Annotated in this window: 49 protein-coding genes, 1 tRNA gene and 2 pseudogenes (1 of these 52 cut by a window edge); 30 read left to right on the top strand and 22 right to left on the bottom strand. The window is 72.8% G+C overall.

The window, feature by feature from the left end; genetic code table 11:
• From ABZ914_RS01080 to ABZ914_RS01050, 7 genes are all read left to right on the top strand, one after another.
• On the top strand, positions 1-3,283 hold a 3,283-nt coding region (locus ABZ914_RS01080; RefSeq protein ID WP_500190768.1), incomplete at its 5' end, for a S8 family serine peptidase.
• A 114-nt stretch (positions 3,284-3,397) separates the two neighbouring features.
• Entirely contained in the window at positions 3,398-4,009 is a 612-nt protein-coding gene (locus ABZ914_RS01075) for an RNA polymerase sigma factor (protein ID WP_500190767.1), read from the top strand.
• The gene (locus ABZ914_RS01070) at positions 4,002-5,183 is read left to right on the top strand and encodes a CU044_5270 family protein (protein ID WP_500190765.1); all 1,182 of its coding nucleotides are present in this window, start codon (positions 4,002-4,004) and stop codon (positions 5,181-5,183) included. The genes ABZ914_RS01075 and ABZ914_RS01070 overlap by 8 nt, the downstream gene beginning before the upstream one ends.
• A 146-nt stretch (positions 5,184-5,329) precedes the next feature.
• Positions 5,330-5,899 carry an RNA polymerase sigma factor gene (locus tag ABZ914_RS01065; RefSeq protein ID WP_433145629.1) on the top strand — a complete coding sequence of 190 codons (570 nt, stop codon included), beginning with the start codon at positions 5,330-5,332 and terminating at the stop codon, positions 5,897-5,899.
• Positions 5,896-7,116, top strand: a complete 1,221-nt coding sequence (locus tag ABZ914_RS01060) for a CU044_5270 family protein (protein WP_500190764.1) — start codon at positions 5,896-5,898, stop codon at positions 7,114-7,116. Before ABZ914_RS01065 ends, ABZ914_RS01060 begins: the two co-directional genes overlap by 4 nt.
• Before the next feature lie 156 nt (positions 7,117-7,272).
• Positions 7,273-7,887: an RNA polymerase sigma factor gene (locus ABZ914_RS01055; RefSeq protein ID WP_500190762.1), complete on the top strand. Its 615-nt coding sequence runs from the start codon at positions 7,273-7,275 to the stop codon at positions 7,885-7,887.
• Positions 7,884-9,209: a hypothetical protein gene (locus tag ABZ914_RS01050; protein ID WP_500190761.1), complete on the top strand. Its 1,326-nt coding sequence runs from the start codon at positions 7,884-7,886 to the stop codon at positions 9,207-9,209. Before ABZ914_RS01055 ends, ABZ914_RS01050 begins: the two co-directional genes overlap by 4 nt.
• 62 nt (positions 9,210-9,271) lie before the next feature.
• Here the strand turns inward: ABZ914_RS01050 and ABZ914_RS01045 are convergent, their stop codons facing one another.
• Positions 9,272-10,006, bottom strand: a complete 735-nt coding sequence (locus tag ABZ914_RS01045) for a TetR/AcrR family transcriptional regulator (RefSeq protein ID WP_433243757.1) — start codon at positions 10,004-10,006, stop codon at positions 9,272-9,274.
• A gap of 112 nt (positions 10,007-10,118) precedes the next feature.
• On the opposite strand from ABZ914_RS01045, the gene ABZ914_RS01040 reads away from it, so the two are divergent.
• The 3 genes from ABZ914_RS01040 (at position 10,119) to ABZ914_RS01030 (ending at position 13,311) form a co-directional block, all read left to right on the top strand.
• Entirely contained in the window at positions 10,119-11,627 is a 1,509-nt protein-coding gene (locus ABZ914_RS01040) for an MFS transporter (protein WP_500190759.1), read from the top strand.
• Positions 11,628-11,713: 86 nt separating this feature from the next.
• The gene (locus ABZ914_RS01035) at positions 11,714-12,286 is read left to right on the top strand and encodes an RNA polymerase sigma factor (RefSeq protein WP_500190758.1); all 573 of its coding nucleotides are present in this window, start codon (positions 11,714-11,716) and stop codon (positions 12,284-12,286) included.
• Positions 12,287-12,288: 2 nt separating this feature from the next.
• Positions 12,289-13,311 (top strand): CU044_5270 family protein, encoded by a 1,023-nt coding sequence (locus ABZ914_RS01030; protein WP_500190755.1) that lies wholly within the window; start codon positions 12,289-12,291, stop codon positions 13,309-13,311.
• Between the two features lie 66 nt (positions 13,312-13,377).
• On the opposite strand, the gene ABZ914_RS01025 is transcribed toward ABZ914_RS01030, so the two are convergent.
• Positions 13,378-14,931: a 3-hydroxyacyl-CoA dehydrogenase gene (locus ABZ914_RS01025; protein WP_500190753.1), complete on the bottom strand. Its 1,554-nt coding sequence runs from the start codon at positions 14,929-14,931 to the stop codon at positions 13,378-13,380.
• Positions 14,932-15,056: 125 nt separating this feature from the next.
• On the opposite strand from ABZ914_RS01025, the gene ABZ914_RS01020 reads away from it, so the two are divergent.
• On the top strand, positions 15,057-16,265 hold the full coding sequence (locus ABZ914_RS01020) for an acetyl-CoA C-acetyltransferase (protein WP_500190752.1): 1,209 nt from the start codon (positions 15,057-15,059) through the stop codon (positions 16,263-16,265).
• On the opposite strand, the gene ABZ914_RS01015 is transcribed toward ABZ914_RS01020, so the two are convergent.
• Positions 16,262-16,969: a response regulator transcription factor gene (locus tag ABZ914_RS01015; protein ID WP_500190750.1), complete on the bottom strand. Its 708-nt coding sequence runs from the start codon at positions 16,967-16,969 to the stop codon at positions 16,262-16,264. The genes ABZ914_RS01020 and ABZ914_RS01015 overlap by 4 nt on opposite strands.
• On the bottom strand, positions 16,966-18,165 hold the full coding sequence (locus tag ABZ914_RS01010; RefSeq protein ID WP_500190748.1) for a sensor histidine kinase: 1,200 nt from the start codon (positions 18,163-18,165) through the stop codon (positions 16,966-16,968). Before ABZ914_RS01010 ends, ABZ914_RS01015 begins: the two co-directional genes overlap by 4 nt.
• A 134-nt stretch (positions 18,166-18,299) precedes the next feature.
• Here ABZ914_RS01010 and ABZ914_RS01005 point away from each other — a divergent pair, with 134 nt between their 5' ends.
• Positions 18,300-19,832, top strand: a complete 1,533-nt coding sequence (locus ABZ914_RS01005; protein ID WP_500190747.1) for a nitrilase-related carbon-nitrogen hydrolase — start codon at positions 18,300-18,302, stop codon at positions 19,830-19,832.
• Positions 19,833-19,855: 23 nt separating this feature from the next.
• Complete coding sequence (locus ABZ914_RS01000) at positions 19,856-20,512, top strand: class I SAM-dependent methyltransferase (RefSeq protein WP_500190745.1); 657 nt, start codon at positions 19,856-19,858, stop codon at positions 20,510-20,512.
• 12 nt (positions 20,513-20,524) lie between these two features.
• Here the strand turns inward: ABZ914_RS01000 and ABZ914_RS00995 are convergent, their stop codons facing one another.
• A complete protein-coding gene (locus ABZ914_RS00995; RefSeq protein WP_500190744.1) occupies positions 20,525-20,932 on the bottom strand; it encodes an SRPBCC family protein in 408 nt (135 codons plus the stop codon).
• Between the two features lie 74 nt (positions 20,933-21,006).
• Here ABZ914_RS00995 and ABZ914_RS00990 point away from each other — a divergent pair, with 74 nt between their 5' ends.
• On the top strand, positions 21,007-21,192 hold the full coding sequence (locus tag ABZ914_RS00990; protein ID WP_500190742.1) for a GntR family transcriptional regulator: 186 nt from the start codon (positions 21,007-21,009) through the stop codon (positions 21,190-21,192).
• Between the two features lie 76 nt (positions 21,193-21,268).
• The gene (locus tag ABZ914_RS00985) at positions 21,269-21,832 is read left to right on the top strand and encodes a dihydrofolate reductase family protein (protein ID WP_500190740.1); all 564 of its coding nucleotides are present in this window, start codon (positions 21,269-21,271) and stop codon (positions 21,830-21,832) included.
• On the opposite strand, the gene ABZ914_RS00980 is transcribed toward ABZ914_RS00985, so the two are convergent.
• On the bottom strand, positions 21,829-22,389 hold the full coding sequence (locus ABZ914_RS00980) for a TetR/AcrR family transcriptional regulator (protein ID WP_500190738.1): 561 nt from the start codon (positions 22,387-22,389) through the stop codon (positions 21,829-21,831). The two genes, ABZ914_RS00985 and ABZ914_RS00980, sit on opposite strands and share 4 nt — an antisense overlap.
• Before the next feature lie 101 nt (positions 22,390-22,490).
• Between ABZ914_RS00980 and ABZ914_RS00975 the strand changes: the two genes are divergently transcribed.
• On the top strand, positions 22,491-23,093 hold the full coding sequence (locus ABZ914_RS00975) for a DUF2867 domain-containing protein (protein WP_500190737.1): 603 nt from the start codon (positions 22,491-22,493) through the stop codon (positions 23,091-23,093).
• On the opposite strand, the gene ABZ914_RS00970 is transcribed toward ABZ914_RS00975, so the two are convergent.
• The 3 genes from ABZ914_RS00970 to ABZ914_RS00960 all read right to left on the bottom strand — a co-directional run bounded on the left by ABZ914_RS00970 (position 23,094) and on the right by ABZ914_RS00960 (position 26,134).
• The gene (locus ABZ914_RS00970; protein ID WP_500190735.1) at positions 23,094-24,035 is read right to left on the bottom strand and encodes a TIGR01777 family oxidoreductase; all 942 of its coding nucleotides are present in this window, start codon (positions 24,033-24,035) and stop codon (positions 23,094-23,096) included.
• Between the two features lie 121 nt (positions 24,036-24,156).
• A complete protein-coding gene (locus tag ABZ914_RS00965; RefSeq protein WP_500190733.1) occupies positions 24,157-25,404 on the bottom strand; it encodes an NAD(P)/FAD-dependent oxidoreductase in 1,248 nt (415 codons plus the stop codon).
• 139 nt (positions 25,405-25,543) lie between these two features.
• Positions 25,544-26,134 (bottom strand): TIGR03086 family metal-binding protein, encoded by a 591-nt coding sequence (locus tag ABZ914_RS00960; RefSeq protein WP_500190731.1) that lies wholly within the window; start codon positions 26,132-26,134, stop codon positions 25,544-25,546.
• Positions 26,135-26,449: 315 nt separating this feature from the next.
• Between ABZ914_RS00960 and ABZ914_RS00955 the strand changes: the two genes are divergently transcribed.
• Positions 26,450-28,597 carry a (Fe-S)-binding protein gene (locus tag ABZ914_RS00955; RefSeq protein WP_500190729.1) on the top strand — a complete coding sequence of 716 codons (2,148 nt, stop codon included), beginning with the start codon at positions 26,450-26,452 and terminating at the stop codon, positions 28,595-28,597.
• A gap of 129 nt (positions 28,598-28,726) precedes the next feature.
• Entirely contained in the window at positions 28,727-29,494 is a 768-nt protein-coding gene (locus ABZ914_RS00950) for a ZIP family metal transporter (RefSeq protein WP_500190727.1), read from the top strand.
• Positions 29,495-29,667: 173 nt separating this feature from the next.
• Here ABZ914_RS00950 and ABZ914_RS00945 read toward each other — a convergent pair whose 3' ends face one another.
• From ABZ914_RS00945 to dcd, 4 genes and pseudogenes are all read right to left on the bottom strand, one after another.
• Entirely contained in the window at positions 29,668-30,549 is an 882-nt protein-coding gene (locus ABZ914_RS00945) for a glycine betaine ABC transporter substrate-binding protein (protein ID WP_500190725.1), read from the bottom strand.
• A gap of 118 nt (positions 30,550-30,667) precedes the next feature.
• Positions 30,668-31,480, bottom strand: a pseudogene (locus ABZ914_RS00940) (ABC transporter permease); the annotation flags it as partial.
• 76 nt (positions 31,481-31,556) lie between these two features.
• Positions 31,557-32,834: a quaternary amine ABC transporter ATP-binding protein gene (locus ABZ914_RS00935; RefSeq protein WP_500190723.1), complete on the bottom strand. Its 1,278-nt coding sequence runs from the start codon at positions 32,832-32,834 to the stop codon at positions 31,557-31,559.
• Between the two features lie 186 nt (positions 32,835-33,020).
• A complete protein-coding gene (gene dcd, locus ABZ914_RS00930) occupies positions 33,021-33,596 on the bottom strand; it encodes a dCTP deaminase (RefSeq protein ID WP_190850633.1) in 576 nt (191 codons plus the stop codon).
• A gap of 91 nt (positions 33,597-33,687) precedes the next feature.
• Between dcd and ABZ914_RS00925 the strand changes: the two genes are divergently transcribed.
• The 3 genes and pseudogenes from ABZ914_RS00925 to ABZ914_RS00915 form a co-directional block, all read left to right on the top strand.
• Positions 33,688-33,761, top strand: a tRNA-Gly gene (locus ABZ914_RS00925).
• Between the two features lie 627 nt (positions 33,762-34,388).
• Positions 34,389-35,837: a hypothetical protein gene (locus ABZ914_RS00920; protein ID WP_500190722.1), complete on the top strand. Its 1,449-nt coding sequence runs from the start codon at positions 34,389-34,391 to the stop codon at positions 35,835-35,837.
• Between the two features lie 234 nt (positions 35,838-36,071).
• Positions 36,072-36,430: pseudogene (locus ABZ914_RS00915) on the top strand (transposase); the annotation flags it as partial.
• A gap of 121 nt (positions 36,431-36,551) precedes the next feature.
• Here the strand turns inward: ABZ914_RS00915 and ABZ914_RS00910 are convergent.
• A complete protein-coding gene (locus ABZ914_RS00910) occupies positions 36,552-37,190 on the bottom strand; it encodes a response regulator (protein ID WP_433144690.1) in 639 nt (212 codons plus the stop codon).
• 8 nt (positions 37,191-37,198) lie between these two features.
• Positions 37,199-38,503 carry a sensor histidine kinase gene (locus ABZ914_RS00905; RefSeq protein WP_500190720.1) on the bottom strand — a complete coding sequence of 435 codons (1,305 nt, stop codon included), beginning with the start codon at positions 38,501-38,503 and terminating at the stop codon, positions 37,199-37,201.
• Between the two features lie 110 nt (positions 38,504-38,613).
• Between ABZ914_RS00905 and ABZ914_RS00900 the strand changes: the two genes are divergently transcribed.
• From ABZ914_RS00900 to ABZ914_RS00885, 4 genes are read left to right on the top strand one after another with little or no spacing between them, the layout of a single operon-like run.
• Positions 38,614-39,171: a hypothetical protein gene (locus ABZ914_RS00900; RefSeq protein ID WP_500190718.1), complete on the top strand. Its 558-nt coding sequence runs from the start codon at positions 38,614-38,616 to the stop codon at positions 39,169-39,171.
• On the top strand, positions 39,168-40,247 hold the full coding sequence (locus ABZ914_RS00895; RefSeq protein ID WP_500190716.1) for a peptidoglycan-binding protein: 1,080 nt from the start codon (positions 39,168-39,170) through the stop codon (positions 40,245-40,247). The genes ABZ914_RS00900 and ABZ914_RS00895 overlap by 4 nt, the downstream gene beginning before the upstream one ends.
• Entirely contained in the window at positions 40,244-40,939 is a 696-nt protein-coding gene (locus tag ABZ914_RS00890) for an ABC transporter ATP-binding protein (RefSeq protein ID WP_387025929.1), read from the top strand. Before ABZ914_RS00895 ends, ABZ914_RS00890 begins: the two co-directional genes overlap by 4 nt.
• Positions 40,936-42,123: an ABC transporter permease gene (locus ABZ914_RS00885; RefSeq protein WP_500190714.1), complete on the top strand. Its 1,188-nt coding sequence runs from the start codon at positions 40,936-40,938 to the stop codon at positions 42,121-42,123. The genes ABZ914_RS00890 and ABZ914_RS00885 overlap by 4 nt, the downstream gene beginning before the upstream one ends.
• A 59-nt stretch (positions 42,124-42,182) precedes the next feature.
• Here the strand turns inward: ABZ914_RS00885 and ABZ914_RS00880 are convergent, their stop codons facing one another.
• The 3 genes from ABZ914_RS00880 to ABZ914_RS00870 are packed head-to-tail and all read right to left on the bottom strand — an operon-like array spanning position 42,183 to position 43,861.
• On the bottom strand, positions 42,183-43,370 hold the full coding sequence (locus ABZ914_RS00880; RefSeq protein WP_500190713.1) for an IS4 family transposase: 1,188 nt from the start codon (positions 43,368-43,370) through the stop codon (positions 42,183-42,185).
• The gene (locus ABZ914_RS00875) at positions 43,318-43,494 is read right to left on the bottom strand and encodes a hypothetical protein (protein ID WP_500190711.1); all 177 of its coding nucleotides are present in this window, start codon (positions 43,492-43,494) and stop codon (positions 43,318-43,320) included. Before ABZ914_RS00875 ends, ABZ914_RS00880 begins: the two co-directional genes overlap by 53 nt.
• On the bottom strand, positions 43,484-43,861 hold the full coding sequence (locus ABZ914_RS00870; protein WP_500190709.1) for a hypothetical protein: 378 nt from the start codon (positions 43,859-43,861) through the stop codon (positions 43,484-43,486). The genes ABZ914_RS00875 and ABZ914_RS00870 overlap by 11 nt, the downstream gene beginning before the upstream one ends.
• Before the next feature lie 211 nt (positions 43,862-44,072).
• Between ABZ914_RS00870 and ABZ914_RS00865 the strand changes: the two genes are divergently transcribed.
• Positions 44,073-44,321, top strand: a complete 249-nt coding sequence (locus ABZ914_RS00865) for a hypothetical protein (RefSeq protein WP_500190707.1) — start codon at positions 44,073-44,075, stop codon at positions 44,319-44,321.
• 623 nt (positions 44,322-44,944) lie between these two features.
• Here the strand turns inward: ABZ914_RS00865 and ABZ914_RS00860 are convergent.
• The gene (locus tag ABZ914_RS00860) at positions 44,945-45,115 is read right to left on the bottom strand and encodes a hypothetical protein (protein ID WP_500190705.1); all 171 of its coding nucleotides are present in this window, start codon (positions 45,113-45,115) and stop codon (positions 44,945-44,947) included.
• Between the two features lie 359 nt (positions 45,116-45,474).
• Positions 45,475-45,900 carry a hypothetical protein gene (locus tag ABZ914_RS00855; RefSeq protein WP_500190703.1) on the bottom strand — a complete coding sequence of 142 codons (426 nt, stop codon included), beginning with the start codon at positions 45,898-45,900 and terminating at the stop codon, positions 45,475-45,477.
• 939 nt (positions 45,901-46,839) lie between these two features.
• Between ABZ914_RS00855 and ABZ914_RS00850 the strand changes: the two genes are divergently transcribed.
• Complete coding sequence (locus tag ABZ914_RS00850; protein ID WP_500190701.1) at positions 46,840-47,367, top strand: formylglycine-generating enzyme family protein; 528 nt, start codon at positions 46,840-46,842, stop codon at positions 47,365-47,367.
• Between the two features lie 266 nt (positions 47,368-47,633).
• Here the strand turns inward: ABZ914_RS00850 and ABZ914_RS00845 are convergent, their stop codons facing one another.
• Both ABZ914_RS00845 and ABZ914_RS00840 read right to left on the bottom strand, forming a co-directional pair.
• Positions 47,634-48,077, bottom strand: a complete 444-nt coding sequence (locus ABZ914_RS00845; RefSeq protein ID WP_500190700.1) for a hypothetical protein — start codon at positions 48,075-48,077, stop codon at positions 47,634-47,636.
• Positions 48,078-48,798: 721 nt separating this feature from the next.
• Positions 48,799-50,007, bottom strand: coding sequence for a cytochrome P450 (locus ABZ914_RS00840; protein ID WP_500190698.1), 1,209 nt, complete (start codon positions 50,005-50,007; stop codon positions 48,799-48,801).
• A 71-nt stretch (positions 50,008-50,078) separates the two neighbouring features.
• On the opposite strand from ABZ914_RS00840, the gene ABZ914_RS00835 reads away from it, so the two are divergent.
• From ABZ914_RS00835 to ABZ914_RS00825, 3 genes are all read left to right on the top strand, one after another.
• The gene (locus ABZ914_RS00835) at positions 50,079-50,666 is read left to right on the top strand and encodes a TetR/AcrR family transcriptional regulator (RefSeq protein WP_500190696.1); all 588 of its coding nucleotides are present in this window, start codon (positions 50,079-50,081) and stop codon (positions 50,664-50,666) included.
• 765 nt (positions 50,667-51,431) lie between these two features.
• The gene (locus ABZ914_RS00830) at positions 51,432-51,596 is read left to right on the top strand and encodes a hypothetical protein (RefSeq protein WP_500190695.1); all 165 of its coding nucleotides are present in this window, start codon (positions 51,432-51,434) and stop codon (positions 51,594-51,596) included.
• Positions 51,593-51,874, top strand: the start of a protein-coding gene (locus ABZ914_RS00825) for a glycosyltransferase (protein WP_500190693.1). 1,029 nt of this gene lie beyond the right edge of the window; the window shows 282 of its 1,311 coding nt (coding positions 1-282); the start codon lies at positions 51,593-51,595; its stop codon lies beyond the right edge, outside the window. The genes ABZ914_RS00830 and ABZ914_RS00825 overlap by 4 nt, the downstream gene beginning before the upstream one ends.

Genomic DNA, 51,874 nt, shown 5'->3' with positions numbered 1-51,874 from the left:
CTCGGGGGGGCTCGCGCCGGGCCGGTCGTGGAAGGTGACGCTGCTGACCGGCGACGTCGTCCGGGTCCGGACGGCGCGCGGCCGCCCGCCGATGGTCGCGGTGAGCCCCGCCCCCGGACGCGGCGCCCACCTGTTCCGCACGGCCGTCCGGCCGGACGGGCACGTGGTGGTGACCCCGCTCGACGTCGCGCGCCTGGTCGGCAGGGTGATCGACCCCGCTCTGTTCGACGTCACGGCGCTGATCGTGGACGGCTACGACGACGCCCGCAGCGCCGACCTGCCCCTGATCGTCCAGCGGGACGGCGGCGCGCGCGCCCTGTCGGCGCTCGGCGGCGGGACGCTCCGGCAGGGCGTCGCGCTGCCGAGCATCGGGGCCGTCGCCGCCCGGCAGCCGAAGAAGGACGCGCAACGGCTCGGCTCGTCGCTGGCCGCGATGTCCGGGCCGTCGCCGAAGGCCGCGAACGGCCTCCGGCACGTGTGGCTGGACGGCCGGATCAAGGCGACGGCGCTTCGCGCGGCAGCGCCGGCGGCCGCCCCGAAACTCGACGGGAACCTGACGCGGATCGGCGCGCCGAAGGCGTGGAAGGCCGGGTACACCGGCGCGGGCACGACGGTCGCGGTCCTCGACACCGGTGTGGACGCGACGCACCCCGACCTCAAGGGCCGGATCGCCGGGACGGAGAACTTCTCCGACGCGCCCGGCACCGCCGACCGGTTCGGGCACGGCACGCACGTCGCCGCGACGATCGCCGGCACGGGCGCGGCCGCCGGCGGCGCCCGCAGGGGCGTCGCGCCCGGCGCGCGCCTGCTGGTCGGCAAGGTCCTCGGCGACGACGGCTTCGGCACCGACTCCAGCCTGATCGCGGGCATGGAGTGGGCGGCGCCGCGCGCGAAGGTCGTCAACATGAGCCTCGGCGGCGACGCGTCCGACGGCACCGACCCGGTCTCGCGGGCGCTCGGCGGGCTCAGCGCGAAGTACGGCACGCTGTTCGTCGCCGCCGCCGGCAACGACGGCGCGATCGGGTCGATCGGCGCGCCGGGGTCGGCGGACGCCGCGCTGACCGTCGGCGCGGTCGACGGCGCCGACCGGCTCGCGGACTTCTCCAGCCGCGGCCCCCGCGCGGGCGGGCACGTCGCCAAGCCGGAGATCGTCGCGCCGGGCGTGGACATCGCGGCGGCCCGCGCGAAGGGCACCGCGATGGGCACCCCGCTCGGCCCGCTGTACACGCGGGCGTCGGGCACGTCGATGGCGACCCCGCACGTGGCGGGCGCGGCGGCGCTGCTCGCCGCCCGGCATCCGCACTGGACGCCCGCGCAGCTCAAGGCCGCGCTCGTTGGCACGGCCGGACCGGCGACCGGCGGCGACGTCTACGAGCGCGGCGGCGGGCGCCTCGACGCGGGCGCCGCCGTGACCAGCGGCGTTCTGCCCGCCCAGGGCGTGGTGGACCTCGGCACCTCGGCGTTCCCCGCGCACAAGGCGCTGTCGACGAAGCTCGCCTGGACGTCGCAGGGCGCCGCCGCGCGCCTGTCGCTGAGCGTGAAGGCGACCGACCGGAAGGGCCGCGACGCGTCCGGGGCGGTGCGCCTGTCCGCCGCCGCGGTGAACGTCCCGGCCGGCGGCACCGCTTCGGCGTCGCTGACCGTCGACGCGTCCAAGCTCGCCGCGCGTCCCGGCATGTACGAGGCGCAGGTGACGGCGAGGAGCGGGAAGACGGTCGTCCACACGCCCGTGACGTTCTACGTCGAGCCGCCGTCCCACACGCTGACGGTGAAGGCGGTCCCGATGCCCGGCACGGAACCGGCCGACTTCTCCGCCTACAGCGCCGTGGTCGATCTCGACGACGCCGCGCTGTTCGCCGAATCGGTCGACCCGACGCCGGAGGGCACGAAGGTCCGCGTCCCCGAAGGCCGCTACAGCGTGCTCGGCACCGTCGACGACACCAAGGGGAACGCCTGGCGGTCCGCGCTCGCGGGCACGCCGGAGGTCCGCGTCGACCGCGACCTGACGGTCACGCTGGACGGCCCCGCCGCCAAGCCCGTCACGGCGAGCGTCGAAGGCGTCCGGACGAAGGCGGTCATGGCCAGCGCGTCCGCCGTCCAGAGCACGAAGCGGATGATGTGGACGGTCGGCGTCTACAGCGACGACCCCGCCGCCGCCCCCGTCTACGCCCAGGCCATGCACGGCGCCGGGACCGGGACGTTCCGCGCCTACAGCAGCCACCGGCTGACCGCGCCCGGCGCCGTCTACGACCTCATCCACCCGTACGGCAACGGCGTCCCGGCCGACCCGTCGCATGCCGTCGGCGCCGCGGAGAAGGCGCGGATGGCCCGGATCGACCAGCGGTTCGCCGCGTTCGACGGCGACACCGGCAAGGGCGTCACCGAGCACCGCTACGGCACGTCGCCGGAGGGCCTCCTGCTGGCCGGGCTCGACGCGTCCGGCGCCGTCCCGTCCGGGACGACCCGCACCGACTACGTGTCGACGGGCAAGGGGATGCTGTGGGCCGACGAGGCGTTCCCCAAGGCGATCGCCAACGGGGAGTGGGTCGACCAGCTCCCGTTCCAGGAACTGCGGCCCGGGCAGAGGATCTCGCGCACGTGGGGCCGCCAGCCGGTGCGTCCCGGCCCGTACTCCGGGTCCGGCGTCTCGCTCAGCGACTGCGCCCCGAACCCGTCCGTCCGGACCGGCGACCACGTCCACGTCGAGCTGGTCGACCTCCAGACCAGGCTGGACGGGTTCGACTGCGGCCTCGACGGCGGCGGCGTCACCGGCGCCCTGGCGCTGTACTCCGGCGGCAAGAAGGTCGGCGGCGCGTCCGGCCCGGTCGGCGACTTCGACGTCCCGTCCAAGCCGGCGGCGTACCGGCTGACCTACGCCAACGACGCGTCCAAGCTGCTGCCGGTGTCGGTCCGCACCTCGACGGCCTGGACGTTCCGCTCGTCCGCGCCGCGCGGCGACGGCGCGCTCCTGCCGCTGCTGCTCGTCGACTACGACCTCGGCCTCGACCTGCGCAACCAGCCGTCGGGCCGGCCCTCCGTCTTCACCGTCGCGCGCGTCGCGGGCGCGCCGGCGGCGAAGGTCACCGGGCTGCGGTTCTGGACGTCGGTGGACGACGGCGCGACCTGGCGGGCCGTCCCGGTGAAGGCGCTCGGCGGCGGCCGGTTCAGCGCGCCGCTCCCGGCCCCGGCCAAGGGGCAGGCCGTGTCGCTGCGGGTCACCGCGCAGGACGCGGGCGGCAGCGGCGTCGACCAGCGCATCATCCGCGCCTACCGCGTCCGGTAGCCGTCCGGTAGGCGTCCGGTAGGCGTCCCGGCGGGAGTCTTCCCGGCGCGAAAGCGGCGAGGGGTTCCGGGTGATACGTCTGTGACCGCCATCCGTGCGACGGAAAGGCAGCACATGACAGGGGAACCCCTCGCCGCGGCACCGCCCCGGGCCACCGCCGGCCCGCCCGTGCCGCGGGCGTCCCTGCACGACCCCGAACGGTTCGGGGAGGTCTTCGACGCGCACTTCGCCGAGATCCACGGCTACGCGGCCAAGCGCCTCGGCCCGGACGCCGCGGCCGACGTCGCCTCCCAGACGTTCCTGGAGGCGTTCCGCCGCCGCGACCGCTACGACCCCTCGCGCGCGGCCGTCCGCACCTGGCTGTACGGCATCGCGACGAACCTGATCGCCAAGCAACGGCGCAGCGAGGTGCGCGCGCTGCGCGCCCGCGAACGGCTCGGCCCCGGCGACACCGGCGGCGAGGGCCACGCGGACGCGGTGGACGCCCGCGTCAGCGCGCAGGGCCTGCGCGGACGGCTGGCCGGGGCGATCGCGGCGCTGTCCGCCGGGGAGCGCGACGTGCTGCTGCTCGTCGCGCTCGCCGAGCTCAGCCACGACGAGGTCGCGGCGGCGCTGGACGTCCCGTACGGGACGGTCGGCTCCCGGCTCAGCCGAGCCCGGAAGAAGGTGCGCGAAGCACTCGGCGGGACCAACCCGATGCGCGATGTGGAGGACGACCATGGATGAACTGCGGACCGTCCGGGAGGCGTACGGGGACCCCGCTCCGCCGACCATGACGGAGATCGCGCAGGCGCGCGCGCTGTGGGAGGAGAAGCCGCCGCGCAGGTTCCGGCCCGGGTGGCCGTTCCGCATCGGCCTCGGCGCCGTCGCCGCCGGCGCCGCCGCCGCGGTGGGGATCGCGACGGCCGGCACGTCCGGTTCGCCCGGCGCACCCCGGCCTCCTGCGAACGTGGACCTGGGCAGGCAGGCGGTGCTCGCCGCCGCCACCAAGGCGGAGCAGGCGCCCACCGGGAAGTACTGGTACACCGACCGGGTCTCCGGCCAGTCCTACATCGTCCGGTCGAAGTCCGGCACCCCGTACGCGATCTCCGCGGCGGCCTCGGAGATGTTCGGCTGGGACGGTGTGAAGCCCGGCATGGGCACGATGTACTACGACCGCGACCTCCCGGCCCGCCCGCTGACCGAGCAGGACGCGGCGGTGTGGCGCGCGGACGGTTCGCCGTCGAGCTTCCGCACCTGGTCGGGCGACCACCACGCCACCTACACCACCAAGGCGGGCAAGTGGCGGTCGAGCGGCCCGAACGTGGGCCTGGACCCCCAGGGCGGCGGGAGGTTCTTCTGGGGGAAGTCGGCCGAGGAACTGCAGGGGCTGCCCACCGACCCGGCCGCGCTCACCAGGATGATCCTGTCCGACGAGGCGCTGCGGAAGAAGTTCGGAAAGACACATCCCGGCGCGTCCCGGCGGGCGGAGTTCCGGATGACGCCCGCGGCGAAGATGCGGATCGCGTCAGGATTCCTGACCGCCCCGACGCCGCCGAAGGTCCGGGCGGGCCTGATCCGGGCGCTGGCCGCCCTGCCGGGCGTCCACGCGGTCGCCCGCGAGACCGACGTGCTGGGCCGCACGGGGGTCGCGCTCGCCGCCGACCCCATGCCCTCCACGGACGACGGCGAGTACGGCACGAGGAAGGAGGACCAGGGGACCTACACCTGGCGCAGCGTCCTGATCTTCGACGAGAGCAGCGGCGCGCTGCTGTCCATGCAGGACGAACTGGTCAAGCCCGGCGGCGTGTACCGGATGCGCGAGCCCGGCTTCGTCATCTACCACGACACCTTCCGCGGCTCCGGCTGGTCGGACACCGAGCCGAAGCCGCCCGCGAGGCCGCCCTTCCCCGTCCGCTGACCCGTCCCTCCGCGGCGGCCGGTCCCCGTCCGCCGAGGACGGGGACCGGCCGTCCCCTTTCCCCGAGATCCGGAATGCTTCGGTAAGAATCGGCGGCTCCCGATCACTACCCGGGTGACGGAACCCCCGGACGAAGGGCTCGGACCTTGTCGGACCCCGAAGACATCGCCCGGTTCACGGCGCTGTACGACGCGCACCATCCGCGCGTCCACGCCTACGCCGTGAGCCGGGTCGGCGTGCAGGCCGCCGAAGAGATCACGAGTGAGACGTTCTGCGTCGCGTGGCGGCGCGTCCGCGACCTGCCGGCCGAGCCGCTGCCCTGGCTGCTCGGCATCGCCCGCAACCTGCTGCGCGAGTCGTACCGGGCGCGGGACCGGCAGGACGCGCTGGCCCGCGAGCTGCGGACCTGGGCGGCCGGGCAGCCGCCCGCCGGCGACGTCGGCGAGGCGGTGGCCGAGCGCGCCGGGATGCTGCGCGCGCTCGCCGCCCTGCCCGACGGCGACCGCGAGCTGCTGGCACTGGTCGCCTGGCACGGGCTGTCGCCGGGCGAGGCGGCGAAGGTCATCGGCTGCTCGAAGGCGTCGTTCTACGTGCGGCTGCACCGGGCGAGGCGGCGGCTGGAGCGCGCGCTGACCGGTGAGTCGCGGGCGCCGGACCACGGCGCGCCCGCTCCCCGCCCGTCCCTGGTCAGCCCCGAAAGGAAGGTCGTCCGATGAAGCATGACGTGATGAAGGCGCTGGCCGAGGCCCGGCCCGAGCAGCTCGACCCCCCGGCGGACCCCGACACGGCCCGCGCGCGCCGGGAACGCGACCTCGGACGGGCGTTCCTGGCCGACCCCGACGACGCGCCCTCCGTGGGACGGGCGCGGGGGCGCCGTCCCGTCCGCTGGACGGTGCTCGGCGTGGTCGCGGCCGGGGCGGCGGCGGCCGTGGCGGTCGCGACGGTCGGCTCGTCCGGTTCGCCCGGCTCGCCGGGGACGCGGGGCGGGCCCGGGGCGTCCGGGAGCATCGACCTGAACAAGCAGGCGGTGCTCGCCGCGGCCACCAAGGCGGAAAAGGCGCCGACCGGGAGGTACTGGTACACCGACCGGCTCGACGGCCAGTCCTACATCGTGCCGGCGAAGACCGGGCCGTACGCGATCGTCGGCGCGCAGACCGAGTCGTTCGACTGGTTCGGCGCTAAGTCCGGGACGGGCGAGGCGTACTACCTGCGCGACCTGCCGGCCCGTCCGGCGACCGCGCGGGACGCGGCGCTGTGGCGCAAGGCGGGGTCGCCGTCGAGCTTCCGCGTCCGGACCGACGGCGGCTTCACGACGTACGGCACCAAGGCGACCGCGTGGCGGTCGAGCGGCCCGGAGGCGGGCACCGACCCGCGCGGCGGCGGGGCGTTCCTCGGCATGTCGCCCAAGGAGCTGCGGAACCTGCCGTCGGACCCGGCGGCGCTCGCCCGGAGGTTCCTGAGCCAGGCGGAGGCGAGCCGCGCCATGGGCGCGGACCCGAAGAGCGGCCGGGCGCCGAGCCCCGAGCAGGCCGCGGCCTCCCGGATCTGGCGGGTCGCGTCGCTGCTGGGCGGCGCGCCGGTGCCGCCGAAGGCGCGGGCCGGGCTGATGCGGGCGCTGGCCGCGCAGCCGGGCGTCCAGGCGATCGGGCACGTCACCGATCCGCTGGGCCGCCGCGGCGTCGCGCTGGCCTCCCCCGAGCGCACCACCGCGGTCGCGGACGGGCCGGACGGCGGGCGGAGCGCCTACCGCTCCCGCGACGTGATCGTCTTCGACGAGGCCACCGGCGCGCTGCTGTCCGTCCAGGACACGCTGACCCGGCCGGGCGGCGAGTACGCGGCGATGAAGCCCGGGTTCGTCATCAGCTACTCGGCGACCCGCACCGCGAACTGGACCGACGCCAAGCCGAAGCCCCCCGCGAAGCTCCCCTTCTGACCCCCCGGCCGGGGTGAGCGCTGCGTTGTCCCATGGCGGCCGCCCCCGTCCTCGCCCTCCGCCCGAGCTCCCGAGCTCACGGGCGGAGGGCGAAGGCGTTCCGGGGGATCGGTTGAGAACGGGGTGATCCGTCCCCCCCACAGCGAGGATTCGTCCATGGCACACGACCGCCCGCCGGAGCCGGAGGGCCCCGCCGGGCCCGGCTCCGACGCGGAGGTGATCGTCCGTTCGCGGCGAGAACCGGACGCGTTCGCGGAGATCTTCCACCGCCACTTCACCGAGATCCACCGGTACGCGGCCCGCCGGCTCGGCACCGACGCGGCCGACGACATCGCCGCCGAGACGTTCCTCATCGCGTTCCGCAAGCGCGCCCGGTTCGATCCCGCGCGGGCGACGGCCCGCCCCTGGCTGTACGGGATCGTCACCCGGCTGATCGGGCTGCACCGGCGCGCCGAGGGACGCCGGTACCGGGCGCTCGCCCGCACGCCCGCCGAGCACGTCCAGGACGGGCACGACGACCTGGTCGCGGCGCGGGTCACCGCCGGGGACGCCGGCGCGGACATCGCGGCCGCGCTGGCCCGGCTGCCGCGCGGGGAGCGGGACGTCCTGCTCCTGGTGGCGCTGGCCGACCTGTCGTACGAGGAGGTCGGGCAGGCGCTCGGCCTGAAGACGGGCACGGTCGCGTCCCGGCTGCACCGGGCGCGGCGCCGGCTGCGGGAGGCGCTCGGCACGGACCGGACGGCAGCGATCGCGGAGGAGGCGACGGCGTGAACGGGATCGACGAGATGGACGGCGTGCGGCGGGTGCTGGCCGAGCCCCCGGAACCCGCGCCGGAGGCGGCCGCGAAGGCGTTCGGCCTGCTGGAGCGCGAGATGTCCGGCGGCCGTGCCCGGACGCCGCGGGCGGGACGGCGGCTGCGGTCCGGTGGGCCGCTCGGGCTCGGCGCGGGCCTCGTCGCGGTGGGCGCGGCGGCGGCCGTCGCCGTGGTCGCGGCGGGCCAGGGGGCGCAGGAGCCGCCGAAGGCGCCGCCCGGTGTCGACCTGAACAGGCAGGCGGTGCTCGCGGCGGCGGCGAAGGCCGCGCTGATGCCCGTCGGGAAGTACTGGTACACCGACCAGATCCAGGGCCAGTCCTACATCATGCGGCCGAAGACCGGCGAGTACGCGATCGTCGGCGCGCACAGCGAGACGTTCGAGTGGTCGGGCGTGAAGAGCGGCATGGGCGAGGCGTTCTACGGCCGGGACATCCCGGCGCGTCCGCTGACGCCGAAGGACGCGGCGCTGTGGCGCAGGGCGGGCGCGCCGTCGGCGTTCCGCGTGTGGTCGAACGACCACTACTACACCTACGACCGGCACACCTCGGCGTGGGATGCGGACCGGCCGGACGCGCAGGGCGGCGGCCGGTGGCTCGGCGACCGGGACCCGAACGGCGGGGAGTCCGGCGGCATGACCGTCGAGGACCTGCAGAACCTGCCCACCGACCCCGCGAGCCTGGCCGCGCGTTTCCTGAAGGGGGCCGCCTCCGACCCGAAGCTGGAGAGGATCAGGAAGACCCTGGCGCAGATGCAGCGGCAACCCGTGCCCGCCGATCCCGCCAAGCGGGCCGAGCACGCCGCGGCCATCAAGTCGCTCCAGGACATGCTGAAGAAGGTCGACGAGGGCCTGCGGGAGGACCCGCACGGCTCGCGCGACAAGCTGATGAGGGCCGAGGACCTGATGATGGACCTGCCGCTCCCGCCGGCGGTGCGGGCCGGGCTGATGCGGGCCCTCGCCGCGCAGCCCGGGGTGCGGGCGATCGGAGCGGTGACGGACGAGCTCGGCCGCAAGGGCATCGCGCTGGCGGCCGCCGACACGACCGTCCACGTCACCGGCGAGTACGGCACCCCGGCCGCCGAGCAGGGGACCTACACCTCCCACGAGGAGATCATGTTCGATCCGGCGACCGGCCAGCTGCTCGGTAGCCGTGACGTGCTGACCAGGCCGGGCGGCGCCTACCGGTCGCAGCCGCCCGGCTTCGTGATCAACTACTGGCTGGTGCGGTCCTCCGGCTGGACGGACGCCAAGCCGGAGCCGCCCGCGAAGCTCCCCTTCTGATCCGCCCCGCGCGTTGACCGCGGCGAGCCGTCCTGGCGGCGTCCAGGGCGGCTCGCCGCACGTTAGCGAGGGCGGCGGCCCTCTATGCCGTCGAGGACGCAGGACAGCCCGTAGTCGAAGCGCTGCTCCACCACGTCGGCGGTCTCGCGGGTCCAGACCTCGCGGATGTGCGCGGTGAGCCGCGGGTGGCGCTCGGCGATCTCGGCGAGGTAGGGGCCGAGCGTCCGCATCCAGTCCTCGCCGGTCGCGGTGCCGTGGGCGCCCTGCCAGCTCGCCTCGCTGCCCGCCGCGCCGATGACGTAGTCGGCGATCAGCGACATCGCGTTGTCCAGGTCGAGGCCGGTGAGGCCGGCGCCGTCGAAGGCGCCGATCACCTCGTCGAGGACGCGGGTGGCGTTCGGTCCGATCATCGGCCGGGCGCCGAACAGCGGGACCGTCCAGGGATGCCGGTGGATCATCGCGCGCAGGTCGCGGGCGTAGCCGGCGACGGCGGCGCGCCAGCCGCCGGCGTCCGGGCCGGGGACGCGGACCTCGCCCATCACCCGGTCGAGGGCGAGCTCCAGCAGCTCGTCCTTGTTCGCGACGTGCCAGTAGACGGACGTCGCGCCGGAGCTCAGCCGGGTGCCGAGCCGCCGCATGCTGAGCCCGTCGAGGCCCTCGGCGTCGAGCAGCTCCAGCGCGGCGTCCACGATCTGGTCGCGGGTGAGCGTGGGCTGCTCGCGCTTGGCGCGCCGGGGGCGCACCCACACCGACTCCGGCGGCTTCCCGCCGTCCGCCTTGCCCGCCTTGGCCGCCATCGGTCCCTCCCCGGCTCGGTCCGTCTCGTACAGAGTACCGGGACTTGAACAGTGTGCGAGTAGCGTCGTACGGTGTGCGAGTCAGCTCGAACAGTGTACGAGGAGTCCTCCCGTGAACGCAGCCGCCCCCGCGCCGCACCCCCGGCGCTGGCAGATCCTCGGCGTCCTGTGCATGAGCCTGCTGGCCGTCACCGTCGACAACACCATCCTCAACGTGGCGATCCCGTCGCTGCTGAAGGACCTGCACGCGACCATGTCCGACGTCCAGTGGACGATCGACGCCTACTCGCTCGTCTTCGCCGGCCTGCTGCTCACCGCCGGCGGCCTCGGCGACCGCTTCGGCCGCCGCCGCGCGATGCTGGCCGGGTTCGCGCTGTTCGGCGGCGGCTCGCTGCTCGGCGCGTTCGCCGCGAACCCCGGCGAGCTGGTCGCCCTGCGCGCGGTCATGGGCCTCGGCGGCGCGTTCCTGATGCCCGGCACGCTGTCGATCATGGCGCGGGTGTTCGGCCCGGACGAGCGCGCGAAGGCGTTCGCGATCTGGGGCGCCACCTCGATGATCGGCGTCGCGGGCGGGCCGGCGCTCGGCGGAGTGCTGCTGGAGCACTTCTGGTGGGGCTCGGTGTTCCTGGTGAACGTCCCCATCACCGTCGTCGCCGTGGTCGGCCTGCTCGTCCTCGTCCCCGAGTCGCGCGGCCCGCGCCGCCGCCCCGACGTCCTCGGCTCCGCGCTCTCCACCGTCGGCATGGCCTCGCTCGTGTGGGCGATCATCTCCGCCCCCGACCACGGCTGGACCGGCGCCCGCACCCTCGCCGGCCTCGCGGTCGGCGCCGCCGCCCTCACCGCGTTCGCCGCCTGGCAGCGCCGCAACCCCGAGCCGATGCTCGACCTCGCCCTGCTGCGGCAGCGCGCCTTCGCGGGCTCCGCCGCCGTCATCGCGGTCCTCGGCTTCGTCCTCGCCGGGACGCTGTTCGCGCTCACCCAGACGCTCCAGCTCGTCCTCGGGTACGGCCCGCTCAAGGCCGGGCTCGCGCTGCTGCCCTGCGCCGCCGCCGCGGCGGCCGGCAACGGCCTCGGCGCCGCCCTCGAAGCCCGCCTCGGCGGGCGGCGCGCCCTCGTCGCGGACCTGCTCGTCATCGCCGCCGGGTTCGGCGCCCTCGCCCTGGAAGGCCCCGGCGACGGCTTCGCGCCGATCATCACCGGGCTCGTCGTCGTCGGGTTCGGCATGGGTCTCGGCTCCCCGCCCGCCTACAACCTGCTGATGGCGGCCGTCCCCGTCGAGGAGGCCGGCGTCGGGTCCGCGGTGAACGACGCGGGCCAGGAACTGGGCAACGCGCTCGGCGTCGCCGTCCTCGGCAGCGTGATCTCCGCCGTCTACGCCCGCGCCCTGCCGCACGGCGCGCCCGCCGCCGCGAAGCACTCGCTCGGCGAGGCCCTCGCGATCGGCGACCCGGCGCTCGCGCACCAGGCCCGCGACGCGTTCGTCCACGCGGTGTCCGTCGGGTCCCTCGCGGGCTGCGGCGCCACCCTCGCCACCGCGGCGTTCGCCGCGTTCGTCCTGCGCGGCGTGCCCTGCCCCTCCTCCGCGCCGGCTGGCACGGAGAAGGTCGCCGATCCCGCGTGAAAGCGATCCGGGGGGCGAGCGGAGTAGAAGTGACGACCATCCCCCCGGAGGTGCCTGATGCCGGACCCCATGGAAGGGGCGGCCGAGTGACCGCCCCACCCGACACGGCCCCGACGGACGCGGAGCTGCTCGCCGCGTCCGTCCGCGACGGCGACCGCTTCACCGCCGTCTACGACCGGTACTACGCCGACGTCCACCGCTACGTCGCCGGACGCCTCGGCCCGCAGGCGGCCGACGACGTCGTGGCCGAGACCTTCCTCGCCGCGTTCCGCCGCCGCGCCGCCTTCGACCCGTCCCGCGGGGCCGTCCGGCCCTGGCTGTTCGGTATCGCGACGAACCTCATCGCCCAGCACCGCCGGACCGAGACCCGCCGCTACCAGGCGCTCGCGCAGGTCGGCGTGGACCGCCACCCCGGCGGCCACGACGACCGGGTCGCGGCCTCGGTGTCCGCCGAACGGCTCCAGCCGTCGCTGGCCCGCGCGCTCGCCGCGCTGTCCCGCAAGGACCGCGACGTCGTGCTGCTCAAGGCCCTCGCCCAGCTCTCCCACGAGGAGATCGCCGACGTGCTGGGCATCCCGTACGGCACCGTCGGCTCCCGCCTGAACCGGGCGCGCAGGAAGCTGCGCGCCGCCCTGCCCGCGCACACGGAAGGACCGTGACCATGGACGAACTCCAGATGATCGCCACGATGCTGGACGAGCCGCCCACCCAGGACAGCGAGAACGCCGTCCGCCACCGCCTCCTCAACGGGATGCGCGAGCCGGAGCGCGCCGAGCGGCGGGCGTGGCGCCGTCCCGCCCTGTGGAGCGGCTTCGGCCTGGCCGCCACCGCCGCCGCCGTCACGGGCGCGGTCGTGCTCTCGTCCGGCACCACCCCGCGCGCGCCCGACCCCGGCCACGATCCCGGTTCCGTCTCCGCGCAGCCGATGTCGGCGAAGACCGTGCTGCTCACCGCCGCCGAGCACGCCGCCGCCGCACCGGCCTCCGGCAAGTACTGGCACGTCCTGAGGGTGCAGTCGAGTGCCTACTACAGCGACCGCGGGAAGTACTGGATGCTCGGGCGGCAGCTGATCGCGCGGTGGAGCCGCCCGGACGGCCGGTCCTGGAGCGGCTTCCGGACGCTCGGCGCCGTGCCCATGACCGCCAAGGACGCGCCCGCCTTCCGCCGGGACGGCTCGCCCGACCCGAACCCGGTCGCCCCCGGGCTCGTGAAGGACACCGGGCCGACGACCTTCTCCGTCTGCGACAGGGACATGACGTTCAAGCAGGTGCAGGCGCTGCCCTCCGAGCCCGGCGCGCTGAAGGCCGCCCTGAAGCGGGCCATCCCGCGCGACCACCCGACCGCCGGGCGCACCGCGGACGAGGTCGTGAAGAACTGCGTGACCGACCTGCTCAGCTTCGTCCCCGCGCCGCCGAAGGTGCGCGCCGCCGCCTACCGGATGCTCGCCGCGATGCCCGGGGTCACCGCCATCGGCAAGGTCACCGACGAGCGCGGCCGCCAAGGGGTCGGGCTGCACGTGCGGGTCATGCGCGACGTCGCCGACACCGTGATCATCGACCCGGGCTCCTCGCTCGTGCTGAGCACGTCGCGCACCGTGCCCGACGTGCCCGGCAAGGTCGACAAGGAGCTGTACGTGCAGGCCGGCTGGACCGACACGCCCCCGGCCGTCCCCACCCTCCCCTGACCCGGCGCGGCCGATCCGCGGCGAGCCGCCGTCATGGACACCGCCGTGACGACGGCTCGCCGCACCTCAGCCCAGCAGGTCGGACGGGCTGGTGCCGGACTCGGTGAGGGGCAGGCCGAGCGCCGCGCGTTCGGCCAGCCAGCCGGACGGCCGGTAGCGGGGGTCGCCGGTCGCCTCGTGCATCTGGCGGAGGACGTCGAGCACGCGGTCCGCGCCCACATGGTCGCCCCACTCCAGCGGCCCGCGCGGGTAGCCGAGGCCGAGCCGGACGGCCGTGTCGATGTCCGCCGGGCGGGCCAGCCGCTGCTCGGCGATGCCGCAGGCCACGTTCACCACCGAGGCCAGCAGCCGCGGGGCGACCGCCACCGGCGCGTCCCGCACGACGGTCACCGGCCGTCCCGTGGCGAGCAGGGCGGCGAGCGCGGCGCGGCCCGCGTCCGGGTCGAGGGCGGGCTGCACGGTGAGGGTGAGGCGGCCGAAGAACCCGAAGAACCCGTCCAGGCCGAGGGTCCGCTCGCCCGGCAGGCCGTTGGCGACCTGGTCGGCGACGCTCATGTCCGTGGTGGCGTCGACCAGCACGACGGCCCCCGCGGACGGCTCCTCGCCCGCCTCGACCTCCACCCCGGCCTCCGACAGCAGCATGCCCAGCGTCTCCCGGTGCTCCGGCTCCTGGAACCAGACCGGCCGCGGGTCGGTGGCCGGGGCGGCGGCCTCGGGCGGCTCCTGCTTGGCGCCGTCCACGTATCGGTAGAAGCCCTCGCCCGACTTGCGGCCGAGGAGCCCCGCCTCCATCCGCGCGCGGCCGATGCGGGACGGCCGGTACCGCGGCTCGGTGTAGAAGCCCGTCCAGATCGACTCCATCACCGGGTGCGAGACGTCCATCCCGGTGAGGTCGAGCAGCTCGCACGGGCCCATCTTCAGGCCGAGGACGTCGCGGGCGACGCGGTCGATGTCGGCCGGTTCCGCGACGCCCTCGGACAGGATCTGCAGCGCCTCCGTCACCAGGCCGCGCCCGGCGTGGTTGACGAGGAAGCCCGGCGCGTCCGGGGCGGTGACCGGTTCGTGGCCGAGCCGCCGGACGAGGGCGGACAGCGCGTCCGGGATCCAGTCGGCGGTCCGCGCGCCCGGGACCACCTCGACGAGCCGCATCAGCGGGACCGGGTTGAAGAAGTGCAGCCCCGCGAGCCGCGACGGGTCCCGCAGCGCCGCGCCGATCGCCGTCACCGGCAGCGAGCTGGTGTTCGTCGCGAACAGGACCCGCTCGCCGGCGGCGCTCTCCAGCGCCGCGAACAGCTCCCGCTTGGTGTCCAGGTCCTCCCGGACGGCCTCGATGACCAGGTCGCAGTCCTGCAGCGGGGTCAGCGGCTCGCCGACCGGCTTCAGCCGCGCCTTCGCCGCCGCCGCGTCGTCCGCCGCCATCCGGCCCTTCGCGACCAGCTTGTCGAACATCGCGCCCACGTGCTCGACGGCGTCCTTCACGGCCTCGAACCGGATGTCCGCCAGCTCCACGGTCAGCCCGCCGGCCGCCGCGAGCTGCGCGATCCCGCGCCCCATCGCGCCCGTTCCGATGACCCGGACCGTCGCCGCCCGCTCCGCCCAGTCCTGCCCGGCCTGCTCCATCGCGCCTCCTCGCTCGCCTGCCCTGCATTCAACCCGCTGCCGGGCGCGGGCCCGGACGCGGGGCGCGGTCTCCGGGGTCATAACCTGCGGGGTGCCCGCCGTTCCCGGATTGAGGAGAACCTGCCATGCGCGACGCGGTGATCTGCGAGCCGCTGCGGACCCCGATCGGCCGCTTCGGCGGGGTGTTCAAGACCGTGCAGCCCGTCGACCTGGCGTCCACGGTGATCCGCGCCCTGGTCGAGCGCACCGGCGTGCCCGGCGACGCGGTCGACGAGGTGTTCCTCGGCCAGTGCTACCCGAGCGCCGACGCCCCGGCCATCGGACGCGTCGCCGCCCTCGACGCGGGCCTGCCCATCGAGGTCGGCGGTCTCCAGGTCGACCGGCGCTGCGGGTCGGGCCTCCAGGCCGTCCTGAACGCCGCGATGCAGATCCAGACCGGCGTCAGCGACCTCATCATCGCGGGCGGCACCGAGTCGATGAGCAACGCGCCGTTCTACACGACGTCCGCCCGCTGGGGCCTGCGCGGGCCGTCCCTCGAACTGCACGACACGCTCGCCCGGGGCCGCGCCACGGCGGGCGGCGTCAACTACCCGGTGCCCGGCGGCATGCTGGAGACGGCGGAGAACCTGCGCCGCGAGTACGGCATCGGCCGCGAGGAGCAGGACGAGCTGTCGGTCCGCTCGCACCAGCGCGCCGTGGAGGCGCAGCGGTCCGGGCGCTTCGCGGACGAGATCGTCCCCGTCACCGTTCCGTCCCGCAAGGGCGACACCGTCGTGGACACAGACGAGCACCCGCGCCCCGACACGTCGATGGAGACCCTCGGCAGGCTGCGTCCCGTCCTCGCCAAGAGCGACGACCAGGCCACCGTCACCGCGGGCAACTCCAGCGGCCAGAACGACGCCGCCGCGGCGTGCATCGTCACGACGCCGGAGCGCGCCGCCGAGCTCGGGCTGCGTCCCCTCGTCCGGCTGGTCTCGTGGGCGCGCGCGGGCGTCCCGCCGCGCACCATGGGCATCGGGCCCGTCCCGTCGACCGCCAAGGCCCTCGCCGCCGCCGGCCTCACCCTCGCCGACATCGACCTGATCGAGCTGAACGAGGCGTTCGCCGCGCAGGTCCTCGCCGTCACCCGCGAGTGGAAGGTCAAGGACGCCGACTGGGACCGCATCAACGTCAACGGCTCCGGCATCTCCCTCGGCCACCCCGTCGGCGCCACCGGCACCCGCATCCTCGCCACGCTCGCCCGCGAGATGCACCGCCGCGAGGCCCGCTACGGCCTTGAGACGATGTGCATCGGCGGCGGCCAGGGCCTCACCGCCGTCTTCGAGCGCGTCTAACCGGGGTCCGCGCCGTCCCGCAGGCCCGGCAGGCCCGCCTCGTACGCGAGCAGCGCGGCCTGGACGCGGTTCTCCAGGCCGAGGCGCGCGAGGATCCGGTTGACGCGGCTCTTCACGTTCGCCTCGCTCAACCCGAGGACCTCGGCGATCCGCGCGTTCGGCAGCCCGCGCGCGACGAGCAGCAGCACCTCGCGCTCGCGCCCGGTGAGCCCGTCCAGGCGTCCCGGCGCGGGCGGTGCCGCCGGTGCGGGCGGCGCCGGGTCCGGGGGCGCCGCCGCGAACGCCGTGACGAGCCGCCGCGTCACGCTCGGCGCCAGCATCGCCTCCCCGGCCGCGACGACCCGGATCGCGTGTTCGAGCTGGTCGATCGGGCTGTTCTTCAGCAGGAACCCGCTCGCCCCGGCGCGCAGCGCCGCGTACACGTACTCGTCGAGGTCGAAGGTGGTGAGGACGAGGACGCGCGGCCGCGCGCCGCCCTCCCACGGGTCCGTCATGATCCGCCGGGTCGCCTCGACCCCGGACACGCCCGGCATGCGGACGTCCATGACCACCACGTCCGGCCGCAGCCGGGCCGCCTCGGCGACGGCCTCGGCGCCGTCCGCCGCCTCGCCGACGACGGCCAGCCCGTCCCGCCGGTCGATCACGACCCGCAGCGCCGCCCGCACCATCTCCTGGTCGTCGGCGAGCAGCACCCGGACGGTCATCGGACGCCCTCCAGCGGCAGTTCGGCGCAGACCAGCCAGCCGCCTTCCGGGCACGGGCCGGTGCGCAGCGTCCCGTCGAACGCGGCGACGCGCTCCCGCAGGCCGACCAGCCCGCGCCCGGACCCCGGCACGGGCGCGCGGCCGGGGACGGCGGGGCCGTTGCCGACCTCGACGACCAGCGCGGCGCCCGCCGTCCGCAGCGCCACCCGCACGTCGGTCGGCCCGGCGTGCTTGAGGACGTTCGTCAGCGCCTCCTGCACGATCCGGTACGCCGAGACCTGCACGGCCTGCGGCAGCGCGGCCGTCTCGGCGTGCACGTCCGCCCGCACCCGGCAGCCCGCGCGCTCGGCGGCCTCGACCAGGCGGCCGAGGCCGCGCAGCGACGGCTCGGCGCCGCCGTCGTCCCGGCCGGCGTCGAGCAGGCCGAGGATGCGGCGCATCTCGATCAGCGCCGTGTCCGCCGTCTCGGCGATGCGCGCCACCCCGGCGCGGCCGAGCGCGGGGTCGTCGCGGACGACGTCCTCGGTGGAGCGCGCCTGCACGGCGATGGCGCTGACGTGGTGCGCGACGACGTCGTGCAGGTCGCGCGCGATCCGGGCGCGCTCGGCGGCGACGGCCTGCCGCGCGTTGCGCTCGCGTTCGGCGCGCAGCCGCGCGTTGAGGTCGCGGAGCTCGCGGGCGTCGGCGTCGATGCGCCGCCGCGCGTACCCGAGCAGCCACGCGACGCCGAGGAACACCGCGAACGTGGTCGCGGTGATCGGTTCGAGCGAGTCGGGGCGCGGCGCGGGGGACCGGCCGAGCGCCAGGTCCACCGCGACGGCCCCGGCCAGGGCCCCGGCGGACGCGGCGAGGCTCGCGGCGGCGGGGGCGTACCGGGCCGCCGCGTAGACCCCGAAGATCAGGAAGTACGGCCCGGGCGTCTTGCCCGGAACCGGATCGGCCGCTTCGAACGCGATGAACGCGACGGTCATCGCCGCCAGCACCGCCAGAGGCCGGCGGCGCCGCCACAGCAGCGGGACGGTCTGCACCCCCCACAGCGCCAGTGCGGCAGGGCCGGGCGTGGGGTCGCGGGCGGCCAGCGTCATGCCGTCGAACACGGTGAGGCCGCCGCCGAGCACCGCGTCGAACAGCCACGGCCTGCCCGCCGTCCAGGCGCGGGCGGCCCGCAGTACGGACGTGACGGCGACGGTCTCCACAGCAGGTGAGGCTAGTCAACGGCTCCCTTCCGGGACATCGCCCGGAAGGCGCGCATCCAAAGTTGCGCGAGCCCGCAGAATTCGCCCGCGCGGGCGACGCCCCGCATATGCGTGCTCACTTAGCGTCCCAACACATGGGCATTCCTCTCCTCGAAAACACAGCGCCTCCAGCCGGGGCACGCCCCGCCGAGCGCGCGCGCCGACGCCGGTACGCGCTGCTCGCGGCCGGGACCGTCGCCATGCTGTTCGCGGTCGGCGGGCGCTGGGACGTCCCGCTCGCCGCGTGGCTCTTCCCCGTCCTGCTGCTGCGCTTCACCCGCACCACCGGTCCGTGGGCGGGCACCGCCTGGACGTGGGCGGCCCACCTCGCAGCCGCCGCGTTCTGGGTATACGAGTCGGCCATGGGGTCCGGCCCGGTCGTCCTCGCCGGTGCCGCCGCGCTCAGCGCGGTCCAGACCGTGCCGTTCCTCCTCGACCGCCTACTGACCCGCAGGCTCGGCCGCTGGACGGGCACGCTCGTCTTCCCCGCCGCCCTCGCCGCGACCGAGTTCCTCATCACGCTGCTGTCGCCGTTCGGGACCGCCTACGGTTCCCTCGCCGTCACCCAGCACGGCGATCTCCCGCTGCTCCAGGTCACGTCCGTCACCGGCAGCTACGGCATCGGCTTCCTCATCGCCTGGTCCGCCGCCGCCGTCAACGGGTTCTGGCAGGAGCCGTCGCGCCCGGCGGCCCGTCCCGCCGCCGCCTGCGCGGCCGTGCTCGCGGCCGTCGCCCTCGCCGGTGGCGCGCGGCTCGCGCTGCTCCCGCACGACGGAAGGACCGTGCGGATCGCCGGAGTGAGCCCGGCCCGGTCCGTGGTCGCCGCCGAGCACGCCGCGCTCGCCCGGATCCCCGGCGGACGGCAGGGGATCGCCGCCGCGCCGCCCGCCGCCGTCGACCCCGCCACCACCGCCGCGCAGGACGACCTGCTCGCCGCGACCCGCCGCGAGGCCGCCGCCGGAGCGAAGATCGTCGTCTGGCCCGAGAACGCGGTCTCCGCGCAGGCCGCCCGCGAACCGGCGGTCATCGCCGCCGCCCGCGCCGAGGCCCGCCGCTCCCGCGTCTACCTCGACATCGGCATCGCCGTCTACGACACCGCGGGCCCCGCCTTCGGACGCGACGAGACCGTCCTCCTCGGCCCCGACGGCGCCGTGCTGTGGACGTACCAGAAGGCCCACCCCATCCCCGGCTCCGAGACCTACAAGCCGGGGGACGGCCGCGTCCCCGTCGTCTCCACCCCGTACGGCAGGATCGCCAACGTCATCTGCTACGACGCCGACTTCCCGGCGATGATGCGCGTCCGCGCCGACATCATGCTCGTCCCGGCCCACGACTGGCGCGAGTACGGGCGTCCTCACACCGACAAGGCGGGCCTGCGCGCCGTCGAGGGCGGCTACGCGCTGGTGCGCCAGGACGCCGAAGGGCTCTCCGCCGCGTTCGACGCCCGCGGCCGCGTCCTCGCCACCGCCGACTACTTCGGCTCCGGCCGGCAGACGCTCGTCGCCGACGTCCCCGTCCGCGGCGCCACGACGCCCTACGACCGGATCGGCGACCTGTTCGCCTGGCTCTGCGTCGCCGCCGTCCCCCTCCTCGCGGCCCTCGCCGCCGCCCGGAGCCGCCGCACGTGACGTCCGCCGGGTTAGCGTGGCGTATGGGCAACGACGCGGACGCCACCGTGCAAGAGCAGATCGCCTATTACCGGGCCCGCGCGGGCGAGTACGACCGGGTCTACGACGAGCGTGACGACCTCCGGGCCCTCACCTCGATCGTCGACGACCTGCCGATCACCGGGGACGTCCTGGAACTGGCCTGCGGCACCGGCCAGTGGACGGGCCGCCTCGCCGCCCGAGCCCGCTCGGTGACGGCCGTCGACGCCTCCCCGGAGGCCCTGGACATCGCTCGCGAACGCGTGGCGTCGGAGACGGTCGAGTTCGTGTGCGCCGACCTGTTCGCATGGCGCCCGACCCGCCGCTACGACACCGTCTTCTTCGCCTTCTGGCTCTCCCACGTGCCGCCGGACCGCCTGCCCGGCTTCTGGCAGACCGTCGCCGACGCCCTCGCCCCGGGCGGCACCGCGGTGTTCGTCGACAACGGGCCGGGGGAGGCGGCGGCCGAGGATGTGCTCGCCGAGCAGGCCGTGCCCTCGGTGCGCCGCCGCCTCGACGACGGCAGCGAGTACCGCGTCGTCAAGGTCTTCCACGATCCGCAGCGGCTCGCCCGCGACCTCGCGTCCTGGGGCTGGACGGCGACCATCCGCCCGGCCGGCACCGCCTTCCTCACCGGAACCGCCACCCGCGCCGCGGGCTGACCCTCCGGGACGTCAGCCCGCCGACGCCTCGATCGCCCGCTTCATCTCCACCGCGCCGCGCTCCATGCGCACGCGGATCTCGCCGGCGACCGCATGCGGCAGCACATCGGTCGTCCAGACCAACCGCGCCCCGGCGCCCTCCGAACGGACCTCGAACGACGCGTGATGGCGCTCGACCGCCGGCCGCGCCCCCTCCACGACGGCGTACGCCAGGCGCCGGGCGCCGTCGTCGACCGCGATGATCAACTCCTGGATCACGTGCCCGTCGGGAAAGGTCAGGAACCGCCGGTCGCCCTCGATCCGCGTCCCGGCGACCCGGCCCGGCAGCAGCCGCTCGTGGACGGCCCCGACATCGCGCACCACGTCCCAGACGTGCTCAGGCGGCGCCTCAATGACGACCTCGTACCGCACAGACGCCATACGCCACCTCCGATGAAGATCATCGAGCGTAGTCGCCGCCCCGGCGCCCGGCCACCCGGTCAGAACATCGCCCGGTGCCGTCCCCGGTCGGACGGCGCATTCCGGCAGTGCGGGCCATGGCCGATGAATTCGGCGTCTCCCAGAGCACGGCCGAGGCGGCGGCGCGCGTGCTGCGCTCGCGGGGGCTCACCCGGGCGACGCACGGGCGGGGGACGTTCGTGATCGCGAAGCCGTCGGACGTCGAGGAGAAGGACGGCTGACCGTCCGAGGGCGGCGATGAGTTCTCGGCGCCTTCGGGGTCCCAACTTCAGGAGCTCATACCTGAGAGGCGGGGCCATGACGGGTTCATCCGGGCGGGGCAAGGTGCTGTGGCACCTCACCATGTCGCTGGACGGCTTCATCGCCGGCCCGGGACATGCGATGGACTGGATGTCCGGCCTGTCGTTCACGCCGGGGATCGTCGAGGAGATGGTCGCGACCACCGGCGCCATCCTGGCCGGGCGGCGCGGCTTCGACGCGGGCTACGACGCCGAGGGCGGGGAGAACCGCAGGCCGTACGGCGGGAAGTGGGACGGGCCGATCTTCGTGCTGACCCACCACCCGGAGGACGCCCCGCCCGCCCCCGGCTTCACCTTCCTGGACTGCGACGTCGCGGAGGCCGTCGAGACGGGCCTCGACGCGGCGGGCGGCAAGAACCTGGAGGTGTTCGGCGCCGACGTCGCGCGGCAGTGCGTCGAGCGCGGGCTGATCGACGAGTTCTCCGTCCACCTCGCGCCGGTGATGCTCGGCGACGGCGTCCGGCTCTTCGACGCGCCGGGCGTCGGCCCCGTCCGGTGGGAACTGATGCGCGACGCGGACGCCCCCGAGGTCGTCGACCTCCGCTACCGCCCGCGGCGCTAGCGGGCCGGACGGTCGAGGACGAGGTCGGCGGCGCGGGCGAGGACCTCGGCGCGGGTGCGGCCCTCGTGGCCGGCGGCGAGGAAGTGGTGCCCGATCGCGACGCAGAAGGCGATCAGGCTGCGGGCCTCGACCTCGTCGGGGTCGTCGCAGAACGTGCCGATCGTCTCGCGGAGCAGGGCCATGCGCCGGTCGTCGACCCGCCGCAGGCGCTCGGCGACCGCGTCGTCCCGGCGGGCCCAGTCGCGGACGGCGAGGTCGAGCGGGAGCAGCCGGTCGGAGAAGGTGAGCGTGCCCGCGCGCAGGGCGCGGGTCCGCGCGTCGCCGCCCTCGCTCTCGACGCGGTCGATGACGTCGTCGGTGCTCTCGCGCTCCCAGGCGTCCAGCATCGCCTCCAGGAGGGCGCCGCGGTCGGCGAAGTACCCGTAGAAGCCGCCCTTGGTGACGCCGAGCCGTTTGGCGAGCGCCTCGATCCGGACGGCGTCGGGCCCGCCCTCGGCCAGCATCCGCAGGCCCTCCTCGACCCACCGGCCGCGCGGCGTGCGGGTCGCGCCCGCCATGTGCCCCACCTCACTTCCGTCCGCACCATCTATACGCACCCGTATAACTAGGGTTAGCCTGGGTGTTGTACGCAACCGTATACCTGACGGAGGCGGTGGCCATGCGGCTTCCCGACAGCGCGCACACCGACCGGCCGTGGCGGATCCACGAGATCGCGCGGGACTTCGAGCTGGAGGACGTGTGGTCCGTCCGCGCCCCCGGCGCCGGGCCCGACGACTTCCCGGTGATGCTGGAGGCGATCCGGTCGTCCGGCGGCCTCGCCCGGCAGGCCCCTCCGGTGAAGCTCTTGTTCGCGGTCCGCTGGGGGCTCGGCGCGCTGCTCGGCTGGGACCGGCCGAGGACCGGCCTCGGCTCCCGGGTCCGGCCGCTGCGCGACCGCCTGCCGAGCGACCTGCGCGACACCGTCGACGGCGCCGGGCCGGTCGGCTCCCCGTTCACCCCCGTCTACCGGCTCCCGGACGAGGACGTCCGCGAGATCGCGAACGGCACCGTCCACGGCCTCATGCACCTGGGGTGGGCCCCGGCGGCGGACGGCGACTACGAGCTGCGGATGGCGGTGCTGGTCCGGCCGAACGGCCTGGTCGGACGCCTCTACATGGCCGTCATCACGCCGTTCCGGTACCTGATCGTCTACCCGATGCTGACCCGCCAGTGGGAGCGGGCCTGGCGCGAGCGCGGTGCCCGCGCCGCGACCGGGTCCTGATCAGCGGCGCCGCACCCGCCGGACGAGGTCGGCGGCGGCCTCGGGCCACCGCGGGTGGTCGAAGGCGAAGCCCGCGTCGAGCAGGCGGCCCGGGACGACGCGGCGGCTCTTGAGCAGCAGCTCGGTGTCCGAGCGGAGGGCGAGCGCGCCGATCTCGGCCATCCACGCCGTGGCGGGCAGGCCCACCGGCATGCCCCAGGCCTTGCGGAGCGCGCGCATGAACGCGCGCTGCGGCAGGGGACCGGGCGAGGCGAGGTTCACCGGCCCGTCGAGGTCGTCCCGGCCGATCAGGAACTCGACCGCGCGGACGAAGTCGTCCTCGTGGATCCACGACACGTACTGCGCGCCGCCCGCGACCGGCCCGCCGAGGCCGAGCCGCGCCATCCAGAGCAGCACGTCGAAGACGCCGCCGCGATCGGGGCTCATCACCATCGCGGTGCGCAGCGCGACCTTGCGGGTGGACGGGGTGTCGGCCTCCGCCTGCGCCCGCTCCCACTCCTCGGCGATCCTGACGCTGTACGACCAGTAGCGCGGCACGCCGGGCTCGCCGCCGCCGATGACGCCGGTCGCCTCGTCGTTGGGCGCGTCGAAGCGGTGGGCGTAGACGGTGGCGGTGCTCATCTGGAGCCAGACCCGGGGAGGACGCGCGGCGGCGGCGACGGCCTCGCCCACGACCCGCGCCGACTCGACCCGGGAGTCCATCATCTCCCGCAGGTTGGCCGGGGTGTAGCGGCAGCTCACGCTGCGCCCGGCGAGGTTGATCACGGCGTCGGCGCCGTCGATCGCCGCCGCCCACGGGCCGAGGGTCCGGCCGTCCCAGGGCAGCTCGCGCTCGCGCGCCGGCCGCCTCGTCAGGATCACGACCTCGTGGCCCGCGGCGGTGAGCGCGCGGTCCAGGACCGTGCCCACCTGCCCGGTGCCGCCGGGGATCACCAGCTTCATCGCGTCCACCTCCGGGTGTCCCCGGAAGCGTAACGCAGATTTTTGAACGCGTTTAAAAACGAGACGGCCGTCACGGTGCCACCGGCGGCCGGCCCGCCGCCGTGCCAACGGGAGTTCCGGATCAGGCCGGGTGCAGGGTGGCGCCGCTCCGCTGGACGGCGTCGGCGAGCACGGCCTCCGCGGTGCGCCGCCCGGACACCAGGGCGCCCTGGATGGAGCCGGTGTCGCGGTGGTCCCCGCAGACGTACCGCCCGGCGCCCAGCCGCACCGGACGGCGCATCCGCAGCGGCGGCGGCATCGCCGGCAGCGCGGCCTCGATCGGGTACTCGGCCACGAGCCGCCAGCCGGACGTGCCGCCGTAGATCTCGCCGAGCCGGTCCAGCACGCGCGCCTCGTCCGCCCCGGTCCCGAGCACGGACGTCGAGACGAGCGCGCGGCCGTCGGACGAGTACTCCGGAGCCGCGTCGGTGAGGACCAGCGTGTCGGTGACGACGCCGTCGGCGTCGACGATCTGGATCGGCTCGCCCAGCGGCGAGGCCGGGGCCGAATGGTAGAAGGTCGTGACGGCGCGCATCGCCGGCGCCTCGATCTCGGGCAGCAGCGCGGCCGCCCGGCGCGGGTCGGTGGCGACGACCACGGCGCTCGCCCGCACGGTGCCGCCGTCCTCGGTCCGCACGCCGCCGTCCACGATCTCCCGCACGGGGCTGTTCAGGGAGATCGTCCCGGCCGGCAGGCGCGCGGCGAGCTGCTCGGGGATGCGCCCCATGCCGAGCGCCGGGACGGCGATGGTGCCGCGCGCGAACGACCGCCAGACCAGGTGGAAGAACCGGCTGGAGGTCTCCAGCTCGCGCTCCAGCAGGACGCCCGCCAGGAAGGGGCGCATCAGCCCGTCGATCATCACGTCCGACATGCCCCGGACGCGGAGCTCGTCGCGGGTGCGGCGGTCCGGGCCGTCGCGCAGCCAGGAGCCGGACGCGGCGAGGTCGCGGGCGGTCATCGCCGCCAGCGCCGCCTTGTCGGCGGGCGTCCCGACGTCGGCGAACACGCCGCTCAACGCGTGCTCCGGGTGCCGCCAGGGCAGCATCACGCGCTCCCGGCGCCCCTCGTGGAAGACCAGCAGCCCCGACGCGAACGGCCGCAGGTCGAGGGCCCGCAGATCGAGCAGGCGCCTCGCCTCCGGATAGGCGGTGTTGAACACCTGGAACCCGCGGTCGAGGCGGAAGCCGTCCACGAGGTCGGTGCGGACCCTGCCGCCGACCCCGTCCGACGCCTCCAGCACCCGGACGGGCACCCCGCGCTCGTGCAGCCGCACCGCGCAGGCCAGCCCGGCCAGTCCCGCTCCGACAACGACGACGTCCTCGGCCATCATGCGCCCCCCTCGGCCGGCCGGCACCGGCCCCTCCGGTCGCTCGCCCGGTCGTCATGCCCGCCGATGCCCTGGTCATCCACGGTCACCGGCGGGCCCGGCCGGGAGCACGCCATTGATCAGAGCATGGGTACCGGCGCGGCTAGGGCGTCCAGGACGGGTCGCGGCCGGTGAGGGCGATCAGCCGGTCGAGGGGAGAGGCGCCGTCCGGGACGGGGACGGGCGCCTCGAACAGCCCCGGCGAGCCCTTGCCGCCGCTCTGCTCGACGGCCTGCCCGACGAACACGAGGCACTCCTCCACCTCGTCGTCGCCGCACACGTAGGGCTGCCCGCTGGCCGCCGCGATGTCCCAGCCGTGCACGACCAGCTCGTTCAGCACGACGCGTCCCATGACCTCGGCGGGCATCCGCACGCCGCCCGCCTCCGTCGTGCCCTCCCAGGCGGACGGTTCGCGCCAGGCGGCGGCGAGCGCGTCGAGCCGCTCGGGCACGCGCGTGCGCCAGTCGGGCGTCAGGTTCGCGCCGTCCGGTGACGGCGGCTGCGACCCGCCCTCGGGGACGTCCTTGGCCGCGGCCTGCGCGAACGCCAGCGACAGCCCGTCGACGTGGTCGATCAGGGTCGCGAGCGAGGTGTCCGCGCACGGCGTCGGCGCGCCGAGCCGGTCGTCGCGCACGGCGGCGAGCAGGTCCGCCAGCCGGCGGGCGGCGGGTGCGAGGTCGGGGTTCTGGGGCATCGGCCGGTCTCTCCTCCGTCGGTCCGGCCCGTCGGCCGCGTACCGCTGGGCGGGAACGCGCTGGACGGGCCCTCGTCCTGTCCTTTTGACTCGGGAAGCGGCCGATACTCATCGGCGCGCCGGATCCGTAAGGTATGGGGACGACGGAACGGCGAGTTCGCGGCCCACCGGTGCGCGGACCGGTCGAAAGGCGTGCTGACCTGCGCGTGTGACCACATAAGCTACTACCGAGTAGTATTCGGGCCCCGGATGAGATGCAGTCTGTCGCGAGCCCTACGCTGACTGCCATCGCCCGTACCCCAGGAGGACGGAACAGTGTTCTGGATCACGTTGGTCATTGGGCTCGCCGGAACGGCGGTCGCTTTGGCGCTCGCCGGCCGGCGGGTGCTGTTCCTGTACAACACGGCCATGGCCGGGCAGCCCGACCCCGAGCGCGTGCTGCAGGTCAAGCGTGACAAGAAGGCCGACATCGAGGGCCAGGTCACCGAGGTCCTGGGACAGCGCAAACTGCTGAAGTGGACGCTGGCCGGCTCCGCGCACGCCGCGGTCATGTGGGCGTTCTTCCTCCTGGCCACCGTCTACCTGGAAGCGGCCGTCGCGCTGCTCGCCGGCCTGGACAAGAAGATCCCGTGGCTCCAGACGTGGGGCCCGATCGGGTTCGTCCAGGACACCATCGCACTGGCCTGCACCGCGGGCCTGATCGTCTTCACCTCGATCCGCGTCAAGAACTCGCCCAAGCGGCTGGAGCGCAAGTCCCGGTTCAAGGGCTCGCACCTGTCCGGCGCCTGGATCACGCTGTTCATGATCTTCAACGTGATCTGGACGATGTTCTTCTACCGGGGCGTCGAGTGGGCCAACGGCAACCTCGACTACGGCAAGGGCGCCTACTTCTCCTACCTGGTCGGGCACCTGTTCGACGGCCTGAGCCACCACACGCTGGACGTCCTGGAGTCCATCGGCCTGCTGCTGCACATCGGCGTCGCGCTGGTGTTCCTGGTGTTCGTGGTGCACTCCAAGCACCTGCACATCTTCCTCGCCCCGCTGAACGTGATGTTCAAGCGCCGCCCCGACGGGCTCGGCGCCGCGCAGCCGATGATGTCCGGCGGCAAGCCGCTGGACTTCGAGGAGGCCGACCCCGACGAGGACGTCTTCGGCCGCGGCAAGATCGAGGACTTCACCTGGAAGGGCTTCCTCGACATGGCGACCTGCACCGAGTGCGGTCGCTGCCAGTCCCAGTGCCCCGCGTGGAACACCGGCAAGCCGCTGTCGCCGAAGATGGTGATCCTGGAGCTGCGCGACCACGCGCTGGCCAAGGCCCCCTACTTCACCGCCTCCGAGGAGGCGCAGGCCAAGTTCACCGACGAGCAGAAGCTCGCCATGCAGGTCGACAAGGAGCTCGTCGGCGAGGACGGCGTCATCCACCCCGACGTCCTCTGGTCCTGCACCAACTGCGGCGCCTGCGTCGAGCAGTGCCCGGTCGACATCGAGCACATCGACCACATCCTGGACATGCGCCGCTTCCAGGTCATGATCGAGTCCTCGTTCCCGTCCGAGGCCGGCGTCATGCTGAAGAACCTCGAGAACAAGGGCAACCCGTGGGGCATGTCCGAGATGAAGCGCCTCGAGTGGATCGAGGAGCTGGACTTCGAGGTCGAGGTCGTCGACGACAAGGTCGCCGAGGACACCGAGTACCTGTTCTGGGTCGGCTGCGCCGGCGCCCTGGAGGACCGGGCGAAGAAGACCACCAAGGCCGTCGCCGAGCTGCTGCACATCGCGGGCGTCAAGTTCGCCGTGCTCGGCCCGATGGAGGCGTGCACCGGTGACCCGGCCCGCCGCCTGGGCATGGAGTTCGTCTTCCAGATGCTCGGCCAGCAGAACGTCGAGACGCTCAACGACGCGGGCGTGAAGAAGATCGTCGCGACCTGCCCGCACTGCTTCAACACCCTCGCCAACGAGTACCCGCAGATCGGCGGGAACTACGAGGTCGTCCACCACACCCAGCTGCTCGCGCACCTGGTCGAGGAGGGCAAGCTCACCCCGGTCACCCCGATCGAGGAGAAGATCACCTACCACGACCCGTGCTTCCTGGGCCGCCACAACAAGGTCTACAAGCAGCCCCGCGACATCATGGCCACCGTCCCCGGCGTCAAGACGCAGGAGATGCACCGGCACAAGGACCGCGGGTTCTGCTGCGGCGCCGGCGGCGCCCGGATGTGGATGGAAGAGCGGATCGGCAAGCGCATCAACACCGAGCGCGTGGACGAGGCGCTGACCACCGACCCGGACACCGTCTCCACCGCGTGCCCGTTCTGCCTGGTCATGCTGGGCGACGCCATCAACGAGAAGAAGAACTCCGGCGACGCCAAGGAGAGCCTGGAGGTCGTCGACGTCTCCCAGCTGCTCATCCGCTCCATCAAGGGCGAGGGAACCGCCCAGGAGAAGGAGCCCGTGGCCGCCGAGTAGCCCGGCACCGCATCGAGGCCCCGGTCCCCGCTCGGCGGGGGCCGGGGCCTCCGCCGTGCCAAGGGTCCTGTAGCCGATCATCGACGCGGCGGGAGGAGTGATCGCCGGGACGGCTGGTAAGACCAGGGGATGGCCGTGCTCGTGTCCGCCCTGGCATTCCTCATGACGCTCGCCGGCGGGCTCGCGGCGATGCGGGTGCGGGACAAGCGGCACCTCGTCCTCGGCCTCGCCGGCGGCCTGATGCTCGGCGTCGTCGCGTTCGACCTGATCCCCGAGTCGCTGGAGCTGTCCCGGAACCGGCCGTTCGGCGTCCCCGCCCCGATGATCGGCTTTGCCGTCGGGTTCCTGCTGCTGCACGTGGTCGAGCAGTCCGTCGCGATCCACCGCGCCCACGAGGGCGAGTACGCCCCGCACGTCCACGCGCACGGCCACGCGCACGGCCACGGCCACCGCGACGGCGCGGGCGGCGCCGGGCTGCTCGCCGCGTGCGCGCTCGTCGGGCACAGCCTGGTGGACGGCCTAAGCATCGGGCTCGGCTTCCAGTCCGGCACGCAGACCGGCGCGTTCGTCGCGCTCGCCGTCATCACCCACGACTTCGCGGACGGCTTCAACACCTTCACCGCGGCCTCGCTCGGCGGCCGGGACCGCCGCCCCGCGCTCGCGCTGCTGGCCGCGGACGCAGTCGCGCCCGTCGCCGGGGCCGCGCTCACCCTGATCGGGACGGTCCCGGAGGGCGTCCTCGGGCCCTACCTCGGGCTGTTCGCCGGCGTCCTGCTGTACCTGTCCGCCGCCGAGATCCTGCCGGAGGCGCACAGCGGCCACCCGCGCGTGATGACGCTGTGCGCCACCGGCCTCGGCCTGGTCGTGGTCGTCTTCAGCGTCGGCCTGGCGGGCTGACCGGGGCTCGGCCTGGCGGGCTGACCGGGGCCGCGCGGGACGCGGCGCCCTTCAGAACGTCCTGAAACGGCCCAGAACGTCCCGGAAAAGGCAGAGGGCCGTCCGGTATCTCCGGACGGCCCCCTGACGCCTTCAGGAACGCTGGAACGTTCCCTCCGGGACGGGACGACGCGTCAGCCCGTCATGGACTGCTCGAAGCCCGGGTTCGCCTTCAGCCACGCGTCCACCGCCTGGTCCGGCTTGCCCTTGTACTGGTTCGCGATGAGGTCCTCCAGCGAGCCCAGCTGCTTGTCGTCCATCTTGAACTTCTTCAGCCAGGCGGCCACCTGCGGCTGGTCCTTGCTGAAGTCCTTGCGCGCGACGGTGTTCACGCCGTCCGGCTTGCCCATCGCGCCCTTCGGGTCCTGCAGGTCCCGGATCGGGAACTTCGAGTACGCCCAGTGCGGGCGCCACAGCGTGACGACGATGTCCTTGTGGGCGCTGACCGCCTTCTGCAGCTCGGCCAGCATCGCCGCCGTCGACGACGTCGTGACCGTGTACTCCTTGTCCAGGCCGTAGGCGGGCAGCATCTTCGTCTGCGACACCCGGTACAGCCCGGAGCTCTTCTCGATCCCGATGATCTTGCCGCCGTACTGCGAGCCCTTGCCCTTGAGGTCCGCCAGCGAGTGCAGCGGCGAGTAGTCCGGCACGGCGATCGTCAGCGGCGCCGACGGGTACCAGACGCCGACCTTCTCCAGCTTGTCGCCGTACTGCTTCCAGTAGTCCTCGTGGGTGTTCGGCAGCCACGAGTCGACGTAGAGGTCCACGTCCCCCTGCGCCATGCCCGCGTACAGGGGGCCGGTGTCGAGCTCCTTGACCGTGACCTTGTAGCCCTTGTCGGTCAGCATCTTCTTCCAGAGGGCGGTGGCGGCCTCGCCCTCCGCCCAGCCGGACACGACGCCGAGCGTCAGATCCTTGCTGTTCTTCTTGTCGTCCGAACTGTTGCAGGCGCTAGCCGTCGCGCCGAGCGCCAGCGCCATCGCCGCCGCGGCCAGAACCTTGAACTTGGGACGCAATGCCCTTCCTTTCGTCGCCTTGCAGGGGGTGAAAAGATCGTGTGCGCGGGGTCGGCCCGCGCGGTCGCCCATGGTGGTCAGCCCATGGATGTCGGCCGACGGGGGTCAGCCGACAGGGTCAGCCGACGGGGTCGGCCACCCTGCGTGCCCAGAGCGTGCGCAGCCCGCTCGGGCGCTCGCTGCCCAGCGCGCCGGTGAGGCGGTCCAGGTAGATGGCCAGGACGACCACACCGAGGCCGCCTTCGAAGCCCTTGGAGATGTCCAGCCGCTGGATGCCCTCCAGCACCACGCCGCCCAGGCCGTCCGAGCCGACCATGCCCGCGATGACCACCATCGACAGCGACAGCATGATCAGCTGGTTGACGCCCGCCATGATCGACGGCATGGCGAGGGGGATCTGGATCCGGGTCAGCACCCGCATCGGCGGCGTGCCGAACGCCTCGCCCGCCTCGACCATCTCCGGGTCCACGCCGCGGATGCCGAGCTCCGTCAGCCGCACCCCCGGCGGCAGCGAGAAGATCACCGTCGCCACCACGCCCGGCACGACGCCGATGTGGAAGAAGAAGATCGTCGGGATCAGGTAGACGAACGCCGGCATCGTCTGCATGAAGTCCAGGACCGGGCGGACGATCCGGCTCACGACGGCGCTGCGGCCCGCCGCGATGCCGATCGGTATCGAGATCACCACCCCGATCACCGCGGCCACCAGCACCTGCGCCAGCGTGTCCATGGCCGGGTCCCACAGCTCCATGCTGTCGATCAGCCCGAAGCCGAGCAGCGTGAAGACGCTGAGCTTCCAGCCGCTCAGCACCACGGCGATCACCGCCAGCACCACCGCCAGCCCGACCGGCGGCAGCAGGTTCAGCAGGTCCGTCAGGTTGTCGACCGCCCACGTGATGGCCGAGCCGATCCCGTCGAACAGCCAGCCCAGATTGGTGGTGCACCAGTCGACCAGATCGGAGAACCAGTCGCCGACGTGCACCCGGGGCACCTCGCTCGCGAGCACGTCAGTCGTCAACGGAACCCTCCTTCGTCAGCGCGAGAGCCGGCTCCGCGCCGTCAGCGGCGTCCTCGCCGGACGACTCGACGACCTCGTCCACATGCGTGCTGATCGCGCCGAGCGCCGCCAGCAGCGTCACCCGCGGGATCACCCCGAGCAGCGTCCCGGCCTCGTCCGCCACCGGCACCGGCAGGTCGCTCTCCGCGCACCGCTGGAACAGGTCGGCGACCGGGGTGTCCGGCGCCACCGGGTCCAGGTCCTCCGGGTCGATCAGGCCGTCCAGCTTCTGGACGTTCTCCTGCACCGCGTCCGCGACCGCCGCGGCCTTCACCTTGCCGATCAGCCTCCGGTCCCGGCCGACGACGAACGCCGCGTCGGTCTGGTGCTCGCGCATCGTCCGCAGGGCCGTCCGCGGCCCCGTCGACGACAGCACGGTGACCAGCGGCTTCTCCATCACCGACGACGCCGTCAGCACCCGGGTCCGGTCCACGTCCGCGACGAACTGGGCGACATAGTCGTTCGCCGGGTCCGTCAGGATCTCCTCGGCCGTCCCGATCTGCACGATCCGGCCCTCCCGCATCACCGCGATGCGGTCGCCGATGCGCATGGCCTCGTTCAGGTCGTGCGTGATGAACACGATCGTCTTGCCGAACCGCCCCTGCAGGTCGAGCAGCAGGTCCTGCACCTCGCGGCGGATCAGCGGGTCCAGCGCGCTGAAGGCCTCGTCCATCAGGATGATGTCGGTGCCCGCCGCCAGCGCGCGGGCCAGCCCGACCCGCTGCTGCATGCCGCCGGACAGCTGGCCGGGGAGCTTGTCCTCCCAGCCCGCGAGCCCGACGAGCCCCAGGAACTCCCGGGCCTTGCTCTCTCGTTCCTCCTTGGCGACGCCGCGGACCTCCAGCCCGTACGCGGCGTTGGCCAGGACCGACCGGTGGGGGAAGAGCGCGAAGTGCTGGAAGACCATGGAGATCTTGTTCTGCCGGAGCGTTCGCAGCGCCTTCGGCGACAGCTTCGCGATATCCTGGCCATCGATCTCGACGGCCCCGGAGGTGGCCTCCAACAGACCGTTCAACATCCGGATCAACGTGGACTTACCGGAGCCCGACAGGCCCATCACCACGAAGATCTCGCCCTGCTCGACCTCGAACGTGGCGTCCACGACGGCGGGGGTGACGCCCAGTGCGCGGACGTCCTTCAGGTCCGCACCCGCCTTGAGTTTTCGTTGCGCCTCGGCCGCCTTTCGGCCGAACAGCTTCGTGACGCTTTCCGCGCGGAGTATGGACACGATCTCCTTCCGTGTTCCCACACCCGGGGGCGGCGCGGAAACGGGTAGCCCTCATCCGTCTGGCACCCGTCGACCCACCTCAGGCAAAAGAGGCTGTCAACCAGGAGCCAAGGCTGTGCGTCGCACGAAACTACCCGTCCCGAGAAGATGTTTCATCTTTGAGTGATCTGCGTCACGTGTCCGCCGTCACACCTTCGTCCGGTGGAAGTTCAGATACGACCGCGACGGCGTGGGCCCCCGCTGGTCCTGGTACCGCGACCCGTAGCGCTCCGACCCGTACGGGTACTCCGCCGGCGAACTGGTCCTGAACAGGCACATCTGGCCGATCTTCATCCCCGGCCACAGCTTGATCGGCAGCGTCGCCACGTTCGACAGCTCCAGCGTCACGTGCCCGCTGAACCCCGGGTCGATCCAGCCCGCCGTCGAGTGCGTCAGCAGCCCCAGCCGCCCCAGGCTGGACTTGCCCTCCAGCCGCGCGGCCAGGTCGTCGGGCAGCCCGAACACCTCGTAGGTGGAGGCCAGCACGAACTCCCCGGGATGCAGCACGAACGCCTCCTCGGCGTCCACCTCCACCAGCCGCGTCAGGTCCGGCTGCTCCACAGCCGGATCGATGTGCGGGTACCGGTGGTTCTCGAACACCCGGAAGTACCGGTCCAGTCGCACGTCCACGCTGGACGGCTGGACCATGCCCGGCTCGTACGGGTCGATCTTCACCCGCCCGGTCTCGAGCTCGGACCTGATGTCGCGATCGGAGAGCAGCACCCCGAAAAGCTATCCCACCCGCACCCCCGCCACGCCGCACCCGACTTTCCGGTACGATGTCCAAGCGCGGGCGGCCCCGACCACCCGCCACGCGGGTGTAGTTCAATGGTAGAACTTCAGCTTCCCAAGCTGACAGCGCGGGTTCGATTCCCGTCACCCGCTCCATTGTTTTCTCAGGTCACGGCGTCGCTGGAACCTAAACGATCTTGAATCAAGATCGCATGTCAATCAGATGTCAATGAGACCTGCATTGATCATGCAGCATCCTGAGTCACAGCAACGGCCAGAGCGAACCTCGCTGACCCGTCAAAGTAGACATCTCTCGCGCCCCCGGGGCTAGATGCTGCCCGCGGCAAGGACGTCAGTGCCAGGTGTTCTGTCTCGCGAGGTTGGGCACACGGCTCGCGGGCTCGGCTGGGAGTCAGCTACCACCCCTCGTCGACGGGAGCGTGGGGACAGTCCCCAGTGCTGTCTGAGCCGCCGACGCCCTTGATGTACAGCGGCGAATCGGCGGCGGAAGGGTGTGCATTCCGCCAGCGTGGGGGAGACGTGGCTGCGTGCGACCTCGGCCGCCCGCAGTGGGCGACGAGACGCTATGCCGGTCACTGGAGGGGAGTCTCGACACCGCGATCTCCTGCGGATCGCGGGCCGAAGATTCGCCGGTCGGCCGCGCCGATAGGCATGTCGTTAATGCTGGCCTCGCGTCGCTCCCCATGGGGCGTGAACCCACCAGCCGAGGGGCGTCCGCGAAACGAGCATTCGCCTTGCGCTCAGACTGGGAAGCTCATCAGTGTGACCCGTTATCGGCGTGATGTTGAGGTTGCTCCGCTTCCGCGCGAGTTGCTGGACCAGGTGGTGCGTGCGCTGCTGGACGCGGTGGAGGAGGCGCCGATCAGTCGAAGCGGCTTCGAGTTCGGCGACGAGGTCATCGGTGACGTGCGGCTGGTGGAGGGCCGGCACCTCGCCGCCGGAGCCCGCTACCACGGGGAGGAAGACGAGCTGTCCGTCGATGTGCACGTCCCGGCCTGGAACAGAGCCGGCGAGTCGCGGATCGAGGTCACGGGCGTCTCCGGCGGCCATACCGTCAATCTGCGGCTGGAGCTGCACATGTCCGGCCGACGGCTGGATTCCGTCCGCCTCACCGGTGACTATCAGGGGCCCAAGCCGTTTCGCGGGTTGCGGCGCGCGCGGTGGGAAGGGGTGCTGCGGGCTGAGGACTGGTGGTCGGCGCCCGGCTCGAAGACGCCCCCGGTATCGCTGCGAATCGTGCATCCCTGGGCCTTCGCCGAGGTGCGGATCGCGCGGCGCAAGGGCAAGCGCGGACGCTGGTCCGTCCGGGCCACGACGCGGTTCGGCGGGCGCTCCCTGCTGCGTCCTGTCGCGGCGGTGTGGCTCGCCGCCAATCGGGCCCGCGTCCTGCGCAAGCTGGACGAGGGCCTCGCCAACGCGGTGTCCGCTTGGAACGCCGAGGTGCCCGGCATGGCGAAACGCGGCATGCGCGAGCGCCTCGACTTCGAACATCGCATAACACTCAAGTCCGTGCCCCGCGAATGGGTCGAGACCTATGTGGCCGAGCTTCACCAGGGGATCGAGAGGCTGGTCTTCGACCGGCGCCGCCTCTTCAAGAGCCCTGAGAGTAGCTACGACGTGCGGCTCCTCAAGGGGAAGCACATCAGACCAGGCACCAGATACGGCATCACCTTCGTCTCGAAGGCCTCAGTCTCGGAAGACAAGCGCGAGTCGTTCAAAGTGGACGTAGCGGCCTGGGAGTTCGATGGGCCGAACCGCATCGAGTTCGCCGGTCCGGAGGATGCGCGCACAGGGTGGGTCGAGATCGACAATGCCCGCAGACCCACCGTCGTCCGTGCCGGGTTCACTGGTGCGGTCGCGGGCGGCATGCCCGTCACGGCGGCGGCCGAGGCAGACCTTCAGCGTTGGTGGAGCACCGGCCTGCTACTCACCGGCACCGCCGAGAACCCTGTGGGCGAGGCGTCCCTGGCCGTAGAGCGTGTCGCGGAGGAGGACGGCGTCTGGACGCTGGCGATCACCGGGGCCGTGGAGGGCCACGGCTGGGCGAGGCATCTGTTCGCGGTCGCCGGGGTACTGTCCGGCCCGGCCTTGAACCGGTCGTTCCGCGAGACGGTGGACGCCTTCGCCGAGAGATGGAACGGCGCCGCTCCTGGAACCGACACCGCAGAACAGGCCGCCGATTCCACAATCACAGCAATGCTCGAACGCTAACCTCGATGTTTCATTTCGCCGGGCAGGCCGCGTAGCGGCTTGGCCGGCGTGTGGGTTCTGCTGGGTGGTCAGGCCGGAGAGTCAGTCCTGCGTCGACAGCAGCTCGATCGGCCGGGAGGGAAGTCTCCGCGGGCCGTCCGCCTCGATGTAGTGAGTCGGGCCGTAGGCCCACGAACCGGCGATGAGTGTGACCACGTTCGGGCTTCTCCGAGTCTGGAGGAGCCCGTGGAGTTCACCGACATCGACGGGCACCGCTTCACCTGCTTTATCACCGGTACCCGGCCCGGCGGCAAGCACGGGCAGCTCGCCGACCTGGAACTGTGCCACCGCCGCCGGGCCAGCTGCGAAGACCGCATCCGCTGTGCCAAGGGCGCCGGCCTGCGCAACCTGTCCCTGCACAACTTCGCCGCCAACCAGATCTGGCTCGAACCGGCAGCACTGGCCGCGGACCTACTGCCTGCACTCAGATGCTCGCCTTCGCTGATCACCCGGCACGCCGCTGGGAGCCTGAACGCCTGCGCCCGCGGGTCTTCTCGGCCGCCGCTCGCCTGGCACGGGGCGGCAGACGACTCCGGCTCCGCCTGCCCCGTCATTGATCCACGGGAATTTTAGAACAGCGTTTCTGTCGCAGTAAGCGGCCGGACGCGCGGAGCCGCAGGTCACGGCCGTCGGCGAGTTCGACGATCCGCACGTGGTTCTCCCGCAGCCGGCGCGCTAGACGACGCCGTTCTGGTGGGCGTAGATGACGGCGTGGATGCGGTCGCGCAGGCCGAGCTTGGTGAGGATCCGGCTGACATGGGTCTTCGTGGTGCCCTCGGTGATGAGGAGGGTCTCGGCGATCTCGGCGTTGGACATCCCCCGGGCGATGAGGACGAGGACCTCGCCCTCGCGCGGGGTCAGCATCGCCAGGCCAGGGGCGTGCGCCGCGCGCGGGGCGGTGTCGACGAAATGGCGGATCAGCCGGCGGGTGACGGTCGGGGCGGCGACGTTCTGGCCGGACGCGACCGTGCGGACCGCCGTGACGAGGTCGGCGGCGAGGGTGTCCTTGAGGAGGAACCCGGCGGCGCCCGCGCGCAGGCCGGCATAGACGTACTCGTCCAGGTCGAAGGTGGTCAGGATGATCACGTGCGGCGGGCCGTCCGGCGCGGCGCGCCCGCGCAGCCGCCGGGTCGCCTCGATGCCGTCGATGCCGGGCATCCGCACGTCCATCAGGATCACGTGCGGGGACGTCGCGGCGGCGGTGGCGAGGACCTCCAGCCCGTCGGCGGCCTCGCCCACCACGCCGATGTCGCCGGTCTCGTCCAGGATCATGCGGAAGCCGGTGCGGACCAGGGACTGGTCGTCGGCGATCACCACCCGGATCATGCCGGGGCCGCCAGCGGCAGGACCGTGGTGACCTCGAAGCCGCCCCGGTCGGCCGGCCCGGCGTGGACGGTGCCGCCGAGGGCGGTGACCCGTTCGGCGATGCCGCGCAGGCCGTTGCCGAACACCGGTGGCCGCCCCGTGCCGCCGGTGTCGTGCACCCGGATGGTGAGTTCGCCGCCGGTGAAGTCGAGGCCGACGCTGCACGAGCAGCCCGGGTCGGCGTGCTTGAGCGTGTTGGTCAGCGCCTCCTGGACGATCCGGTACGCCGACAGCTCGATGCCCGCCGGCAGCGTCGCCGGCTCGCCCGTGATCTCGAACGTGACCGGCCGCCCGCTGGCGCGGACCCGGTCGATCAGCTCGGGCAGCGCGGCGAGGCTGGGCTGCGGGGCCAGTTCGGCCTGCGTGCGGACCAGGCCGAGCAGCCGGCGCATCTCGGCGAGCGAGGCGCGGCCCGTGGTGATCACGTTGTGCAGGGCGGCCTCGCTGCGTTCGGGGTGGCGGCGCAGCGCCGCCTGCGCCCCCTGCGCCTGGACGACCATCACCGACAGGCCGTGCGCGACGACGTCGTGCAGCTCGCGGGTGATCCGCCCGCGTTCGGTCGCGACGGCGAGGGCGGTGCGCTGCTCCTGCTCGCGTTCAAGGTCGGCGGCCCGCGCCTCGATGACGGCCAGGTGCGCCCGCCGCGTCCGGGCGTTGTCGCCGGCCGCCCAGGCGATGCCCAGGAGCAGTGCCGGGACGGCCGCGTCCGACAGGGCCTGGAGCACCGCGCCCCACGCGGAGGGGAGGAAGTCGCCCTTGCGCGGGCCGAGGCGGCCCAGGCGGATCGCCTCCAGCGGCTCCACCAGCGCGAGCAGGCCCAGTCCCGTCTCAAGGGCGATCAGTAACGCCACCGACGCCCTGCGGGTCGCGGCGGCGCCGGCCAGCCCGTACACCGTGACCAGGACGCTCAGGTCGAGCGGCAGCAGCGGGAGATCGTGGCCGAGCCCCGATCCCGGTCTCAACGGTTTGGCGAACACCACGGCGGGCCAGCCGGTGAGGTGCGAGGCGACGCCCGCCGCGGCGAGGACCACGGCGGCCACCGGCAGGCGGCGCCGGACCAGGAGCGCCGCGACCAGCAGCCCGCCCGCCAGCCACCAGAAGGCGATGTGCACCCGCCAGCCCGCCTCGGAGCCGTAGACCATCGTCATCTTGGCCTGGGTCGGGGTGTGCAGGCCCGGGTCGGCGCCGAGCAGCGCGCTCGCCAGGGCGAGGACGGCCGCCGCCGCGGAGTCGAGCAGGAGGGGGCCGGCCCGGGGACGCATGGCTGAAGGGTATGACGCCGCGGTCGCGAGCGGATCTGTCGGAAGATGTACGCAGGGGTCCGCCTCGCGCCAGACGCGGACGGGCGGCGCGGACGCCCACCCTGGCGGACATGAACAGACTCGCCCCCGCGGCGCTGGCCGCGGCGTCGGTGCTGGCCCTGGCCGGGTGCGCCTCCGGCCACGGCGCGGCGTCCGCGTCCCCCTCGTCCAGCGCCAACAACATGCAGCAGGTGCTCGCGCTGGGCAGGAGCATGTCGCAGTGCGCCCGAGCGCACGGCTACCCGACCTTCCCCGACCCGAAAGTGAACGCCACCGGGGACGACATCACCTTCTCCCCGGCCGGCGGGCCGGACCAGACGAAGACGATCTTCCAGGCGCTGGAGAGCGTCCCGGAATGCAAGGCGATCCTCGACCGGATGAACTCCACCGCCAAGAAGCGGTCCGGGAGGGACAACCGGCAGGAGCCCAAACCGAAGGACGTCCCGGCCCTCAAACGGTTCGCCCAATGCGTCCGCGAACACGGCATCCCGGAATGGCCCGACCCCAAGGCCGACGGGTCCTTCCCGCTCCACGGGACGGCGATCGAGGCGGAAGGCAAGTCGCAGCGCCTCCTCCAGGCCACACAGCCCTGCCAGCGGTACTGGCCGGGAAGGATCGCCGTCTCATGAGGGCCGTCGTGATCGCGGCGACCGGGGTCGCGGTCGTCGCCGCGTCCGGCGGGATCTGGGCGGCGAGCCGGGGGGAACCGGCGCGCGGGGCGGGCAAGGCGCCGGTGGCGGTGACCGCGGTCCCGGTGCGGCGCGGCGACATCGTCTCGCGGGTGCCGCTGTCGGGGACGCTCGGCTACGACGGGACCGTCTCGGTCGTGAACCAGCTGGCCCCCGGGGTGGTGACGGCCGCGCCCGCGGCCGGCTCGGTGATCGGGCGCGGGTCACGGCTGTTCGCCGTCGCGGGCACCGACGCCGTCCTGCTCTACGGACACGTCCCGGCCTACCGCCCCTTCACCTGGGGCATGACGGCCGGCGCCGACGTGCTGGAGCTCGAACGCAATCTCGACGCCCTCGGATACGCGCCCGGCACCGTCGACCGGCACTTCTCGGCCGCGACGGCGGCGGCCGTGCGCCGGTGGCAGAAGGCGCGCGGGCTGCCGCCGGCCGCCCGGACCGGGGAGCTCGCGCTCGGCGAGGTCGTGTTCCTCCGCGGGCCCGTCCGCGTCTCCCATGTGGACACCGGCGCCGGGGCGTCGGCCGGGCCGGGGACGCGGATGCTGTCCGGCACGTCGACCGTCAAGGTCGTCCGGGTGTCGGTGACGGCGGACCGGCGGGCGCAGCTGCACGCCGGCGACCCGGTGCAGATCACGATGGTCGGCTCGGACGGCGTCGTCCAGGGCCGGGTCAGGACGCTCGGGAAGGTCGCCGCGGCGCCCGAGGCGCCGCAGGGCGCGCCCCCGGGGCCCGCCACGGTGACCGTGACCATCACGCTGGTCAGGCCACCGCAGGTGTTCGCCGACCTCGACCAGGTGCCCGTGCAGGTCGCGATCGAGAGCGAGCGGCGGCGCGACGTGCTGACGGTTCCCGTCACGGCGCTGCTGGCGCGTCCCGGGGGCGGCTACCAGGTGGCCGTCCGGGACGGGGCCGCGCGGCGGCTCGTCCCCGTCACACCCGGGCTGTTCGACGACGCGACCGGGACCGTCGAGGTGACCGGCGTCGGCGAGGGCACGCGGGTGGAGGTGCCCGTCTCATGAGCGACATCGTGTTGAGCTTCACCGAGGTCGTGAAGACCTATCCCGGGACGCCGCCGGTGGAATCGCTGCGCGGAGTGGACCTGGCCGTGCGGTCCGGAGAGATGGCCGCGGTGGTCGGGCCGTCCGGGTCGGGCAAGACGACGCTGCTCAACCTGGCCGCGGGACTGGACCGTCCGACGGGCGGATCGGTGTCGCTGGGCGGCGAACGCATCGAGACGCTGCCGGACCGGCGGCTCTCGGGGCTGCGCGCGCACGCGGTCGGCGTCGTCTTCCAGCGGTTCTTCCTGCTCGACCACCAGACGGCGGTGGCGAACGTCGCGGACGGACTGCTCTACCGGGGCGTTCCGCCGCGCCGCCGCAAGGCCGCCGCGCTGGAGGCGCTGGACCGGGTCGGCCTCTCCGGCAGGGCCGGCCATCCGGCCCGCGTGCTGTCGGGAGGCGAGCGCCAGCGGGTCGCGATCGCCCGCGCCCTCGTCGGCCGCCCCGCCCTCGTGCTGGCCGACGAGCCGACCGGCAACCTGGACTCGGCCACCGGCGACCGGATCCTCGCACTGCTGCACGACCTCAACGCCGGCGGCGTCACCCTGCTGGTCATCACGCACGACGCCCATGTCGCGGACGCCTGCGGCCGCCGCGTCGAACTGCGCGACGGCCGGATCACCGCCGACGAACCGGCCGGGGGCCGGGCATGAGCGCGTCGCGGTTGCGGGCGGGCGACCTGCTGCCCCTGGCCACCGTGGGCCTGCGGAGCAGGCGGCTGCGGACGGCGCTGTCGACGCTCGGCGTCGCGATCGGGATCGCGGCGATCATCGCGGTGCTGGGCATCACCCGCTCCAGCCAGTCGCAGCTGCTGGCCCGCGTCGACCGGCTCGGCACGAACCTGCTGACGGTGGCGACCGGCACCGACCGCGGCGGCGCCGAGGTGCCGCTGCCGCCGACCGCGACCGCGAGCGTCGCGCGCACCGACGGGGTCACCCGGGTCACGGCCACCGCCGACCTCCCCGACCTCGCCGTGTTCCGCACCGACCGCGTCCCGGGCGGCCGCACCGGCGGGCTCGACGTGCGCGCGACCGAGCCGTCCCTGCTCGCCACCCTGGACGGCCGCCTGGCCGCGGGCGCGTTCCTCACCGAGGCCACCGGACGCTATCCGGTGGTCGTACTCGGCCACGACGCCGCCGAGGGGCTCGGCATCGACCGGGTCGACACCGCGACGCGGGTCTGGCTCGGCGGACGCTGGTTCACCGTCGCCGGCATCCTGCAGCCGCTGGAGCTCGCGCCCGAGATCGACCGGGCGGCGCTGATCGGCACCGCGGCCGCCGCCGGGTTCGGCTACACCGGGCACCCGACGAGGCTCTATCTGCGGGCGGACACCGGCCGGGTCGACGCGACCTCCGGGCTGCTGGCCCGCGCCGTCGACCCGGAGGCCCCCGACACCGTGGCCGTCACCCGGCCGTCCGACGTGCTGGAGTCACGGCTGCTCATCGCCGGTTCGACGACGGCGCTGCTGCTGGGGCTCGGCGCCGTCGCGCTGCTCGTCGGCGGGATCGGGATCGCGAACGTCATGGTCATCTCCGTCCTGGAGCGCCGCGGCGAGATCGGGCTGCGCCGCGCGCTGGGCGCCACCCGCCCGCACATCGCGGCCCAGTTCCTGCTGGAATCCCTGCTGCTGTCGGCGCTGGGCGGCCTCGCCGGCGTCCTGCTGGGCACGCTGATCACGTTCGCGACCGCCGCGCAGCGTCACTGGCACCCCGAGATACCGGCGGCCGCGGTCGGCGCCGGCCTCGCGGCGGCCGTCCTCATCGGTGCCCTGGCCGGCCTCTATCCCGCCGCCCGCGCCGCCCGGCTGCCCCCGACCGAGGCCCTCCGCGCAGCCTAGTTCCGCACGCCCGGCCCAGGGCCCTCGACCGGCGGCCCGGGCCCGGTGGACCTCGGCGGTCACCGATCTAGAGGCAATGCCGGGAAGTTAAAGGTCTTCGGCTGCTGTCGAGCTGGTCGGGGTGAGGATGTTGATGGCGAGGGTGGCCTGGTAGGTGGTTCGGTCGATGACCGGGCCGCGGGCGTTGCCTTGGAGATCGCGCGTTTGACGGTGCGGGCGTTGATGCGCACCCGCCGGTCGGGCAGCAGGTTGTCCAGGACGGCTCGTCCGATACGGCCGATCAGGTCGATGCGGGTGTCGGCGATCACGCCGGCGGCCTGGATGACCTGGTCGCGGGCGGTGGCCAGGGCGGTGCTGAAGCCGGCCCGGTCGGGGTCGATGCGCGGGTCGCTGTTGGTGGCGTCGGCCATCGCGGTGCGCAGCGCCTGGTAGACGACCAGCAGCGCGTAGACCTCCTGGTCGGTGCCGGCCGGGGTCCGGGCCCACAGGACACGGCCGCCCAGGATGGAGGATTTCAACTCCAGGTAGGCGGTTTCGATCTCCCACCGCTGATGGTAGAGCCGCACCAGGTCGGCGGCCGGATAGCGGACCGGGTCCAGCAGTGTGGTGATGAGCCGGTAGCTGCCGGTGGTGTCACCGGCGCTGGTGGAGACGGTGATGGCGGCATCGATGACGCGGACCTTGATCCCGCCGTGCCGGGAGATGAACGAGCCGTCGCGCAGGCGGTGCTGGGCCGGCAACCTGGGCGCCGAACGGCCGTTCTTGACCCGGACCAGCAGATCCGCGCCGGTATCGGCGATCTGCTTGACCAGCCACCCGGCGCCGAACCCCCGGTCGGCCAGCACGACCATCTGCTCCCGCAGCACCCCCAGCAGCCGGGCCGCATACGCGCTCTCGCCGTTGCCGGTCCCGCAACCCGGGCCGAACACCGCGTCCAGGCCGCTGCGCGTGCCACAGGCCACCACCGCGACCAGCCGCAGCGTCGGAAACGCCGGCCCCCTCTGCTTGGGATAGGCCACGCGGTTGGCCGGGCTGTCGGCCACGCTCATCACGGTCCCATCGACAGCACACACCAGCAGACCACGCCACCGCACTCCACCGCCCAGCGTGGCGGCCGGGCCGCGCAGCAACTCAAACAGCGCCTTCAACGGCGCGACACCCAACCGCCGCCGCGCCTGGGTCAATGCAGCCCCGCTAGAGGCCGGCACCGCCTGCGATCCACCGAGCCCGGCGGTCAGCCGCCCCACACCCCCACATAGCCCAACTCGGCGAACAACGCCCCGGCCAGCAGCAGATACACCACCACCGAGACGGCAGCAGCCGCACCCGACGCTGCACAGCACCGGTCTGCACCAGCACCTCATCGACCATCTCGAACGGCACCTGCCGGGGCCTCACCGGCGGGCACGATCGTCACGCCGGAGGGCGGCAGGGCTTCTTCGAGCCCCGTGACGTGGGGGTCGGTCGGCACGACGTACTCGCACTCACGGCGCCGGACCGTGAAACCGGCCCGCTGCCAGCAGGCCGTCAACTCGACGTCGGCTTCGTCGACCAGCGTGAACAGCGGCGCCGGCAGTTCCGCGAGCATCGCTTCGGCGAGCCGGTCGAAGATGGCGTCGTGCCAAGCGTCGATGCTGACGAACAAGCGCCCGTCGGGTCGGTGGACTGCATGCCCGCGGCCGACCACCAGGTCGTCGTCCAGCGCGTGCCACTGCCCGCCCGCGACGCGCGTGATCATCACCGCGTTCCCGGTTAGACCGGACGTGAAAGGTTTCGGATTCATCGGAGTCTCCTTCAGGAGTGCCTCGTTCTCAGGCGCTCCCGGTGACACCGAACGTCAGCCGCCGGACCGTGACGGACGAAGGGAGCACCCATGGGTGACTGTGTTCACGGGGCTCACCTCCTTGCGACGGTTTCACGGTCCGCCACGACGATAACCGCGGGGAGCCTTGAAGGATCGCATCTACCTAGCCGAAGTGCTCGAAGACGCCATCGAACACATAGAGTCCACGACCAAACCGGAAGCGGCGAAGGATGCCCACCACGATCCTGCCCGAGCGCCCGCGCCGATCGCCTGGTTCGCGAGGCCGGGTCAAGACGCCGACGTGCGCCGGATGCAACCCGAACGTGCGCTTCCGCGTCGGGGCGGCGTGCGGCTTGTTGGAGTGCGCGAGCACGATCGTGGCGTCCAGATCTAGCGCGACCAGATCCCTGGTTGCCCCAGGGGGCGTGTTCACCGGCCGGTTCCCAGGCCCGCACGCGGGCCGCCGCCCGAGCCTTGCGGATCGCCCGCAACGCCTGCGGGCCCGCGCCGGCGAGGGCGGTGACCAGCCGTGACGCCGTCGGGTTGGAGGCAACCGGCCCGAACCGCTCCGGCTCGGCCCGCAGGACAGCGATGTCGGACAGGCAGTCCCCGCCTAGCGCCAGCATCACCGCCAGGTCCGCGACGACCTCCCGGATCGTGCACCGCCCGTGGCTTGCGCCACCGCTCTAACCCAGCGGAAAGCGCCCGGTCGCCCGGAGCGTCTGGGGCAGTAGCACCCCGTCGGCCTTACCAACAATCCCGGCCCCGTCCGAAGAGACCACGAGCTTGGCAGGGCGACCTGTAGTCTTCACGCGAAAAGTGCCTTCTGAACTGGCGCGGACAGGACCTTCGACAAGCCCTATCCTCCCAGCTCGGGGTACTTTTCTTGTCTAAACGGTCACTCTCGGCCCATCGTGCGGTGAAAGCCCGAAGGCTAGCGGCGGCGGGCACCATCCGCGGCATCTGATCCCTGGGCCCCGGTCGCGGCGTCTCCGCGACCGGGGCGCCGACGACGGCTCACCCGGCAACGGTGGCCACGGGCCGGGCCCAGGAGCCTTCTTGGGCGAAGGTCTCAGGCGCCGTCCGGCGCTGCCCGTTCGGGGCAAGGTAGCTCGCTTGAAAGCGCCCGGACGGCAGCTTGCGGATGTTGCCGAAGCGACGGTGACCAGGCTTGTTTCCCTTGGCCATTACGCAGCCCCCCAATCGCTGACGAGCTGCGCGAGGACATCGCCGCAGGGCGGCACGCGGTCGGGGAGCCCCTGCCCTCCATAGCGAAGTCGGGGGAGCGGTTCGGCACGGCCGGCGCCACGGTCGAGCGCGCTATCCGTCCTGCGCGAAGAGGGCCTCATCATGAGCAGGCAGGGCACGCCGAGCATCGTGACGGAGCGCACAGAACAGGTTGAACCCCCGGAGCAGCCTCACGACGAGGCCGAGGAGCCAAGCGAAGAGTTCGCACTCCTATGGCCCAGATCCAAGAGATCCGCGAGCACCTACGGCGCCAGAGCGCCAGGCTCGACGAGATGGACGAGCGGACGAGGAACCTCTAATCAACCGCGGCGATAAGGTTCGTCGGCGTTGTCGTACATCAGGTGCATGGTCGAGTGGTCCTCGGGGACCAGGGGCGCCCAAACCGTGCAGCTTCCCGTCATCGGGCGGTCGCCCTTCGGGTGGAATTCCATCACCGCGCCGTAGGGCTCGTCACTGTGATTGCCCACCACCCAGGTACCGGTGCCGGACACGCGGTAACGGTCTGCGTATTCACCGCCGGTCACCTTGCACTGGTCGGGGAAGGCGATGTTCTGGGCGGTGAAAGTACCGTCGGTCCGGAAGTCGATGACGCCGCCCCGATCGGACTTCCAGACCCCGATCAGCTCCGACCTTTCGACCTCCGGCTGCACGTCCGCAAGTCGGCACCCGGTGAGTGGCAGGAGAGCGGCGAATGCCAGGGCGACAACGGAAGCCAGTCTGGGCATCGGCCCAGCCTAGGCGCTAATTAGCCGCAGGGCCGCCGACCAGGCCCACAGAGCGGCCCACTTCGGACAGTAAGAAGCCCCGCCGCTCCAAGCCGGAGAAACGGGGCAGGGATCAGCGACGGCGTCTAGATCAGCGAGGTCACGGCCAACCCTCTGGATGAGCGATCGCCTTGCGCAGTTCCGCCGGGTTCGCCGCCTCTACGAGTCGTTCCCGCCGCCTTCCCGGCCTGTGACCGGGCAGTGTCACCAGCGCCCACCACGAGCCGGTTGCCTTGCCGTACCAAACGGCCAGCAACGCGCCGTCGTCCCGGCGCCGGCACCACACCTCTTGCCGCAGGTCGGGACCGAGCGCCCGGCCGCCCGGCCGCGCGGGTCGTCCTTCTCCGGTTGCCCGGCCGAGTCCTCCGCGCGGACGGCTCCATGCCCCGCCACCGAGGCGACCAGGCCACGCCCATTCAGCGCCGCGACCAGCGCAAGAGCCGATTCACCCAGCCAGCAGGGCAACGACGCGGGTTGAAGCGATCAGCCTGCTCGGCCGCCTGCCATTGCTGCGGACACGCGGCACCGCGAGCCGCACAACCTTGTCTTCCGAACGCACACGACCGGTCATGCCACGTGATGGCTGAACTCAACGGCGTACCTGTGATCCCGGATGAGCTCAAGGCTCTGGCTCTCGTGAACTACGGCCACTAAGCCACCCCGGAGCCCAGGCCGAGCCGAAGGCTCTCGTCACGACCCGCCCGTCCGCGTCCGGTGGGAGAAGGGGAACGTGACTCCCCGCCCCATCAATCAGCAGGACCTAGACACCATTCTGGCCGCCTGTAGCCCCGAGGTACAGGCCCGCTTCGCCGAGATGATCGGGCTGACGAACGCGGCCGCGCCCGCACAGTATCCGGGCGTGTCCTCAGAGCAGCCAGCAAGCCCGAGCCAGAGCCGGACGTGCCCGTCGGCGACGAAGACCAGGTCAGGCACCCGATCGACGGGAAGTTGATGGCGCTGGTCTCTGCCGACGTCTCCTTCGCAGGCGAGAACGCCGAACCCGTCTACCTCCCGGCGTTCCACATCGATGTGTTCCCCACCACGAACGCCGACTACGCTCGGTTCGTTGCGGCAACCGACTACAAGCCGCCGCAGCATTGGGAAAGCGGCGAAATCCCCGAGGGACTCGACAACCACCCGGTTGTGTTCGTCCCGTGGCACGACGCACAGGCGTACGCCCAGTGGTCGGCTAAAGCGCTGCCGAGCGCACAGCAATGGGAGAAGGCAGCCCGAGGGACGCGAGGTGAAATCTCCCCGTGGGGCAATCAGCGGACTCCCGCGAAAGTCAACTGCCGGGAAGGCGGAAAGCGCAGCACGACCCCGGTTGACTGCTACGCAAGCGGCATTAGCCCTACGGTGTCTATGACATGTGCGGCAACACGTGGGGTTGGTGCTCGACAGAGTCCGAGCCTGGCCGCTACGAGCTGAGGGGAGCGCGTTCACGAGCCCGTTCCTCCGCTGCGCCCCGTCGACGTTCAACGACGCGTCAGCAGACATGCTCGACGACGACACGGGCTTCCGCTACATGACCCCCGCAGAGACCATGCGAGCCCTGCTCAACGTGAAGGGCCAAGCCACCACGAAGTGACGCCACGCCTAGCGCACCGGGGCCGGATGAGAACTTTCTTTACGTCTTTTCAAGGGCGCCCGCTTCGCGGTCGCCGGCGGCCGCCCGCCCAGGTTGAGTCAGCAGCTCAGGGCAGGTCTTGCCAGTGTTTTCCGGCGACAGTCTCTGCGTCCCTTTCCTGCGCGTCCCTCTTGCGTCGGCTAAGCGGAGTAAAGGCGACCACCACCGCCGTGGCGATGCCGAAGTGGAGTGCTCCCGTCGCCAAGTCCGGGTCGGACCCATCGCCGGACGCGTCGAAGACCGCCCAGCCCAGTGAAACTAGGAACAGGACGCCGAACACGCAGATGTAGAACAGGCGGGTTCTAGCGTCGTGCACCAGAAGCTGCCACCCGCCGAGAAGGAGACCCCAGAAGATCGCGCTACCGATGGTCATGTGCTCAAGGTTGTCATGGATCACGCCGCCTCGTACCCGAGAACGATCAAGCCGGTCCAGACGTTCGATCAGGTCCGCAAGGCCACCGCGCGGCGTCGGCGACGTCGATGTTCCGCAGTCGGCCATGGTGGTGCCCACAGCCTTTCGGAGTGCTCACCCGGTGGCGACCGTAATCGCCCATGCGATATGAGGGCGGGGACCACAAGGCAGGCGATCGCTTTGGGGGTCGTTGCCGGCATAGTTCCGGTCCATTGGCCTGTGGGCTGGTCACGCTCGAACCAGGGGGCTTCGCCGCCCCCTGGACCCCCGCGAGCCAGGGCACTCGTTCGCGCGAAACGGTCTGTCACACCGTCCCGCCGTTCGCGCGGACGAGCCTGGACGCGTGTGGATCCTGCTCGTGAGACTCGTCATGAATCGCTCTGCAACTCAGCGCTACGATCGGCAGGCCGAGACGCACAACTCAGCGGCTATGGTGGCGTGCAATTAGCGTGCAATTAGGCAGGGTGATCAAGGGGCAGTCACGGTCACTTGCGGTACGAGCGGAAGCCAGGTCGGGCGCTATGACGGCCCGGATCGGTTTGATTCCCAAGCTGACATCGCGGGTTCGATTCCCGTCACCCGCTCACTGAGAAGGCCCAGGTCAGAGGGATGATCCCCAGACCTGGGCCTTGATCGTTTTCGCCGTCGTCATCGACGGGCCATTAGCGGGCCATTAGGCCACCGGCACCAGCGCCCCGGCCGCGTCGCCCATGCGCGCCATCAGGTTCTTGGTCGGGACGCCCATGCTGGTTGCCGGTGTGCCGAAGGTCATGGAAACAGGAGTGTCCCGCAGCACCCATGCCCCTGGCAGTGGCGGGGATCACCTGGCGTTGGAGGGGGTGAAGGCCAGGTTGAGGTGGGTGAGGCGGCGGATCATGAGGCTGGGCACGTACCGGGCGGGTGAGGTGGCGTGGAAGGCGCCCTGGTCCAGGAGGGCGCGCACGGCCAGGACGGCTTCCAGGCGGGCCAGGTGGGCGCCGATGCAGAAGTGGATGCCGCGGCCGAACGCGGTGTGCGATTTGATCGCGGACCGGTGCAGGTCGAGGGTGTGGGGGGCGGGGAAGGCGGCGGGGTCGCGGTTGACCGCGCCCCACATCAGCATCAGGCGGGATCGGGCGGGGAGGTGCACGCCGCCGAGTTCGGTGTCGCGGGTGGTCACGCGGAAGTGGCCGCGGAACGGGCTGTGCAGCCGCAGTGTCTCTTCCACGAACGCCTCGATCTGGTCGGGGTCGTCGCGGAGCCGGTCGGCCAGGGCGGGGTCATCGGCGAGGGTGCGGGCGGCGGCGCCCAGCAGGCTGGTGGTCGATTCGCTGCCGGCGGTGACCAGTTGGAGCGCCATCTGGACGCGTTCGTCCTGGGTGAGGGTGTGGTCTTGGACGAGGGTGTCGAGCAGGCCGCCGCAGGGGCGGGCGGCGGCGCGGGTGAGTTGCTCGTCGAGGTAGCGCATCACCTGGAGGATCTGCTCGGCCAGGTGCATCATCCGGTCGGGGCCGGCCAGGCCGCTGAGCAGCTCGATCGCGGCGTCCGACCAGGCGGTGATCTGGTCGGCGTCGGATTCGGGCAGCCCGAGGATCCGGCTGATCACCAGCACCGGGACGGGGGCGGCGACCTCGGCCATCCAGTCTCCGCCGCCGCGGCGGGCCAGGGCGGTCACCCGCGGGTGCAGCAGGTCCTGGATCTGCCCGGTCAGCTCGGCGACCGTGCGTCTGGTGAACGCCGGGGCGACGGTGGCGCGCTGGCCGGTATGGCGGGGCGGGTCGACGGTCGCCAGCACATCGACGGCCGCGCCGCCCATGTCCACGAAGTCGGTTCCGCCGGGGCCGGCGGCCAGCAGCCCGGCCAGGTTGCTGGAGAACACCGCCGGATCCTCCAACGCCCGCAGGACCTGCTCGTGCGCCACCACCAGGTGCAGTCCCAGGTCGGGCAGCAGGTGCACCGGGCCGCGCTCACGCAGCCGCTGGTACCGGGGGTAGGGGTCGGCGAGCGCTTCGGGGGAGAACAGGTCCTCGGAGACCACAGGAGCCTTCATATAACACGTTATAGTTCACGTTATCGTCTGCAGGGAAGGGCTGATCGGCGTTGGACAATCCGCTGCCGGCCGTGGAACGCGGCCGTTCCACGCTCAGCGTGAACCGGCCGCTGAAGGAGTCCGAGCGGGCCCGGCGGGAGAAGATCCTGGCCGCCGCCCGCGAGCTGGCCCGCGGCGGCGGCTACCCGGCCACCACGATCCGGGCGGTCGCCGAGCGAGCGGGCACCACCCCGGCCACGGTCTACCGCTACTTCCCCTCCAAGGACCATCTGCTGCTGCACCTGATGATCGATTGGTCGCAGCAGTCCATCGCCGACCTGACCGCCGCCGCCTACACCGGCACCGTGCCCGAGCGCGTGGCCGCGGGATTCGCCGACCTCATCGACTGGGCCGCCGCCGAGTTGCCGCTGTTGTCGGCGGTGATGAGCGCGGTCAGCTCACCCGACATCAGCGGCGGCGGCCTGGCGATCTGGCGCGAACTGTTCACCGCCCTCATCCGCGCCGCCCTGAGCGACCCCGCCTGGGACGACACCGAGGGAAAGGCCCTCACTCTCGGCCACGTCCTGCTCGCCTGCCTCCTGGACCTCACCACCACCCGCGCCGGCACCCAGGAGACGCGCGACAACATCATGACCGCCGCCCGCCTCATCTTCCGCTGACACCGGCGATCAAGCGGAGCTGCCCGGGTTGCAGGAACGGTTCGGAGACAGTGGTCGCCACCGGAGACCCAGGCAGTGCCGGTTGAGTTGGCGAGATGGTGCGTCGCGGAAGAAGAGGCCCCGTCGGACCGGAACAGGTTGAGCCACCCGAGCGGCCCCAGGACGGGCCGAGGGCCACGCGAAGAGTTCGCGCTCCTGTGGGCCCAGCTTCAAGAGATCCGCGACGCTTCGAGACAGCCGCCTTCGTCGAAGCGGCGAAGCCAAGACGTTCGTATAGGGCGATGGCCGTCGACGCTGGCGACGGCCTTGCCCTTCTCGGACTCCGTCTGCAGATGGTAGGCCGCCAACAACGCAGTCGGCCCACCCTGGACGGAGCGGGTCTGACCTGACCAGTCGGAGTCACGCGCCGTTCGGACTTCGCATCGAGCAGAGCGGCGACGAGGGGCCACGGCACGGAGGGTGGCTGGGAGCCGGGTCATGGCGGTACGTCGCCATCCAAGATCACCGGACCGGGACGACGCGGGTCAACGTGCCGGTCACCGGTGTGCGGTTCGGCTCCCACGGCTTTCCTGGTAGCGGGCGCGGGAACATCGATGCGGCATCCACACCAAGCCCCCTGGTGCCTGCGAGATCGCCCTGGCCGGGCCGCCTCCGGAAGTCGCCGCCAACGACCCCGAACGGCCGGGACAAAATCACCGCCTACGTTCGGTCATGTGGCGGCATGTAGCCCCGAGAATGCTGAAATCGACTGATAACTGTACGTGTATGGACGATGGCAAAACGCTACCGTTCACCGGGCTGGGCATCCCGGTCTTCGGTGTGATGCTGACGGAGACCTGGCTGGCCGCCATCGCGGTCGCTCTGGTATTCGGCGGGGCCCTCTTGGTACGGCTGACGTGGCGGCGAGACAAGGACGTCTCGTCCAGGTGACCCGCTACGCTGCGGTCCGGGCCCGAGGCCGGATGATCCTGGCGACGTCCTGCACCGTGGCGGCGCTGACCCTCTGGGTCGTGCACCACCTGATCACCCCGTACTCCCCAGGGCTGGCCGCGCTGTGGACGGTGTCGGTGCTGCTCCTGGTGTGGGGGCTCGCGCTCGCGCTGCTCGAACGGCCGAAGACGGGAGACCCCGGCGACCTGGCGGCGGCGGTGGCGGTGCCGGTCTTCAACGAGGACCCCGCGCAGCTCATGGCGTGCCTGGATTCCCTG

This window comes from Spirillospora sp. NPDC046719, assembly GCF_040645715.1.
Lineage (GTDB): Bacteria > Actinomycetota > Actinomycetes > Streptosporangiales > Streptosporangiaceae > Spirillospora.
This window is presented reverse-complemented; position numbering and strand designations above follow the sequence as displayed.

Bases quoted from the DNA above. Each gene is read 5' to 3' on its own strand.
- ABZ914_RS01075 (WP_500190767.1), top strand. From the start codon at position 3,398: ATGACAGGGGAACCCCTCGCCGCGGCACCGCCCCGGGCCACCGCCGGC.
- ABZ914_RS01070 (WP_500190765.1), top strand. From the start codon at position 4,002: ATGGATGAACTGCGGACCGTCCGGGAGGCGTACGGGGACCCCGCTCCG.
- ABZ914_RS01060 (WP_500190764.1), top strand. From the start codon at position 5,896: ATGAAGCATGACGTGATGAAGGCGCTGGCCGAGGCCCGGCCCGAGCAG.
- ABZ914_RS01055 (WP_500190762.1), top strand. From the start codon at position 7,273: ATGGCACACGACCGCCCGCCGGAGCCGGAGGGCCCCGCCGGGCCCGGC.
- ABZ914_RS01045 (WP_433243757.1), bottom strand. From the start codon at position 10,006: ATGGCGGCCAAGGCGGGCAAGGCGGACGGCGGGAAGCCGCCGGAGTCG.
- ABZ914_RS01030 (WP_500190755.1), top strand. From the start codon at position 12,289: ATGGACGAACTCCAGATGATCGCCACGATGCTGGACGAGCCGCCCACC.
- ABZ914_RS01025 (WP_500190753.1), bottom strand. From the start codon at position 14,931: ATGGAGCAGGCCGGGCAGGACTGGGCGGAGCGGGCGGCGACGGTCCGG.
- ABZ914_RS01020 (WP_500190752.1), top strand. From the start codon at position 15,057: ATGCGCGACGCGGTGATCTGCGAGCCGCTGCGGACCCCGATCGGCCGC.
- ABZ914_RS01015 (WP_500190750.1), bottom strand. From the start codon at position 16,969: ATGACCGTCCGGGTGCTGCTCGCCGACGACCAGGAGATGGTGCGGGCG.
- ABZ914_RS01005 (WP_500190747.1), top strand. From the start codon at position 18,300: ATGGGCATTCCTCTCCTCGAAAACACAGCGCCTCCAGCCGGGGCACGC.
- ABZ914_RS01000 (WP_500190745.1), top strand. From the start codon at position 19,856: ATGGGCAACGACGCGGACGCCACCGTGCAAGAGCAGATCGCCTATTAC.
- ABZ914_RS00995 (WP_500190744.1), bottom strand. From the start codon at position 20,932: ATGGCGTCTGTGCGGTACGAGGTCGTCATTGAGGCGCCGCCTGAGCAC.
- ABZ914_RS00985 (WP_500190740.1), top strand. From the start codon at position 21,269: ATGACGGGTTCATCCGGGCGGGGCAAGGTGCTGTGGCACCTCACCATG.
- ABZ914_RS00980 (WP_500190738.1), bottom strand. From the start codon at position 22,389: ATGGCGGGCGCGACCCGCACGCCGCGCGGCCGGTGGGTCGAGGAGGGC.
- ABZ914_RS00975 (WP_500190737.1), top strand. From the start codon at position 22,491: ATGCGGCTTCCCGACAGCGCGCACACCGACCGGCCGTGGCGGATCCAC.
- ABZ914_RS00970 (WP_500190735.1), bottom strand. From the start codon at position 24,035: ATGAAGCTGGTGATCCCCGGCGGCACCGGGCAGGTGGGCACGGTCCTG.
- ABZ914_RS00965 (WP_500190733.1), bottom strand. From the start codon at position 25,404: ATGATGGCCGAGGACGTCGTCGTTGTCGGAGCGGGACTGGCCGGGCTG.
- ABZ914_RS00960 (WP_500190731.1), bottom strand. From the start codon at position 26,134: ATGCCCCAGAACCCCGACCTCGCACCCGCCGCCCGCCGGCTGGCGGAC.
- ABZ914_RS00950 (WP_500190727.1), top strand. From the start codon at position 28,727: ATGGCCGTGCTCGTGTCCGCCCTGGCATTCCTCATGACGCTCGCCGGC.
- ABZ914_RS00905 (WP_500190720.1), bottom strand. From the start codon at position 38,503: ATGCGTCCCCGGGCCGGCCCCCTCCTGCTCGACTCCGCGGCGGCGGCC.
- ABZ914_RS00900 (WP_500190718.1), top strand. From the start codon at position 38,614: ATGAACAGACTCGCCCCCGCGGCGCTGGCCGCGGCGTCGGTGCTGGCC.
- ABZ914_RS00895 (WP_500190716.1), top strand. From the start codon at position 39,168: ATGAGGGCCGTCGTGATCGCGGCGACCGGGGTCGCGGTCGTCGCCGCG.
- ABZ914_RS00890 (WP_387025929.1), top strand. From the start codon at position 40,244: ATGAGCGACATCGTGTTGAGCTTCACCGAGGTCGTGAAGACCTATCCC.
- ABZ914_RS00885 (WP_500190714.1), top strand. From the start codon at position 40,936: ATGAGCGCGTCGCGGTTGCGGGCGGGCGACCTGCTGCCCCTGGCCACC.
- ABZ914_RS00875 (WP_500190711.1), bottom strand. From the start codon at position 43,494: ATGGTCGATGAGGTGCTGGTGCAGACCGGTGCTGTGCAGCGTCGGGTG.
- ABZ914_RS00870 (WP_500190709.1), bottom strand. From the start codon at position 43,861: ATGATCACGCGCGTCGCGGGCGGGCAGTGGCACGCGCTGGACGACGAC.
- ABZ914_RS00860 (WP_500190705.1), bottom strand. From the start codon at position 45,115: ATGGCCAAGGGAAACAAGCCTGGTCACCGTCGCTTCGGCAACATCCGC.
- ABZ914_RS00855 (WP_500190703.1), bottom strand. From the start codon at position 45,900: ATGCCCAGACTGGCTTCCGTTGTCGCCCTGGCATTCGCCGCTCTCCTG.
- ABZ914_RS00840 (WP_500190698.1), bottom strand. From the start codon at position 50,007: ATGAAGGCTCCTGTGGTCTCCGAGGACCTGTTCTCCCCCGAAGCGCTC.
- ABZ914_RS00830 (WP_500190695.1), top strand. From the start codon at position 51,432: ATGGACGATGGCAAAACGCTACCGTTCACCGGGCTGGGCATCCCGGTC.